Source organism: Pseudomonas syringae group sp. J309-1 (assembly GCF_032582135.1).
Lineage (GTDB): Bacteria > Pseudomonadota > Gammaproteobacteria > Pseudomonadales > Pseudomonadaceae > Aquipseudomonas > Aquipseudomonas quasicaspiana.
In genome coordinates, this window is sequence record NZ_JAWHNU010000024.1 from 1 (window position 1) to 57,671 (window position 57,671).

The following is a 57,671-nucleotide window of genomic DNA, read 5'->3' on the forward strand; positions in this document are numbered from 1 at the left end:
GTATTTCTTGGTCATGGTGACTCCTCAATGGATATAGTTTCCCCTATTGAGGTGTCCGGGGTCATTAGACCAGCTCAGTGCTTAAGGCTTTTGTTCCGGGCTTTCACGCGTTGCTCTCGAATTTTGACCAGTTCCTCCCGCATTTCCCGATGCCTTTTCGAGTTGAGCATCAGCAGCCCAAGCAAAGGGAAAAGTATTCCAGTGGTGTAGGAGAACATGTGCGGCCTGTAGCCAAAGGTGAGTAGCACCGTGAGCAGGCTGATTATCAGCAATGCGACGATGATCCAGACACCCCAGGTCCTCCCCCGGATCATCATGAAATTACCGAAACACAGGACCACCGAGAGCGCGATGGCTGCCATCGCCGAGTAGCTACCCCGCTCGGAATACTCGCGAAAGTAAGTGCTGCTAGCCAATGAGATGGCGGCACTTATGGAAAATACCGCGAGAAAAAATGCGCCGATGAATGTTGGGAAATATCTGGCAAGGAAGGCTTGTAAGCCGTCGGTCTGCATCATGGTGCTAGCTCCTCGTAAAGACCGACCGCGATGCTTTGAACTGTGCCGCTGCCTACCAAACCGATAGATGCTCCCAGCGCGTCTTGTATCTGGGTGCGTGTGGCATGCTGTATTTGCGTGGGAGTAAAGCGTTTCGTGAGAGCGCCGGATTGCTGCTTTAGTTTTAGCAATTTGCTTGTGAGCTCCGGGTGCTTAAGCGTGAGCAACTCCTCCGTCAAAGCTTTACGCTGCTGTCTGGACAGGCCTTTCGACGTTTCATACCAGCTACGGCCTGTGGCTGCCTTACGAGCCTGTAAAAACCTGAGTGTTGTCAGTCCTGATGCACCAACTCCTAGCAGAGAAACAGCATCCAGAACGGGCGTAACGTTACGGTACCAGTTAGCGTCGTCCATCGAGTCGTTAGCTAATGGGTCGTCTGTTTCATTGTAGGTGCGCACCATTCCAATTACACATTGCCCGGTACTTGCAGTCGCAGCAGCAACCCCAATCCCCGCAACCACAATACTAGCCCCCGCCGTAAACGGCACCGCCACCGTTCCGCTGAACACCACGAGCCAGCCCAGTATTGCGCCAGCGCAGGACAGGGTGGCGCCGACCGCTTCCTTGACCACGCGCGATTCACGCGGGTTGTTTTGCACCTCGTGGGCAAACTGGGCGGGAGCGATGTATTTCTTGGCTTCGCGCAGGATGATGCGCTTGGGCTGGATGCTGCAGATGGGCGTGAATTCGCGCAGTGTGACGACGTTGAAATCAGCGTCTATGTAGACCACGCCAGCACCCACGATGCCGGGGTCGGCATCAATCGCGGCGAACAGCCGGGGCAGGTTTATGCGGCTTTCGATGCGTTGGCGGGCCAGGAATTGAGAGGGGTTGTTGCTCAGTCCGGTGAGAATCTGGGTCATGTTGTTTCTTCCTTGTCATGCACGATAAACCACCAGCAGCCCCCTCATGCAGAGAGGGCCGATGGCGGTTATCGATTACAGCGACAGCCAGTCAATCAAACGTTAGGGCAAGGAACCGGAGCCCAGTCGCCTACGTCAGGGCTTTTGCACATGCCCTCAACCTGGCTTTTACCAGCGGTGGCAACCTTGTCGCTTTCAGCCTGCTTGGCTTTGGCGTCGACCAGGGTTTTCTCGGTCTTCACGGCTTCTTGTGGAACGACCGGCAGTTTGGCTTTCGCTGGCTGCTTGGTCTTTTTCTTGGTGGTCGCTGCGGCAGCTGGAGCGGCGTCGGCTGCAGCCACGGTTGCTACGTCGGTGCGCTGTACGCCGACTTGTTGCAGGTCTTTTTCGTAAGCCTGGGTGTAGTTGCTCAGGTCTTCACTGGCACGACCGTTTACGGCAGTGATCAGGTCGTTGGACTCTTTCAGGCCCGATACGATTTCCGCCAGGCGCTTACGGCCTTCGGTGTCGTTGATGGTCTTGGCTTTGCGGGCCGTCATCAGGTTGGCGAACTGCTGCTGGTAGCAGGACTGCGAAGCACGAGCGTAAGCAGTGCTGCGGTCGATGTCAGCGGCGCTTTTGTTGATGTCGCCTGCGTACGAAGCGATACGCTGCTTGTCATCGGTGATCTGCTTCTGACGCTCGGTGTAGTAACCGGCTGCGCCGCCGACCAATGCCCCGCCCGCTGCGCCGATGGCGGCGTTGCGGCCACGCTTCTCGGAGTCACCGGTCAATGCGCCGGCCAGTGCGCCACCCACAGCGCCCAATGCGGCACCGGTAGCGACCGATTTGGTCATGTCCGAATCAGTGCTGCGCAGGTGTTGTACCGGCTCGTAGCATGTCGGGTAGTACTCGACCTTGGTGGTCGCGCCTACTTTGGACACTGGCGAGCTGGCGCAACCGGTAAGAATGACCGCGCCAAAACCAGCCGCGGTCATCATCAGAGCGCGACCAGTGGAACGGGTGAGCAGGGGTTTACGGGACAAAAGCATATTTGCGTTCTCTTCTTTAGTTTGGACTAGCCCGACGCGGCTTACAGCCGCCCGAGTCCCCTCTGTATTTGCAAGACTACGACGGGTCATTGCTGACCTGCCGATGCAAGCAATTCCTTCAATATCGCCGCCGGATCGGCCCGCTTTTGCTGGCGGTAGTTACCGACATGACGCACGAATAGTGTTGCCCGTGTCACCAGACTCTTGCCGATGATCGGTTTGCGATTGAGTTCTTCCTTGATGCGTTGAAATTGCGCCTGGATCACCGCATCGGTGTAGCGGGTGCCGGTGGCCAGGTTGTCGATGTAGATTGCAACGGCGCCATCCAGCGCGTTGCGCCCGTTGTCCAGCGCTGTGCCGAACAGCTTGGCGGTCGCCTCATCCTTGGCGTCCAGCGCCTGCTGCTGGCTCTTTTTCAGATTGGTCAGCCGGATGTTGTAGTTGCTGATGGTCTCGGCCACCAAGGCCGCTGACTGGATCAGGTTGCCTGCGGCCTCTTCGCGCTGTCGGGCGATCAGCGAGACGTTGCGCTTGAGCTCTTCGTTGACCAGGCCCAGCTCGGCTTGCAGGCGCGGATCGGCGCTGGCGGCGATGATGCTGTCCAGACGCTTGGTCGGATCCTGAGCGTCATCAATGGCGTCGGTCAGCGAGGCCAGACGACCTTCCTTTTCCCACTGGGTGAACAGCTCTTTGTAGCGTGAGCGGGGTGCCGACAACGCGCCAATGGCAACGCGAAAACCGGTGGTTTCATTGCTCTGTTCGGTGCCGTCGGCGGCAAACAGCGGGTACTCGCGGCGCATGCCGGTAAACAGCGTGCCTTCGCCCTCAAGGTAGTTGCCACCTTTGGCAACGAAGCCGCCGTAGGTGCCCTGGCGACGCCCGGCATGAACCAGTTGGAAAGACTCCTGAACCATCTCCGCCGCGTTGCCGATCACGTCGAACATGCCAATAGGGTTAGGCAGTTTGGTGCCAATGGGCGTCAGTCTTGCGGCCTGGCCGGTACCGCCCGCCACCTGATTGAAGACTGCCCAGTCTGCGAGCGGGCCGTCGCTTTCGCTTCCTTCAACACGACGAGGGAACAGCCGGGCTTCTAGCTCCTGCCGACTGACCGCCTGACCGCCACGCGCCGCGAACTCCCATTCCACTTCAGTGGGCAGGCGAACGAATCCGATGCCACCGTCCTCGACGTCGTTACCGCGGCCGCTGACTGGCAGCAGGTCGCGATGGTTTTTCATCAGCCAGGCGCTGTAGACCGCCGCAAAGCGTTCGGCTTCGAAGCGCGACAGTTTGACCTTCGGCAAGCGAGCGGCCATGCCTTGGGGCTCTTCGCATGCCGGGGCAGGTTCACCGCTGGCCAGCGACTGAGCCTGAGCCATGACTTGTGCGTATTGACGTGCCGTGACCTCGTACTTGCCGATGAAGTACATCATCGGCTTGAGCGGCGTGCCCTTGTCGGTTTTGGGCAGTACCGGGCCAATGGTTTTGCCCCAGTCACTGGACAAGTCCTTGAGGGTGAACTGACCGTTGATGAAGTCGCGCCGATAGCCGGAAATAAACGACTGTTTGTAGCCAGGCTCGCCTTCGCTGAACGGATAGCCGAGGCTGATTTCGCGATCATCCAGGCTGCCTTGCGCGAGGATGTAAACGTAGCGAAAGACCATTTCGCCGTCACAAGGCAGCGGCAGGCTGACGTCATCCGGCAGTGGCTTGGGGTTGTCCAGTTTGTCGGTATCGTCGGCCAGCACCTGACCGGCCATACACAGCGACACAACAGCCAAGGCCAGCGCGGCTTTGCGAAACTCAAACATCTCGAATTCCTTCTGAAGCTTCAATTCGGGCCACGCGCCAGCCGCCCATCGCCGCCGCGCTGAGGCTGGCACCGAGCACCGCGAGCAGGGCGACGAGGTAGTGAACAGGTAACAGGTGACTGGCGTACTCGTTGGTTGCCTGCGCGAACAATCGGTTCAGTCCAGTTTCGGCCAGGCCATACACGCCGGCCGCGAGCAGGGCCGCCAGCCCGCCGCTGTAGAGAGCCTGGAGCACCACGAACAGCAGCAGCGCGCCGGTACTGAAACCGAGCAAACGCAAGACCGATAGCTCACGCCGCTTACGCTCAACGGCCGCCAGCGCCCCGGCGAAAATCGCGGCGAATGCACCGGTGACGGCCAGCCCGGCAATGATCCAGAAGGTGATGGACAGGTTGTTGCTCAGGGACCGAACCTGATCGATGGCCTGTGCCTGAGTTGAAACCAGTTGTCCGCTGTCAGCGAAATAGCGGCGAAGGGATTCGACGCCATCGAGGTCGTTTGCATACAGCCGGAACGCCGGGTAGACCCGCTTTTGCGCAGACGTTGTAGGGTCGCCTGACCAGCCCAAGGCTGTGACTTCACGGCCGTCGCGGTAATCTTCGGCAGCTTCCAGCAGGCTCAGCGTTGCGAACATTGCATCGCGCTCGAAGGCTGCCAGAGGCAACACCGCCAGCACTTGCAGACGAGTGCGTTGCACCTGTGCCTGACCGGCGACTTGCCGGGTGAAAGAGGCGTCCAGCCAATCGCCCGGTTTGCTGCCAAGTTTTTCCGCAGCGGTGTGACTGAGGACCACGCTGTTGATTTGCACTGGCACTTTCAGACCTTCCAGCAGCGGGTCACCGGCCGCCGTGGGGATCATCTCGACGTTCACCGCCGGACCTGCCGCCTGGCTGTTCAAATCTGCGGTTGCTGCGATTTGTCGGGTGCGCGGTATGGCGAATGCCACGTCAGGCCGTTGTGCCAGGAGTTCGACGAAGCCTCGGGTGAAGCGGCCGCCGCCCATGGGGATTACTTCGCGCACGCCGGGATCTTGTTCCAGACGTTGGGTCAGGCTACTGATCAGGCCGAACTTGAGGCCAAACAGCACTAGCAGCGGTGCGATCACGGCCACCAATGCCAGCACGGCACAGGCCGAAAGGCGTGCATCGGCGCGGTAATCTTGCCAGGCCAGGCTGGCCACTAGAGAAGGGCGCATCAGCGGGCCTCCTCAAGGGTTGCCGTGACACCGCCGTCCGGGTCGCGTCGGCAAGCAATCCGCAGGCAACGCAGGCCGTTTGTACGAGCCAGTGTTTCGTCGTGGGTGGCGATCACGCAGCAGGTCTGCTGATCTGCCGCGCCTCTGAGCAGAAGCTGCATGACCCTGTTGGCATTGAACGGGTCCAGTGCGGCGGTGGGTTCATCGGCCAGTACCAATTGCGGCGAGTGAGCCAGCGCACGGGCGCAACTGACTCGTTGGCGCTGCCCAACGGAAAGCGAAGGTGGCTTCTTGTGCAGTTGGTCGGCGATTTCCAGTTGCTCGGCCAGGCGCTGCACGCGGCCGTCGTCCTTCAGGCCGAGTAACTGGCGGGGCAGGGTGATGTTGCCGCGCACATCGAGATAGCTCAGCAGGCCGCCGGTTTGCAGTACGTAACCCAGATGACGGCTGCGCAATTGCGCCAGGTGGTTCTGCTGCGCGTTACGCCACAGGCCGCCGACGTCGAATTCGCCTTGTGACGTCGAGAAGTCAAAACGCTGGGCATGATCCGGCGACGACACCAGCGCCAGCAGATCCAGCAGCGTGCTCTTGCCACTGCCGCTTGGCCCAAGCAACGCCCATTGTTGTCCGGCAGTCAGCTCCAGGCGCGGAATCACCAGGCTGTAACGCTGGCTGCCCGAGCCTCGCGTCTTGCGCACATCTCGCAGGCTGAGCATCAAGGCAGCGTCGACAGCGGGACGCGATACAGCGCGTCGCCCGGCTCGGCGTCGCCGAACCGGACCCAGTTGGCCAGATCATTGTGGAAGGTTTCGTATAGACGGATTTTCGAATCCAGTTCGTCGATGAAGTCTTCCTGTTCCGCCACGCTCAACGACAGCCACAAGTCCTGAGTCATGCTCAACGCCTTGCTGCGATAAGGCAGGCCATCAAGGTATTCACCGAGGACGCCGCCTTCGGCCAGTTTTGCGCCTTTGCGCAGTGCCGAAGGATCACGACTCATGTAGGCGCTGGCGCTGGCGATTTCCTGGAAAAAGTCCTTCGGTGATGTCTTGGTTTTGCGAGCGGCATCAACGATCAGCTTCAGGGATTGCTGCAGGTCGTTGAGCTGCAACTTGGTCAGCATGACGCAGACCTGAAACGCGGGCAGCGTCGGGTTGGTCAGGTCGCGGTCTGCGGCCCAGGCGCTGACCAGTTGCGGGGCCTGACTCGCCGATTTACGCCCAAGGAAATCCATGTGCATCGCATAACCGATGGCCGCTGACTTGTCGGCAACGCTGGGCGCAGCAGCCAGATTTGGCACAGCCTGCGGTTGGTTGCTGCGTACCTGATGCACAAGGTCGGCGAATACCGTGCCGATCTCATCGACTTGCGCGCCGAACTTACCGACATCGCCGCCCGCGACGGGGATGTAAAGATCGCCGATTTTCGGGTTGGCGTCGGCGGTCAGCGTTCGGTATTGCTGCTCGGCCTGCGCATGGTTTTTTTTGCCTGCGTCAGTGCGCAAGTGCAGCGCATAGATTTTGATCTGCTTGCTCAGCGCCGCCTGACGGACCTCCGCCTCGTTCATTTGCGTGCTGCTGTAAGGGTCGTTTTTGCGCAGAGAACCGGCATCACTAACCAGCAGGATCAAGCGCCCGCCGTAACCTGACCAATCCATGTCGTTGACTGCCCGCATGACCCCCGCGAACGAATCTTCGTTGAAGGAATGGCTCGATACCGAGGTTGCCTTGACCTGACTGGCCAGTTGCATGAATCGCTCTGGATCGCGACCCTGATCAAGGGTGATCAGGGTTTTACTCAAGTATTCCAGTCCAGGGGTCTTACTGACATTGTTACGAAACCCGACCATCCCGAAGCTGACATTGTCCAGCTCACCGCGCTGAGCGATCTTGCTCTGCAGTTCGTGCACGACGGTGCGAACCTGATCGATGTAGGGCTGCATCGACACCGACGTGTCCACAACCAGCACGACTGCCGTGCGGAAGTTGTCGGTGCTGGCCTGTGGTTTAGCGTTCGCGCTATCGGCAGATTTGCGTTGCTCGCTGCCGGGGTCGATGGACGCCACATTCAACAACTGAACAGGCTGGCCGTTTTCATCGAAGGTTTCCCGGGATTCGAAAATCGGCAACAGGTAGAACTGATCCGGCGGTACTGCGCTGGCGCTGGGCTCCAATGCCAGCACCTGCTGGCTATCGTCCGGGTCGTTTTGTGCCTTGAGCAACAGGTTTCTTGCGGCGGTGGTGTTGCTCAGCATGTTTTCCAGTTCGCCGGGCTGGCGCAGGAACATCACGGGTGAACGGCCGGAGCGCTCAGTGAATTTAAGCACCAGGCTCTGTTTCCAGTCGCTGATCTGGGCAGCAGGCAGCCAGCCCTCGCTGCGACCATCGCTGGCAGGGCCGACGCGTAGCCACTGGGTGCCATCGACGGTCTGGCGCTGATAAACGTAAAGCACAGAAAACGACGGTAATGGTTTGTTTGGCTGACCACCCGGTTCGCTCGCATAGCTTGCGCCGGGCTTGCTCAACACACGCTGAAACAGGGTTTTCTTGCCGGGCATCAGCAGTGGGCGCTGTCCGCCATCAGCGTTGGCCGCAAGGGCCGGATCCACCGCTGACGATTGACCGACAGGTGCTGTGTTTGCCGCTGAAGAGCGGGGTGTTGTCGGTGTGTTATCGGCCTGGTTCATTTCCGTTGAGCTTTGCGAACTCATCCACCAGTAACCGCCGCCTGCCAGGCCCAAGGCAGCAGCAATGGCGACACCGAGCAACGCCAGCATCGGGCCTCGACGCTGGCTGGAAGCCTCCGTCTTTTCTGCTGTCGGTTTTGCCTGTGGGGGCGGCGGCGACGTTGGCGCGCTGCGCGGAATCTCGATGGACTCCGGGGTGATTCCGGCCAGATCAAGACCTGCCTGTGGTGGAATCGGTAGTGTTTGAATGAGCGTGCTTTCAGTCGCTGCCGACGGCAGGTTATCCAGCGCTGCAATCAGTTGCTCGGCATTGGCAAAACGCTCCGCCGGGTCCTTGGCCAACAGCCGACGCAGAATGTCCTGATAGCGGTCATGATGGATTGGCAGCTCTGGCAACGGCTCGGTCAGGTGGGCCAGCGCAGTGGAGAGTGCGTCGACGCCGGTGTACGGCAGCCTGCCGACGAGGATCTCGTAAAGCACCACGCCCAGCGCATACAGGTCGGCGCGTCCATCGATGTCCTGCCCGCGAGCCTGTTCGGGGCTCATGTAGCTGGGAGTGCCCACGGTGAAACCGGCCTGAGTGAACTGCGTGCGGTCGTCCAGGGATTTGGCGATGCCGAAGTCCGACAGCACGGCTGTGCCGTCGGCACGGAACAGGATGTTGGCCGGTTTCACATCGCGATGGACCAGCCCTTGAGCGTGGGCGTAACCCAGCGCGGAGGCGATCTGGCGGATGAACAGCAAGCCTTGCTCAGGGCTCAGGCCCTCAGCGATGCGCTCCTTCAGCGTGCCATTGGGCAAGTATTCCATGGCCATGTAGTACAGCTCGTCTACATTGCCGATGTCATGGATGGTGACCGTGTGCGGATGCGACAACCGCGCGAGGGTGCGTCCTTCGCGCAGAAAGCGCTCGCAGAAGCTGGGGTCGGCGGCGAGCGACGCGGCCATGATCTTCAGCGCCACCTTGCGTTGCAGTGAACGCTGGGTCGCCAGATAGACCGTGGCCATGGCGCCTTCGCCAATCTCACCTTCTATGTCAAAACCGGGTATCAAGATATCCATGGATGCTTTCTTCAGTTGGCTTTGACGACGATTGCCGTGATGTTGTCGGGTGCACCACGCGTCAACCCGAGGTGTATCAGGCTGCGCACCACCTGATACGGGTCGCTGTGGCCAAGTACGTCGCGAATTTCATGATCTTCAGCGGTCTTGTTCAGGCCGTCGCTGCACAGCAGGTAGGTATCACCGGGGACGATCTGAAGCGGCACCATGGCCAGCTCCAGTCCTTCTTCCACGCCAATGGCGCGGGTCACGATGTTGGCGCGCGGGTGCACTCTGGCCTGTGCTTCGCTGAGCAGGCCGCTGTCCTGTAAGTCCTGGACGTAACTGTGATCACGAGAGAGGCTTTCCAGTACACCGTCGCGCAAGCGATACAGGCGGCTGTCACCGGCCCACAGGCACACGCCTTCGTCCTCTCTTACGGCGAGCAACACCAGCGTGCTGCCCATCATGCTCACGCCACGGGTTTTGGTTTCTTCGCGCACCGTCGCGTTGACCTCGGCCATCCGGGACCGCAACTCGCGGGTGTACAGCGACAGATCCTGCGACACCGGAATACCCCGCAGACTGTCCACGATCAGGCTGCTGACATAGTCCCCGGCGGCGTGACCACCCATGCCGTCGGCCACAGCCCACAGACCGTTGTCGGTCGCTTCCAGAAAGGCGTCTTCATTGATCTTGCGCACCATGCCGACGTGGCTGTAGCAGGCAGATTTATAGGTGATGCGAGACATCTAGTTCGTGGCTCCTTGCCCAAGCAGAAAACTGCCGAATTGCGCGGCGGCTGGCAGCCCTGTGCAATGCAGCAGGCCCGGCGCGATCTGTTCCGAGCCCTTGCCCCACCACAGACTCGCGTGGTCGCAGGCCTTGTCCACCAGTGCCGCGCTGCGCTGGGCAGGTTCCGTCGCGGCCATTCGCTGCAGGCCAGCGAAGTTGCCCACAGGCTTTCGTGGTGTGGCAGGCAGCGCACCCAGTGCTTGCAGGTTGCTGTCGAAGGTTTCGAAGCTGGCGCCTTCGTCCAGCGTCGAGAGCAGCAATGATTCGGTCTGTTCGAACCAGTCTTCAGGGCCGGTCACCACTGCGCCAAGGCTGTAATCGCTCGCCAGAGGTTGAGCGACGGTCAGCGGAAAATAACGCCCGACCCGATCAATACTCGGCATCAGCACACCCACCACGGCATCGGGCCCGCACACGCCGGGGGCCAGTGCGAAACGCCAGAGCGGGCTGACCAGATAAGCGTCCAGCCACTGGCTGCCCAGTTGCTGTTGGCTGGCGAGCAACCCGGCGGCGAGCCAGGCGTCCCAAGGCTTGATAAAACTCTGCGGCAGGCCACGGCTGACAAAATCGCCGCGGCTGGCCAGCTTGCCGTAAAACCCTGTCGTCATAACCGCTCCGGCAGGCTGAAGCCGCTGAGGACGCGACTCTTGAATGGGTTGAAAGCACTGTTGGCGCGCAGCTCGTAGGAGATGCTCGCGCTGTCGACCCGCAGGCGCAGATTGAAACGGTCCGGCGAGCTGCCCGCCACCAGATCCGATTGCTCCAGCAGACGGAACCAGGCCCAGGGGCCGTCCAGGGTAATGGCCGAGCGACCACTGGCCGATGGCGGCGAAATGGACATACGGACCACGCCGATGCTCCCGGCATTCGGCCATTGCATCGCCACGGGGCGGCTTGGGCCGTGGTCGTAGCTGATCTGCTGGCCATCAAGGTCGAGCAGGAACTGGGTAATCGAAGCATCCATGGCCACCGGCTTCAGCTCGAAGCGCACCATCGGTTGAGTTCCACCCGAACGGAAGAACGCATCACGGATCGCCGCAGCACGCTGAAAGGTCTGCAGCACGCCTGCATTGATCCCCAGTTTCTGTGCCGCACCGGGCTGCCAGCGCCAGGTGGAAGCCGATGTATCGACGTAAGGTTGCAGGTATCTGCGGAAGTAGTTGTCCATCACCCCGCCAACCCCGAAGAACTGGCCGAAGTCATCCAGGGTGGCATCGCGATTGCTGCCGGGCGACAGGGGATAACGCCCGCTCAGGGACTGGCGATAAACGTTGACCACTTCGCTCACCCAGGCGGCGTTCAACTGGTTACGCACACCGCCCATCATCGTGTTGGTGGTTGAGCTGACCACGGATTTGACCAAGCCCTGTACCAGAGGCGGTTGGCGCTCTGCCGTCAGGCTGACGCGTTGCGCTGCTGCCGTGGCCGAGTTTTTCGCTTCGCCAAGCAGTGCATCGCCGCTGGCACCGACCATGGCACTGACCTGTACATAAAGCGCATTCATGTCCGCCAGCAGACCGTCAATGGCAGCCGGTTCGCCTTCGCCCTTGCTGACCAGACTGTTGAGTTCGGCAAAGTGCGCACTGACCGGGTCTTCGCTGCTGACCGGCGTTGCGGTGTTGCTGGCCGGTGGTTCCTGACCCAGCAACGAGCCGAGCTTTTGCTTGAGCTGATCGACATTGCCATCGACTTTCTTGCCTTGAGCAGCGAGCAGTTTTTCTTCCTGTTGCAGGTCTGTTTCTTTGGCGACGGCCACCAGCAGTTTCTTCAAGGGCGAAGAAGGTCCGGAGAGGACGCGCAGCACGTCCGCGGCCTGCGCCACGCTGGTGATGGGCACGAAGTCGATGTCGGCGAGCAGGGCGTCCCAGTTTCTCAGGTAGTCCTGGAAATACAGACGCCTAACGTCAGCGGCCAGACTGGCAACATTCTGTTGATCAGCCTGATCGCGGCCCAGCACCCATTGCTCTTCTGCCAGCGTGCCCGCTTGCGTCAGGCTGGTGGCCAGAAAGGCTTCCCGATAGCCCTTGGCGGTAAAAAAGCCGCTCAAAGGATCGCCCAACGGTTTTCCACTCTTGCGCGCAAACACCAGTGGCGCATCGCGACCGGCCGCCTCACTGAGGCGAAAGTCAGCGACCCCTTCGGGCAGTTTGTGTCGCTTGACCCGGTCATAAACGCGTTGCGCAACGGGCAACTGTTGCAGTTGGCGGCGCAGGTCGTCGATCAGGCGCTGGTCCAGGCGTGCGTTAGGCGGGTGGCGCTCGAACAGCGCCTGCAGATGTTCACCCAATTGCTGGCGTTGTTCCGGCGGCAGGTCGCGGGGCAGGTTTTGGTCCCAGTCCAGAGCAATCCATGCCTTGATGAAGTCAGGGTCGTAATGCTCGTTGTCGGCGAGCATCAGGTAGGCCTTCAGACCTTCGTACAGGTAATCGGAACTGCCACCGCTGTGGAGTTGCTCTTCAATGCGCGTCACCAGGCGTGGTGCGAAGACCGCGATGAGGAGTTTGCGATAGACGCTGCCGGACTCTGCCTCAAGCATGTCGCCTTGATAAAGCCCCAGCCCCTCAGACCAGTCCGGTGCGTCACCTGCCAGATGCTTGACCGCATTGAGCAATGGCAATACCGCCAGCACATCGCGTTGTGCCGGGCTCAGGTTTTGTACGCTTTGGCCCAAAGGCGCGACCTTCTGATCGACCTGAGCGATGTACGCCTGGTTGGCGCGATAACTGACCCACCACAATGCACTGACCGTCAGCACCACCGCGATGGTCGCTGCCAGAACCCCGCGGGCGATCCATTTGCGGCGCTGTTCGACTTTCGGGTTGACGCCCACCAGTCCCCGCTCGGCAAACGCCACGGCGGTGAACAGCTTGTGGATGAAATAACTGCGCCCGGTGCCGCTCTGGCGCGCCAGATGCTGGCGGTCCAGGCTCATGCTTTGGGCCATGGCGCCGATCAGGCGGTCAATCGGGCTGCCTTCCTGGGTGCCGCTGGTGAAGTACACCCCACGCAGCAAAGCACGGTCTTCGTAGGCGTTGGGTTTGAATACCCCGTCCAGGAAGCTTTGCAGGCAATCCTTCAACGCGCCGAATTGCTGAGGGAAGCCGTAAATCAGATCTCGCCGTGCCGGATCACGTTCTTGCTGCAAGCGCTCCACCAAACGTGCGTTGATTCGTTGCTCCAGCAGGGCGAATTCACTGAGAAATTCAGCCAGCGGACCTTGCGCGTTCTTGCCATCGTCGAGGGCGAAGGTCATCCCCCAGACCTGCTCCCGCTCTTCTTTGCTCAAGGCATCGAAGAACTCCATGAAGCCAGGCACCAGATCCAGCTTTGTCAGCATCAGGTAGATCGGGAAACGCACGCCGAGCTGGGTATACAGCTCTTGAATACGCGCGCGGATTGCAACGGCATGCACCTCACGCTCAGCATCAGTGCCGAGCAACAGGTCAGACAGACTGATGGCAATGAAAGCGCCGTCGATAGGACGCCGCGAACGCTGATTTTTCAGCAGGTCCAGAAAGCCCAGCCACGCGGCTTTATCGACCTGCGCATGGCTGTCCTGAGTGGTATAGCGGCCGGCGGTATCGAGCAAGACGGCCTGATCGGTGAACCACCAGTCGCAGTTACGCGTCCCGCCCACACCCCGAATCGCGCCCGCACCCATCTGCGCCGCCAGCGGAAAGTGCAGGCCGGAATTAACCAGCGCAGTGGTCTTGCCCGAACCCGGCGGGCCGATGATCACGTACCACGGCAGTTCGTACAGATTGCGTCGCTCATCGCCGCCCAGTCGGGCTTTCTTGAGCAGTGTCAGCGCTTCGTCCATGCGTTGGCGCAAGGTGGCGAGTTCTTCTGCCGTGGCGACACTGGCCGGGTCCGGAGCCTCTTGCGCAGCCAGGCTTTGCATGACTCTGGCGGCCTGACGACGCGCCTGAACGATGCGAAATACCCGGTACGCGAGCCACGCCGCGAACAGCAGGATGATCAGCGCCCAGCGACGGCCTTCCGGCACCAGGGCTTCGAGCAACGGACCGACAAACCAGATAATCAAACTTAACGCGATCAGTCCCAGAACCGGGACGATCCAGCGAATGAAAAAACCGAAAAACGCCTTCACTCGACCCCCTCCGCCAGAACAGTGATTTCTACCCGGCGATTCTTCGCCCGGCCTTCGCTGGTGTTATTCGGTGCCAGCGGCTCGGTGTCGCTACGCCCTTCGGCGGTAAAGCGCTGCGGCTGACCGGTTTTAGCGGCGAGAATCTGCAGCACCTGCTCGGCACGCGCTTGGGACAACGCCCAGTTCGAAGGGAAGCGCAGCGTGGCGATAGGGCGATTATCACTGTGGCCCGTGACGCGAACCTGGCCTTTGACGTTACGAATCGCGTCGGCGATGCGCAGCATCAGGGGCTGGTAATCGTCGACGATGCTGGCGCTGGCGGAAGCGAAGAGCTCGTCACCACGAATGGTTACCACCGAGCGATCCACAGCGTCTTCCACGGAGACCCGGCCTGCCTTGATTTCATCAGCGAGGAAGCCCGCCAGACGCGGACGCTCTACCAGCTTGGGTTGCACGACAGGACGGTCGATGGCCTGCACCGGAATTTCACCCAGTGCATGGATGTTCTTGAAGACCGGTTCGGCATCGGATGCCAGCTTCAGGCGCAGGCCGAAGAGCAGCAGTAACAGCAGCGCCAGGCCAATGGCTACGCCGACCCAAGGCGGCATGAATTGGGAAAGGCGATCACGCGCCACGCTCAGCCCGCGCCAATGAGGCGACAGCTCGCGTTCGTATTCACCCCGTGCACTGCGGATGGCTGCACTGGTCCGCTCACGCAAAGCGTCCAGCTGACTGCGACCGTCATTCATTACCCGATAGCGGCCCTCGAAACCCAGGCACATGCACAGGTACAGCAACTCCAGCAGATACAGGCGTTCGCGCGGGCTTTGCAGGCAATGTTCCAGAAGCTGAAAGACCTTTTCACCGCCCCAGGCTTCGTTGTGCACCGTGATCAGCAGGCTTTGTTTGCCCCACTCACTGGTGCTGCCCCAAGGCGTGCTCAACACTGCTTCGTCCAGCGCGGTACACAGCGCATAACGCGCCAGCAGCACCTCATTGCGAGCGATACCGGCTGCTTCGGCGTCCTGTTCGAACTGGCGCAGATAACCCAATAGTTGTGCGCGCAGGCTCGCCGGTGCGGGATGCGCGATGGTGCTGCGCAAGCGCGTGAGCAAAGCCAGCAATGGCCCGGCGGCGGACTCCAGCGGGTTCAGGCCTTGCGCCTTGCCGGTCAGCGCCGGGCCGGCGGGAGCAGCAGGTGGGGCCGTCGGTTGCTCCGGATTTACCGGCTGCGGCCCGCGTCCACCGGGTCGCGGCATGAACTGCGTGCGGTCATTGGGGGATTCAAACGGGTTCGAAGGATCGTCGTTCCGGGTCATCGCCATTTATCCTCGGATGGCCCAGAAAGCCAGGTTCAGCCCAGGGAAATCACCGGCTACATGGAAAGCAAAGCCACCGGAATTCATCAGCTGTTTCCAGTGTTCACTGCCACGGTCCAGTTCGTAATAGGTGGAGCCTGCGTGATACGGAATCTGGCGAGGCGCAACCGGCAATGGCAGCAGGCCGATTCCCGGCAGTTGCAGGTTGACCAGATCCCGGATGTGTTCAACCGAACCGACTTTGCTCTGTTGGGCAAAGCGGCCGCGCAAGGTTTCGCCCGGCACGTCGGCGCGGACGACAAGAATGAAGCTGGCGCTTTCGATCAGGCTGCGGTCGGCCAGCATGGCGACATGAATACCGTAGGCTTTCTCGACAATCGGAATCGGCGTGGCTTTGCTGTCGATCAACATCGACAGGGCTTCACGCAGGGCGTGCATCACCGGGGTGAAGCTCAGCGCCAGATTGTCATGCTGGTACGGCGGATACTCCGCTGGGCGACGCTCGGCCACGGAGAACGTCGCGAACTCTCCCGCCAGGCTCACCAGTTCGCTGAACAACCGCTCGGGGTGCAATGGACTCAGGTGAGCGAGGTGCTGGATCAGGGGCTGAGCCCGATTGACCAGTTGCAGCAGCATGAAGTCAGCGATCTCCGAGGCTCCGCCCGCGCCGGACGCTACCACGCGCCCGGCCAGTGCTTCGCCGCGCTGATGCAGCAGGCCCAACAGCTCGCTGCGAAACGCGCTCAAAAGGGCGCTGGCCGCGATATCCAGCACCGGCGGGATGTAAGTGTCATCCAGCACCAGCGCCCGGTCGGCACGTTTTTCCTTGATTCGCACCATGCCGATGGCTGCGTAATCACCCAAGCCATCCTGTGCGGTCAGCAAGCGCAGCGCGCGGGAGCCAATGGCTACCGGTGCGCGGTTCTCAAACGGCGCATTGTCATCGCGCACTTCGCGCACCTGGCTGATGTAGCGCGCCGCGCCGGGTTCTTCGCCTTCATCAACCGTGTCGCGAGCGCCCGCGCGACGCAGTGGCAAGGCCAGGTAAATCAGCCCGTCACGCAGATTGTCATCAATGCTCAGCGGACTCGGTGCCAGGTCATCCTGCGGAATATTAAACGGCGTCCCGTCCGGTAACAGTCCACGGGCCGAGATGATTGCGAGTTTGCCCTGTGCAAGCAGGCCCTGATCGATCAATAACTCGGAGAACCCCCAGGCACCGGCTGACAATGGCCGACTGCGGGCATCGATGAGGTTTTCCAGGTAACGGTCATGCTGCTGGAAATGCTGTGTTCCAATGAACATGCCTTCCGACCAGACCACTCGATTGTTCCAAGACATGAGTTCTCCGATTGCCTATTGAGCGGGACGGGTTGGGATCGCGGCATCGGTGCGTATGGCTCGCACGTCGAGGCTGATCTGATATTCGCGGCGTTGGCCGGGGGCGACATCAAGCACCGCACGCCATTGCGCCTGGTCTATTTCGCGATAACCGACAACGAGCCCGACATGACGGGTTGCAGGATCAAGCGGGCGCTGGATGCTCAATTGTTCGCCGGGCTGCAACAGCACTTCGTCCTGATCAATCAGGTCAGGACCGAGGGTCGCGGGTGCACGCTCCACCAGGCCAAAGTAATCGGCGCGGGTGAAATTGGCGATGTTCTTGAGTTCGAAAATTCGCACTCGCACGGGCGCTGGCTGGCCGCTGGCGCCGGGATTGAGACCGGCGATTGCCTGGAAATTCAACGTCAACGCGTTTGCTTCCGGCGCTGCGTCGGCAGAAGGTGGAGCGTCTTTGGCACAAGCGGCCAGCAGCATGATGAAAAGAGCTGCTACAGCACTACGAAACATCCTTTTTTCCTCGATATCCAGGGGCGTTGTCTGTTGCCGAACACGTTGCTATGGACGCCGCAGCCGGGCGCTGTGCTCCTCGTAGGCGCGGCTGAACTCGCGACCGAACAGGTCTTGAAAATCATCTTCCGCCTCGCGGGAGATATTGCTGTAAAGCTCGCTGAACTGCTGCCAGTACTGAGCTTGACGCGATCCGGGCAGGAGATTGGAAAGCCCGCCGGGTTTACTCATTCGCGCTTCCAGTTCGCTGGGCTCAAACCGTTTGAGCAGGTGTTTGATTGCGGCTTCTACGCCTGCCATGACGGCCAGTTGATGCGCGCGCAAATCGTCGAAACTATCGCTGATTGCCTGGTCCGGTGGCATGAATGCCTGATTGCCATGGCGCAGCAGGAGCAGCAGCGCTTCATCGGCATTGGGCGCGAACTTCAGCGGGTTGTTTTCCACCGGGCGGATCATGGTTTGCTGCATGCGGAACTCACCCTTGAGGCTGGTGCGCGCGCGCAGTACATCGATCAGGCCTTCAACCATCAACCGATAACTGCGGCCGATGGCTTCCATTTGCGCTTCGGCTTGAGCGTGATCGATGCGCAATTGATCCAGCCCTGCGCCGCGCAGAAAAGCTTGCAGTAATTGAGGTTGCGCGTGACTGGCGGCAGGTGCGGTAACCGGGGGGGGCGTCGGTTGCTCCTGGGCCGGAGCCGGGGCGGGCTCAGCAACTGCTACAGGAATCGGCGCTGGCGGAATTTCTGGCACAGGTTCAGCGCTGACTGCCGCTGGCCTGGCTGGCGCAGGCATATCTGCAAACAGGTCCCAGTCTTCCGGGATTACCCCTGGCGCGGGGGCAGCGGGCGCAGGTGTTTCGAATACGGGAGCCGCAGGCGCATGGGTGGCTGTCGGCGGCCGGAAGTCATGTCGTTCGGCTGGCACATGGTCCGGCTGAGTAACCGGCGGGACGGCAGACGGCGTTAGAAAGTCGAACAGGTCGGGCAGGGTATCGAACGAAGACGGGCCCTGAAAACCTGACGGAGTGGGCATGTCCAACGGTGCAGCAGCGGGGACGGGCGACGACGGAGCCTGCTGGCGACCCATCAGCGCTTCAAAGCTGTTTGAGGCGTCCACGTTGCCGAGGCCGGGTTCCATCATTTGCAGATTGAAATCAATGCGTGCCTGTATTTCGTATTCGCCAATCCGGATAACTTCGCCGTCTTGTAATGGCTCACTGTTTCCACGGCGCAGCCTGATGCCTGCATTGACCAATTCAACGCCATTGGTGCTGTTATCGGTCAAATAATAACGGCCGTCTTTATATTGAATGACGCAATGTCTGGCTGAAACGAGGCGTTCAGGATCAGGTAATACCCAATCATTATCCGTGCTGCGCCCAATCGCTATCACACCTTTGTCCATTGATTTTTCGGGACATTGGCCTGGCGTTATCTTGTGATAACTCGTAATGGTCAAACGCAGCGACATCGCGCCTCCTTGCATGCATCGCGAACAAAAAAACGGAAAGGTTGTTTCTGCGACAAAACGATTACAGTTTGATCAAAACAGCAAAAATATCCCTTTGTATCGGCCATTTCGCTGAAATTCCGCGATTGTAAACACACCTTCATGAATGTCGTACAGATTGTGACCGTAGAGTTCAGTGGGATGCCAGTCCGGTCACAACTGTTTCACAAGCTTTACAGCTTACCTTGACATTGGCTGTTTCCTACACCAAAAATGCACAACTTATAAAATAATGGTGATGTCGACGTGACATCACAGATCGTACGCTTTCAGCAAAGTTCCGAAGTTACCCGGAAGAATTTATGCAAAGTGATTGCGATATTTTCGTAACTATTCCCGGACCTCGATAGGGAGATCGATTTGGTGGATGTTCCGTTGTTACTCGCCGCTGTTTCCGCGAACTCTCCGTGTGGCGAAGACCTGGAATATGACGCCGATTTTTTGCAGTTGGAGCGCGACGCACTCGGCAAACCCGAGCGCGTCATGGGCGATTCAATTCAGCCCGCTGAGCCGCCCCAATGGCGCAAGATCGAGCAGTCCAGCACCGCTCTCCTGCAGCGCAGCAAAGACCTGCGCATCACCCATTTCCTCCTGCAAAGCGCCCTTGCCCTCGACGGCATCAGCGGCCTGAGCAACGTCCTTGTTCTGACTCGTGATTTGCTCACGCAGTACTGGACCGATCTTTATCCGCAGCTTGACGCCGATGACGACAACGACCCTACCGTCAGAATCAATGCGCTGGCCGGTCTGACCTGCGACACCAATATCCAGTTGTTGCGTGAAAGCATCCTGATCCGCTCCCGGGCGTTTGGTCCGATCAGTCTTCGCGCTGCGCTGAATGCCGCTGGCTTGCAGCATTTCGCCGATGAGCGCCTGACGTCCGATGAGTTCGCGGGCGCGCTGCAGGACGTAGACGCCGAGCAGTTGGACGGTATTCGTGCCGCGCTGGGGGCTGCTCGTGATGCCGCTGAAGCCATCGAGCAGATAGTTTCCGAGCAAGTGGGTTCGGCCCAGGGCGTTGATCTTTCGGCCTTGAAACAGCCACTCAAACAGGCGCTACAAGTGCTGGGTGAGACTGCCGTTCACCGCGAGTTCGAGACGCCGCTCACAGAATCAAACGAACCTCGCGAACTTTTCAGTGAAACCAGCGCTCCGATTTCGGCCCGTTCTTCAGGGACGATCAGTAGTCGTGAGGACGTGTTGCGCAGTCTGGATCTGATACTCGGTTATTACGCCCGTCACGAGCCTTCGAGCCCGCTTCCGGTGTTGCTGAATCGCGCAAAGCTGTTGGTGAATGCGGACTTCGCAACCATCGTGCGCAATCTGATTCCCGACGGCATGAACCAATTTGAAAATCTGCGCGGACCCGAGGCCGACTGACTCGTAATCGAGTTGTTCTGGCCCGAGTTACGCAACACCGTTACCGGCACCGGCCGATGACGCTAACACAGTCGCATCAGCGACCAGGAGGAGCAACGTGGCGAACAGCAGTTCTCAGAAATTCATAGCGCGCAACCGCGCGCCACGGGTCCAGATCGAGTACGACGTAGAGCTTTACGGTGCCGAGAAGAAGGTCCAGCTGCCGTTCGTGATGGGCGTGATGGCCGATCTGGCGGGCAAACCTGCCGAGCCGCTGCCAGCGGTTGCCGATCGCAAGTTTCTGGAGATAGACGCTGATAACTTCGACTCGCGTCTCAAGGCGATGCAGCCACGCGTTGCGTTTCATGTGCCGAACGAACTGACCGGTGAAGGTAACCTGAGTCTGGATATCACGTTCGAAAGCATGGACGACTTCAGTCCGGCTGCCGTTGCTCGCAAGATCGATTCGCTGAACCAGTTGCTCGAAGCCCGCACCCAGCTGGCCAACCTGCTGACCTACATGGACGGCAAGACCGGCGCCGAAGAAATCATCATGAAAGCCATCAAGGATCCGGCGTTGCTCCAGGCCCTGGCCAGTGCGCCAAAGCCTCAGGACTCCGAGCCCAGTGCTTAATCAGGACAAATGATCATGACCGATTTGATGCGTGACAATCAGGCGCCACAGGGCTCCACTCAGGAAACCAGCGAGTTTGCTTCGCTGCTGATGCAAGAATTCAAACCCAAGACCGAGCGTGCTCGCGAAGCGGTTGAAACCGCCGTGCGGACCTTGGCCGAACACGCTTTGGCACAGACTGACCTCATCTCCAACGACGCGATCAAATCGATCGAGTCGATCATTGCGGCCATCGACGCAAAGCTCACCGCGCAGGTGAATCAGGTCATCCACCACCCGGAATTCCAGCAAGTGGAAAGCGCCTGGCGTGGTTTGCATTACCTGGTCAACAACACCGAAAGCGATGAGCAACTGAAGATTCGCGTGCTCAACATCTCCAAGCCGGAATTGCACAAGACCTTGAAGAAATTCAAAGGTACGGCCTGGGACCAGAGCCCGATCTTCAAGAAAATGTACGAAGAAGAATACGGCCAGTTCGGCGGCGAACCTTACGGTTGCCTGGTAGGCGATTACTACTTCGACCAGTCGCCGCCGGATGTCGAGCTGCTGGGTGAACTGTCAAAGGTCTGTGCAGCCATGCACTCGCCGTTTATTGCGGCCGCATCGCCTACCGTAATGGGCATGGGCTCGTGGCAGGAACTGTCCAACCCGCGTGACCTGACCAAAATTTTCACCACTCCGGAATACGCCGGCTGGCGCTCGCTGCGTGAGTCCGAGGACGCACGCTACATCGGCCTGACCATGCCGCGCTTCCTGGCACGTCTGCCGTACGGCGCCAAGACTGATCCGGTGGAAGCCTTCGCCTTCGAAGAAGACACCGACGGTGCCGACAGCGCCAATTACACCTGGGCGAACGCGGCCTACGCCATGGCCGTGAACATCAACCGTTCGTTCAAACACTACGGCTGGTGCTCGCGCATTCGCGGTATCGAATCCGGCGGTGAAGTGCAGAACCTGCCTGCGCACACCTTCCCGACCGACGATGGCGGTGTGGACATGAAATGTCCGACTGAAATTGCCATCTCCGACCGTCGCGAAGCCGAGCTGGCCAAGAACGGTTTCATGCCGCTGCTGCACAAGAAGAACACGGATTTCGCTGCGTTCATCGGCGCCCAGTCGCTGCAGAAGCCTGCCGAATATGACGATCCGGATGCGACCGCCAACGCCAATCTGGCAGCGCGTCTGCCTTACCTGTTCGCCACATGCCGTTTCGCGCATTACTTGAAGTGCATCGTGCGTGACAAGGTCGGCTCGTTCAAAGAGAAGGATGAGATGCAGCGCTGGTTGCAGGACTGGATCCTGAACTACGTCGATGGTGATCCTGCGCACTCTACCGAGACCACCAAGGCCCAGCACCCACTGGCTGCGGCCGAAGTCGTCGTGGAAGACGTAGAAGGCAATCCGGGTTACTACACCTCGAAATTCTTCCTGCGCCCGCACTATCAGCTCGAAGGTCTGACGGTATCGCTGCGTCTGGTTTCGAAGCTGCCGTCGGCAAAAAGCGCCTGATTCAGCAGTTATCGCAGGACCGGCTTTGACCGGGAGTCAGCACTGGCTACTTCCTCCCAAAGCCGCTCCTGCGTCGTAGACCAAACGGCGCTGCCGTTTTAGGCGCTGCCGTTTTACACAAAACCAGTGGCCATCGCCACATCAGGAGAGAACATGGCTGTCGATATTTTCATCAAGATCGGTGACATCAAGGGCGAGTCCATGGACAAGGCCCACAAGGACGAAATCGACGTGCTGAACTGGAGCTGGGGCATGTCCCAGTCCGGCAACATGCACGTCGGCAGCGGTGGCGGTGCTGGCAAGGTGAACATTCAGGACCTGTCGATCACCAAGTTCGTCGACAAGTCCACGCCAAATCTGATGATGCTGTGCAGCTCCGGTAAACACATCGACAAGGTCACGCTTACCGTGCGCAAGGCCGGTGGTGAAAGCCAGGTCGAGTACCTGATCATCAACCTCGAAGAAGTGCTGATCACCTCGCTGAGCACTGGCGGCTCGGGCAGCGATGATCGTCTGACTGAAAACGTGACCCTGAACTTCGCTCAGGTTCTGGTCGACTATCAGCCACAGAAAGCTGACGGCACCAAAGATGGCGGCGCGGTCAAATACGGCTGGAACATTCGTTCGAATACCAAGCGTTGATCGCAGGCGCCCCCGTTCAATCGGGGGCGCAACTTCACGTTCGATCTTTTGCCGGATGCCTGAATCATGGCCAAGCCTTCGTTTATCAATCTGTGGAATGGCTATCCCCCGTATCCCGGGCCAGCTGCGTGTGACGGGCCGTGGTCCAATCAGTGCGCCATTCGGATGAGTATCGCGCTGTGCGCTGAGCGAACTCTGCCGGTCAATTCGTCAACCTATACCGAGCCGCGCTGTGCTCATGGTCATGCGCGTGGGGCTGAGTCCCTGGCGAACTGGCTGTGGAAGAAGAAGCAGCTTGGGCCGCCAAAGATTTACACCAACAGCCCGGCTGACCGGCTCAGCTTGATTAACAAGACCGGGATCATTTTCTATAAAGATTTCTACTATCAGCCCAACGATCCAGACGGCAGTCCGAGCGGTGACCACATCGACTTGTGGAATCGTGGTCTAACTGCAAGCAAGGGCAGTGACTACTTCGTTCGCGCCAAGGCTGTCTGGTTTTGGGAGCTGAACTGATGCGCCTGTTCGCCGGGTTCACGTTGCTGTCTGCCAGCCTGCTCAGCCTGACTGCATGTGCAGCTCAGCCGTCTGCCACCAGTAGTAGCACGCTGACGACGGCCGAAATTGCCGGTCAGCCTGCCCATCTGAGCGACGGGCAGGGCCGTTGCGTCCTGACTCGCAAAGGAAGCGCAGCGCTAACGCTGGATATGCAGTGGCCATGTCGCTTCAGTGAAGATCGGCAACACAAAGTGCGAGTGGAGGATTTTCGCAAGGCACTGATCGTCATGGTCGAGCGTAGCGAGCCTATGCCGCCGCCAAGTACTGATTGCCTGACCGATTTACAGCCTGTTCGCTTCTACAAGGGCAAACTTGAGGCCGCGCCAGTGAGTCGGATTGCCGCTTGCGGCCCAGGCTTCTGGGATCAGAAAACCTTTACCTGGCAGTTCGACTGGTGAGCGACCTGACCCTGCGCGAGCGCCTGCAACCATCGTTGCTTGATCGCCTGACAGACCACGACCCGAGCAACCCTCAGGAAAGCGCCGACAAACGCGTGCTGTCCTTGAGTCAGCTCAAGGCTTCAGTGCTGCGCGACCTGGCGTGGTTGCTCAATACCACGTCACTGCTCGATGGCGACGCGACGCTCAATACACCAGCGGGTACTTCTGTGATCAATTTTGGCTTGCCAGCTTTGGCGGGCAACAGTGCTTCGAGCATCGATATCGGCGCGCTGGAAATACTGATCCATCGCGCCATTGCGACGTTTGAGCCGCGCATCTTGCGCAACACCCTGCGGGTGAGAGCGCGGGTCGGGCAGGGCGAAATGAATCACAACGCCTTGAGCTTCGAGATCGAAGGGGACTTGTGGGCCGAGCCGGTGGCCTTGCCGTTGCTGCTGCGCACCGATCTTGATCTCGAGTCCGGGCACGTCACCGTGGCGCCTGCCGAACAGCGGAGACGCTCATGAATCCGCGCCTGCTCGCCCTCTACAACCAGGAGCTGCAGCACGTACGCGAAAGCGCGGCGGAGTTTGCCAAGGAATACCCGAAAATCGCGGGTCGTCTGACGCTTTCGGGTATGGACTGTGCCGATCCCTACGTGGAACGCCTGCTGGAAGGTTTCGCCTATCTGACGGCGCGGGTGCAGCTCAAGCTCGATGCGCAATACCCGACCTTCACGCACAACCTGCTGGAGATTGCCTACCCTCATTACCTGGCACCGACGCCGTCGATGACCGTGGTGCAAATGCAGGCCGATACCGACGAGGGCTCCCTGGCCAGCGGTTTTACGCTGCCGCGAAACAGTGTCCTGCGCGCGGCCCTTGGCCGTGACTCGCAAACTTCCTGCGAATACCGCACTGCTCACGCCGTCACGTTGTGGCCGTTGCAGGTCAGCCAGGCAGAGTATTTCGGCAACCCTTCGGCGGTGCTGGGGCGTCTCGCGGCGAGCGAACCCAAGGCCAAGGCGGGCTTGCGCATTACCCTGCGCACCGGGGCCGAGCTGGCGTTCAGTAAGCTGAGCCTGGAAAGCCTTCCGCTTTACCTCAACGGGGTCGATGAGCAACCGTTCCGTCTCTACGAGCAACTGCTGGGCAGTGCCTGTGCGGTATTCGCTCGTCAGCCCGGCAGCGACTGGGTCGAGCGACTGCCCGCAGATGCGCTGCGCTCCTGTGGTTTTGATGACCGTGAAGCTGCATTGCCGGTCGTGCCGCAGGCGTTTCAGGGCTATCGGCTGTTGCAGGAATACTTCGCCTTGCCACAGCGTTTTCTGTTCGTCGAATTCGCTGAGCTGACCCGTGCCGTGCAGCGTTGTGACGGACAGGAACTGGAGCTGATCATTCTTTTTGATCGCTTTGACCAGAGTCTTGAAGGCTCCGTGGGCCGCGACCAGTTCGTGCCATTCTGCTCACCGGCCATCAACCTTTTCCCGCGTCGCGTGGACCGGATTCACCTGTCTGATCGGGTCAATGAGCATCATGTGATTGCTGACCGCACCCGGCCGATGGATTTTGAAATCCATTCCCTGACCAGCGTAACGGGCCACGGCACCGGGCCGGATCAGCCTTTTCTTCCGTTCTACGCCGTGCGCGATCCCTCGCGTTATGGCCGCGATAAAGCGTATTACACGGTTCGGCGCGAACCACGGGTGCTGTCCAGTGAACAGCGCCGTAACGGCACCCGCTCGACGTACGTTGGCAGCGAAACGTTCGTCAGCCTGGTGGACGGTCAGCAGGCGCCTTATCGCCAGGATCTACGACAGTTGGGCGTCAGCGCCTTGTGCACCAACCGCGACCTGCCGCTGTTCATGAGCGTGGGGAGCGGCAATACCGACTTCACGCTGGCCGACAGTGCGCCGGTCTCAGCCGTACGTTGTCTGACCGGGCCGAGTCGGCCGCGGGCCAGCCATGCCCACGACAACAAGGCCTGGCGTCTGATCAGCCAGCTATCGCTCAATTATCTTTCACTCAGCGAACAGGGCCAGGGTGCTGCGGCGCTGCGAGAACTGTTGCGCTTGTATGGCGACAGTAACGACGCCGCACTCCAGTTGCAGATCGAAGGCCTGCGAGAGGTCAGCAGCAAAGCGGTGACCCGCCGACTGCCGATGCCCGGGCCGATCGTGTTTGGCCGTGGGCTGGAGATCACGCTTGAGTTTGACGAAAACGCGTTTCGAGGCACGGGCGTGTTTCTGCTCGGTGCTGTTTTCGAGCGCTTCCTGGCACGTTATGTGTCGATCAACAGCTTTACCGAAACGGTGATTCATACCACCGAACGCGGTGAGATCATGCGATGGAAAGCCAAGCCCGGACGCCGCCCAACTCTGTGAGCACGATAACGTCAATGCAGAGCGAGCCCTGGGAATACGATTTCTTCCAGGCATTGCGACGTATCGAATGCGAATCCCCGGACCTGCCCAGATTCGGCCATTCGTTGCGCCTTGCAGATGATCCATTGCGTCTGGGGCAACAGCCTGATTGCGCCTTCGCGCCGTCGACACTGGCGTCCATGAGCCCGGCCGAAGACGGCAAGGCTGCGCGGCTGGAACAGTTTTTCTTTGGTCTCGGCGGCCCCAACGGTCCATTGCCGCTGCACATCACCGAATACGTGCGCGAACGTCAGCGCAATAACGGCGACAGCGCCAGCAAACGCTTTCTGGACGTGTTCCACCATCGCTTGCTAAGCCTGTTCTACCGCGCCTGGGCAGAAGCCAGCCCGACTGTCAGCCATGATCGCCCTGACGACGATTACTGGGCCGCACGCCTGGCGGCCCTGAGCGGGCGCGGTATGCCAAGCCTGCTGGAGCAGGGGCTGATTCCCGACACTGCAAAGCTGCATTACAGCGGTCATCTTTCGGCTCAGACCCGTTATCCCGATGGACTGCGGGCGATCCTCTCCCACTATTTCGGTTTGCCGGTGGAGATCGAGGAATACGTCGGCCAATGGCTGGAATTGCCAGAGCGCAGTCGCGTCGGCGTGAGCGGTCATCAACTGGGCGTCGATTTTTGCCTGGGCAGTCATGTCTGGGACCGTCAGCACAAATTCCGCATTCGGCTCGGGCCGCTCAAGCTCGACGATTACATGGGCATGTTGCCCGACGGTGAACCCTTCAAAGAATTGGTGGCCTGGGTCGCCGAATACCTCGGGCACGAACTGGACTGGGATCTGAACCTGGTGCTTCAGCAGCCCGAGGTTCCGAAATTTCAACTCAACGGGCGCCAGCGGCTGGGGTTCAACACCTGGCTCGGTCAGCCACAAACAGACGCCAAGGACTTGATTCTGGCCCGGCACTACGCCGAGCAGGCCACGTCAGCACAACATTCAAGGAGTAATGAACATGGGTGAAATCAGTCGCGCCGCGCTGTTTGGCAAACTCAACAGCGTCGGCTACAAGGCCATCGAGGCCGCTACGGTCTTCTGCAAGCTGCGGGGCAACCCGTATGTGGAGCTTGCCCACTGGTTTCACCAACTGCTGCAACTTCAGGACTCGGACCTGCATCGCATCATTCGCCAGTTCAATGTCGAGCCTGCGCGCCTTGCCCGTGACCTCACCGAAGCGCTGGACCGCCTGCCGCGCGGTTCGACGTCCATCACGGACCTGTCTTCGCAAGTCGAAGAGTCCGTCGAGCGTGGCTGGGTTTACGGCAGCCTGATGTTCGGTGAAAACCAGGTGCGCACCGGCTATTTGCTGCTCGGCATTCTCAAGACTCCCAGCCTGCGTAACGCCTTGCTGGGGCTGTCGTCCGAGTTCAATAAAGTCAAAGTCGAAACCTTGAGTGAGCGCTTTGACGAATACGTCGGCGATTCGCCGGAAAACGCCCTGAGCGCCAGTGACGGTTTCAATGCCGGTGCCGTGCCGGGCGAGGCGAGCGGTGCCATGGCCCCGAGCGCCATGGGTAAGCAGGAAGCGCTCAAGCGTTTTACGGTCGACCTCACCGAGCAAGCCCGCAGCGGCAAACTGGACCCCATCGTGGGGCGCGATGAGGAGATCCGCCAACTGGTCGACATCCTCATGCGCCGTCGCCAGAACAACCCGATCCTCACCGGTGAGGCGGGCGTGGGTAAAACCGCCGTGGTCGAAGGTTTCGCCTTGCGCATCGTCGCCGGGGACGTGCCGCCGTCGCTCAAGGACGTCGAGTTGCGTAGCCTGGACGTCGGCCTGCTACAGGCCGGGGCGAGCATGAAGGGTGAGTTCGAGCAACGTTTGCGTCAGGTGATCGAGGACGTTCAGGCGTCGCCCAAGCCAATCATTCTGTTTATCGACGAGGCCCACACCCTGGTGGGTGCTGGTGGTGCGGCGGGCACTGGCGATGCCGCCAACCTGCTCAAACCGGCGCTTGCCCGTGGCTCCTTGCGAACCGTCGCGGCGACGACGTGGGCCGAGTATAAAAAACACATCGAGAAAGACCCTGCACTGACCCGTCGCTTTCAGGTCGTGCAAGTCGCCGAGCCTTCGGAAGACAAGGCCCTGCTGATGATGCGTGGCGTGGCGTCGACCATGGAAAAACACCATCAGGTGCAGATTCTCGACGAGGCCCTGGAGGCTTCGGTCAAGCTGTCTCACCGGTACATTCCGGCCCGTCAGTTGCCGGACAAGTCAGTCAGCCTGCTGGACACCGCTTGCGCCCGCGTTGCGATCAGCCTGCATGCGGTACCGGCTGAAGTCGATGACAGCCGTCGCCGTATCGAAGCGCTGGAAACCGAATTGCAAATCATCGCCCGCGAGCATGCGATTGGCGTGGATATTGGTGCGCGGCAGAGCAACACTTCTGAGTTGCTGAGCAGCGAGCGCGAACGTTTGCTGGCGCTTGAAGGTCGCTGGGCGGAAGAAAAAGCACTGGTGGATGAGTTGCTCGCGACCCGCGCCCAATTGCGTGAAAGCGCGGGCGTTGTCGACAGCGATGCAGGCAGCGAAGTCCAACCCGAAGCCCACGCCGGATTGCGTGAGCAACTGGTTGATCTGCAAAAGCGCCTGAGCGCATTGCAGGGCGAGACGCCGTTGATTCTGCCCACTGTCGATTATCAGGCGGTGGCTTCAGTGGTTGCCGACTGGACCGGCATTCCAGTCGGTCGTATGGCGCGCAACGAACTTGAGACCGTGCTTAACCTTGATAAGCACCTGAAGAAACGCATCATTGGCCAGGATCACGCCCTGCAGATGATCGCCCGACGCATTCAGACCTCCCGTGCAGGGCTCGATAACCCGAGCAAGCCGGTAGGCGTATTCATGCTGGCCGGTACATCGGGCGTCGGTAAAACAGAAACCGCGCTGGCGCTGGCTGAGGCCATGTACGGCGGCGAACAGAACGTCATCACCATCAACATGAGCGAGTTCCAGGAAGCGCACACCGTTTCGACCCTCAAGGGTGCGCCTCCCGGCTATGTCGGTTATGGCGAAGGCGGCGTGTTGACTGAGGCCGTGCGCCGCAAGCCTTACAGCGTGGTGCTGCTTGATGAAGTGGAAAAAGCCCACCCTGACGTCCATGAAATCTTCTTCCAGGTCTTCGACAAGGGCGTGATGGAGGACGGCGAGGGCCGGGTCATCGACTTCAAGAACACCCTGATCCTGCTGACCACCAATGCCGGTACTGAGCTGATTTCACACCTGTGCAAAGACGTGCAGAATCTGCCCGATCCCGAGGATATCGCCAAGGCCCTGCGCCAGCCGCTGCTGGAGATTTTCCCGCCTGCGCTGCTCGGTCGTCTGGTGACCATTCCGTACTATCCGCTCAGTGACACCATGCTCAAGTCGATTACCCGCCTGCAACTCGACCGGGTCAAAAAACGCGTCGAAAGCACCCACAAAGTCGCGTTCGATTACGATGACGCGGTGGTCGACCTGATCGTTTCCCGCTGCACCGAAACCGAAAGCGGCGGCCGGATGATTGACGCGATTCTGACCAACACCCTGCTGCCCGACATGAGCCGAGAATTCCTCACCCGCATGCTCGACGGCAAGCCCATGGCGAGCGTGAGCATCAGGGCGCTGGACGGCGAATTCGATTATCAGTTTGGCGATGCCAACTGAGCCTGCGAGCGCTAGCTAACTACTCTGGCTATTTAACGGAATAATCCATGCTGTTCACCCAACTCACACGTCTGGCACAGATCAACAGCCCGCTCGGACCGGATGTGCTGCTGCTCAAGAACATGGGCGGCGGCGATGAGCTGGGGCGGATGTTTGATTACACCCTGCAGCTCACGTCCACAGATGGCGCCATCGACCTCAACCAGTTGCTGGGCAAACCCATGAGCCTGTCGCTGCGCCTGGATGATGGCAGCCAGCGCTACTTTCACGGGATTGTCGCGCGTTGCAGTCAGGAGGTCGGCCAGGGCCAGTTCGCCAGCTATCAGGTTACGTTGCGCCCCTGGCTGTGGCTGCTGACGCGGACGTCCGATTGCCGGATATTCCAGAACCAGACCATCCCGCAGATCATCAAGCAGGTCTTTCGCGACCTGGGCTTCTCGGATTTCGAAGACGCGCTGAGCCGCCCTTATCGGGAGTGGGAATACTGCGTCCAGTACCGGGAAAGCAGCTTCGACTTCGTCAGTCGCCTGATGGAACAGGAAGGTATTTATTACTTCTTCCGCCATGAAAAAGACCGCCACGTGCTGGTGCTTGCCGATGCTTATGGCGCACATCAAAACGCACCGGGTTATGCCTCGGTGCCGTATTTCCCACCTGATGGTCAGCACCGCGAACGCGACCACATCAATGACTGGCGTTTGGCTCAGGAAGTCCAGCCGGGCTCGCTGGAGCTTAACGACTACGACTTCCTGCGTCCGTCCGCCAGCATCAACGTGCGCTCGGCCATGCCCCGGCCACACACGGCAGGCGATTACCCGCTGTACGACTACCCTGGCACTTACGTGCAAAGCCAGGACGGCGAGCATTACGCCCGCACGCGCATCGAAGCGCTGCAAAGCCTGCATGAGCGCGTCGAGCTGAGCGGCAACGCCCGAGGCCTTGGCACAGGGCACCTGTTCAGCATGACCGGCTTTGGTCGTGAAGATCAGAACCGCGAATACCTGATCGTCGGCGCGCGCTACTACGTCGCCCAGGAAAGCCACGAATCGGGCGCGGGCTCAGCCGGTCCACAATTCGAAAGCGCCCTGACCTGCATCGATGCCCAGCAAAGCTTTCGACCGCTGGCCAGCACCTCAAGGCCCATCGTCAAAGGCCCGCAAACCGCCATCGTCGTGGGCCCCAGCGGCGAGGAAATCTGGACCGACCAGTTTGGCCGGGTCAAGGTGCATTTCTACTGGGACCGGCACGACCAGTCCAACGAAAACAGCTCCTGCTGGATCCGCGTATCTCAAGCATGGGCGGGCAAGAACTGGGGCTCGATGCAGATTCCACGGATCGGTCAGGAAGTGATTGTGAGCTTTCTGGAAGGCGATCCGGACCGCCCGATCATCACCGGTCGCGTGTACAACGCGGAACAGACCGTGCCCTACGACCTGCCCGCCAACGCGACCCAAAGCGGCATGAAAAGCCGCTCCAGCAAGGGGGGCACGCCTGCCAACTTCAATGAAATCCGGATGGAGGACAAGAAGGGCGAGGAGCAGTTGTTTATTCACGCGGAAAAGAATCAGGACATCGAGGTCGAGAACGACGAGACCCACTGGGTGGGCCATGACCGAAGTAAAACCATTGATAACGATGAAACTGTTCACGTCAGGCATGACCGCACCGAGACGGTAGATAACAACGAAACAATCACGGTGCATGCCAATCGGAGCAAAACGGTTGATCGCAACGAGACAGTAAAAATAGGCATGAACAAGTCTGAAACCATCCTGATGGCTTCTTTGCAGAACGTCGGCCTGGGGCGCATGGAGAACGTGGGACTGGGCTATAGCCTCAATGTCGGCATGATGATGAATACGTTTGTCGGCCTTAACCAGACGACTCAAGTGGTCAAGAAAAAAACACTATCGGTGGGTGATAGCTACAAGCTGAGCGTCGGCGGCAGCGATGATGGCTCGACTATTACGATGGATGGCAAGAGCATCAAACTGGGCAGTAAAACCATCGAGATCACCGCTGACCAGGAAATCCGACTGACATGCGGTCAGAGCACGATCCGCATTACTCCCTCCGAAATAGAGATACTTTCACCGAATGTCGACATCAACTGCTAGCTCAATCACCACCGTGTATTCAGGCAATGCGTCGAGGCTTGACGGTGTCAGCCTGCTTTTCCAGACAAGGACATCGGCATGAGCGGTCTTCCTGTTTCTCACGTGGGCGAAAAGGTATCCGGAAATGTAATCGCTACCGGATCTCCGACGGTTCACGTCGGTAGCTCCGGCGTCGGGATGGCCGACCGGGTCTCTGCATGTGTGCCAAATGTCGGCCAGCCGGTCAACCCGATGCTGGGCTGCAAGCTGCTGCCAGAGGAGGTGGATTTTGCGTTGACCGCCCCCGACACGTTCAGCTTCGGGCGTGGCTACCTGTCCAGCAATCCTCGAGTGAGCAAGCTGGGGCAGGGGTGGTCGCTCCCAGGTGAAAGTGTCACGCTGGAGCTGGATGCCAATACCTGTGTGTTGATCGACGTCCAAGGCCGCCGCATTACTTTCCCTGCGCTGGAGCCCGGCAAAATACACTATTCGGGTAGCGAGCAACTCTGGTTGCGCCGAGGTGGCGTTTCATCGGAGCAGCCATTGTTTTCGCCCTGGAAGGGGCGTTGGTCGCCCGTCCCACCGGCGATACAGGCCAGTGAAGCTGCTGTTCTGCTGCTGGCGGGCAACAGTTATCTCTGTTTTATGCGTCAGCCTGATGGAGTATGGCGTCTGCATTCAGCATTTGGCCGCAGCGGTTACCTCACTGAGTTTGGCTGGAGTCGCAGAGGTTTTCTCGCCAGCATCCGTGACAGCGCTGGACGTAGCTATGGCCTGGTGTATCAGCAGGTATGCGCGCCACAGGCCGGTGACGACGGAGTGCGTCTTTGCGGTGTGATTCTGGCTAATACAGACGGCCCTATTCCGGAAAGCTTCGATCCTCAGGCGCTGGGTAATGATTGGCTGGTGCGCTACGAATTCAATGAAGTGGGCGACCTGATAGCCGTGCGTGACCGTTCGGGCGAACGGGTGAGGGTGTTCGCGTGGAACAACCACATCATGACTGCACATGGCGAGCCGGGCGGTCAGGAAGTGCGTTATGAATGGGACACGCATCTGCCCTCGGGGCGAGTGGTCAAGCAAAGTGAGGCCGAGGGACTGGTTCGCGAATTCCGTTACTACGCGGATGCCACCGATGTTATCGATAGCATGGGGCGTGTTGAACGTTACGAGTTCAGCGGCAGCGATGGTGAAAGGCGCTGGACTGCACTGGTACGCGCCGATGGCAGTCGTACGGAGTTCGAATACGACCTGTTCGGTCGGCTGGTTGTTATCCGTGACCCGCTGGGCCGAGAGTCCCGTCGTCGGCTTGATGGTCAGGGGCGAGTCCTTGAAGAGGAATCGCCCGGCAAAAGTCGATACCGCAAGACGCTGGATGAAGAGACCGGTTTACTCAACGAGCTTGTTAATTCCATGGGGCGCAGCTGGCGTTTTGAACGGGATACGCGCAGTAATCTGACACGCGCGACCGGTCCGGGTGGCACGACTCTCTACCGCTACGATGATTCGTCTCTGCCTGATCGCCCCACGCAAGTGATCGACAGCAAGGGGGGCGTGAAAACCTTTCAGTGGAGTCGCCTTGGCCTGCCTGTCAGTGTCACGGACTGCTCTGGCCAGACATATCGTTATGAGTACGATCTGGAGGGACGTCTCATCGCTGAAATCGATCCGGCAGGTCAGATCTCGCGCCGTAGCTACGACCTTCTCGGCCAGGTCACTGGGCTTTCCTTTCCCGATGGCGCGAGTCTTGTTTACCGCTATGACAAGCAGGGACGGCAAACCCATATGGCCGATGCCCAGGGGCATTGCACGCAATTCTTCTGGGACAGATACGGACGACTGTTGCGCGCTGTGGACTCAGCAGGGCAAGAGCTGAATTACCTTTACGATGCTGCTGGTCGGCTGTGCATGCTCACCAATCAGAATGGTGCCAAAGCGCGTTTTGCCTGGGATGAGCTGGACCGGTTGGTCGAAGAGAACGGTTTCGACGGGCGTCGTCAGCAATATCGCTACAACCTTGCTGATGAGTTGGTGGTGCGCATTGATGGCGAGCAGCGTGAGACCCATTATCAGTACAACCTCGATGGACGTGTGGTCAGCACGAACTTCCCGGCCACTGCAAACGCTGCGGCTTTCAGTGAACACTACAGCTGGTTGGCGGATGGTCGTCTGGCAAGTGTAAGAGGGCCTGACTGCGAAGTGCGTTTTGCCTATGACGATGCTGGCAATCTATGCCTTGAGAGTCAGATCCATGCCGATGGCTGGGTCTACAGCGTTCAACACCAGCACGACGAATTGGGTAAGCGTGAAAGCAGCCAGTATGGCGACGCGCCTCTGGTTAAATGGCTTACCTACGGGTCAGGTCATTTGCATGGCGTGATGGTTGAGCAGGTTGAGCTCAGCTTTGAGCGCGATGCTTTGCACCGCGAAAAACACCGGGACGCCCGACTCAAGGGCAAGCCGCAAACCTTATTTGATCAGCAGCGCGATTACGACGCGTCAGGGCGGCTTGCTCAAAGCAAGCTGACCCGGTCCGGTGCAGATGGCTGGCAGCGCAGCTATCGCTATGACTTGCTCGGACAATTAACGCAGATTGACGACAGCGTCAGTTCTGCCTTGAAGTACCAGTACGACCTGAGTGGAAGGCTGGTTTCCAGTCGCCGTGGCAATACCGTAGAGCAGCTTTACCGTTTCGATCCGGCCGGCAACAGGCTAGATACTGCTGGATTGCAGGGTGCCGAAAAGCTCTTGCAGCATGAGCATAACGAGCTCTATCGCTCGGGTTATACCGATTCCCAACGCTCGGCGCTGGCTCAAGGCGTAGATTCGTCCTGCTTGGGGAACCGTGTTGAGGTCTTCCAGGGCAGCACCTATCGTTACGATGCGTCGGGGCATCTGATTGAGCGCAAGGACTCTGACGGTCAGCGACTCTTGCTGGCCTACGATGGTGCCAACCGTTTGATCCACATGCTTCGCCAGCGTCCCGATGGGGAACATGTCGAAGCGCGCTACCGTTACGATGCGCTATCCAGACGTATCGCAAAAACTGTACGCGAAGGTGCTGAACAGCAGCGGGTTCGCTACGGCTGGGACGGCGAGCGGCAGTGTGCAGAAGCCTTCGAAAGGCTGTTGCGCACCACCGTGCATGAACCTGAAAGTTTTGTCCCCATGCTGCGCATTGAACAATCGTGCGAGCCTGACACGCCAGAGTTGCTGGAAATTCGTCGCGCCATGGCGGCAGAAGATCAGCCTTTGCCTGCGCAGTGTCATCCTGTATTGGGTGCGCCCAGCATCAGCTTTTTCCACACCGACCACATCGGTACGCCGCTGCAGTTAAGCGATCAGGATGGTCAGGTGACGTGGCAAGCTCATCCTGATACATGGCGAGGGGTGACGGAGGAAACAGGCTCTACCGACCAACCCATCCGTTTTCAGGGACAGCATCACGACGATGAAAGTGGTCTTTATTACAACCGCCATCGTTATTACTTACCTGAAATAGGACGTTACGCCAGCCAGGACCCCATCGGTTTCAGGGGTGGCCCCAATGCCTATGTCTATGCATTGAATGCTCCCTCCGTCGCCTATGACCCAAGCGGGCTGATTGTGCCGCTGATTATTTTAGCCGGTGCTTTCCTTGGCCGCGCAGCACTGGGCGCGACCATCGAAGTGGGGATGCAGGCGGGTAAGCAGTTGCTGGGTCAGGTAAAAGATAATTGGGATAATGATCGCGACCTGATGGACTTTAAGTGGGGGTGTATCGATATTAATTGGAAACATGTGGGGGCGGCAGGCGCCTTTGGTGCAGTTGCACCAGGTTTGTTCGGTTCTGCCAAAACGGTCCTCACATCGTCAAAGGCGCTCAAAACTCTGTCCGGCCAAGCTGCAAATACTGCCAATCGTGCTGCAAAACTGGCCGCCCGTAAGGCCGCGCACACCAACACTCTTAAAACCACAGTTGCTACCCAGGCGGCTTGGCAAACCGGCAAAGTGATCGTCAATTGTCCTTTGAAGGATGAAGACGAGGAGTGTCAAAACCAGTGATCAAATACTTTCTGATAATGACGGCAGTCGCCATTCCCGTTGCCTACTTTTATAACCTTCTGGAAAAGTATCTAGGCGACACATGGTTAACGGTTGGGGTGTTTGCCCTGGTACTGATTTCTTTACGAATCGGTCTCTATCTGTACCGTAGGTCCAAAGGCATTAAGGATAATTATCTGGACGAGTGACTTTCCTGGGACTTTTTCTGATGGCGTCTGACTGGAGGCGTCAAACCGGGCTCGCGTAGCTTAATGACCAGGATTTCCATGGTGAGTAACCCCCCTGAATTGCTGGCCGCGCTGGACAAGCTAATCCTGGCATTGAAAAGCACAGGCAAAATGGGGCCTGCGGACTTCTTCTCGAAGAAGTCCGTCGAGCTGCAGGCAGCAGTTACCGCCGATGCTGCGATTCAAGAACTTTCGACCTGTAGTGCAATTGCACAGTATGGTGATTTCACTTTCAGCGAAGAGCGGCTGCTGGAAGAGGTTGTGGAGGCAGCGATCAGAAGCCGTAATTAGTTTGCTGAGGCGTCGCTCCCGTAGAACGTTGGCTGAGAAAATTACTGCGGCGGGCCTGAAAGGGAATGAGGTACCGTTGAATCATTCCCCCAGCAGATATGGACGGGGTTGGCCCTAAGCGGAGTATTTTGATTGGTCAGCGAAGAACTCAAGGCCTTTGTTGAAAAAGCAGATGGCGATGTCATTCGTGTGAAGGTCAACGACCGCGATCTCTCTGCAGAGCTAGCTGCTGTCGGGTTCTTAGGGTCGCTTGAAGAGGGTGTCTTTGAGCGTTACGTCGCTGATGATGTAGAAAAAGCCAAGGTATTTGACTCACTTCGTTTGCTCCACATCGCTTTCTCCAACGGCAAGGAATGGTGCCCCGCAGAGGTGTTTGAATATCTGCGTGATAAGGCGTTGCTCAGTGGAGAATTTGTCAGGGTTTCGTGGACGCAACCGGGGCAGTATCGGCTTGAGTTTGTTTGATGCACGTCCTGTGAAGAGCCGATTCATCGGGCCCCAAGATCACTGAATTGAAACCCATCCTGTAGGAGCGCACGAGCACCGCGAGGCCGCGATAGCTTTTTGTCAGACCCACCGCTATCGCGGCCGCGCGTTGCTCGTGCGCTCCTACAGGTCCGAGGTTTGCTGCGCTACAGCAAGGCGTCTGGACGAAGGGGGCGCTCTATCAATCAACATGCATTTTTGTGAGTTGACCCCAAATCCTGTAGGAGCTCACCGAGGTTACGAGGCCAGCGATAGCGTTTTGTCAGACCCACCGCCATCGCGGCCTCGCGGTGCTCGTGCGCTGCTACAGGTCTACCGGTTGGCGCGAGACAGCGCGGTGAGCCTGCAAAACAAAAAAGCCCGCACAAGGCGGGCTCTGCAGCACTTCAGCATTTACACCAGGGTGTTCTTCTTGATGCTGCCTTCCTGAATGATCATCGCCAGGTTTTCACCTTGGCCCACCAGACACTCGATGGATTCCAGCGGGTTGCCGTCGACCACCAGCAGGTCGGCGATGGCGCCTTCGGCGATGCAGCCCAGTTGGCCTTCGCGTTGCAGGATTTTTGCTGCGACAGTGGTGGCGCTGCGCAGGGCGGCGAGGTTGCCTAGCACTTCGGCGCGGATCTGCAACTCATGGCTTTGGTATTGATGCATGTCGCCGAGCAAGTCTGAGCCATAGCCCATTTCCACGCCTGCTTCTGCGAACAGCTTCAGCGCGTTGCGACCGGCCAAGCGCACGTCTTCAATCTTGGCCACGGAGTCAGGTGGCAAGCCTGCTTCTGCGCCGTGCTTGGCAAGCATCTCGTAGGTCACTTGGGTCGGCACGGCGAACGCGCCTTTCTCGGCCATGAGTTTCGCTGTGTCGGCGTCGACCAGATTGCCGTGTTCAATGGTGCGCACGCCGCACTCGATAGCGCGACGAATCGCCCGTGCGGTATAAGCGTGAGCCATTACGTAAGTATTGGCGGCTTCGGCCTCATCGACGATGGCGCGGATTTCCGCCTCGCTGTACTGCGTGTTGGCAATCGGGTCTGTCGGTGAGGACACGCCGCCCGAAGCCATGATCTTGATCTGGTTGGCGCCTTGTTGCAGTTCTTCACGCACGGCCAGACGCACGTTATCAACGCCGTCCACGACGCGGGCGATAGCGCCAGCGCGGAAGCAGCACGAACATGGCTCGCTCAGCAGCAGCTCCCCACGAGCGCGCATGTCCCCGTGACCACCGGTTTGCGACAGCGCTTTACCGGCTGCAAAAATACGCGGCCCCGGCACGAGGCCCAGCGCGATGGAGCGAGCCAGCGCCCAGTCTGCACCGCCCGCATCACGCACGGTGGTGAAGCCGCGGTTAAGCATCGCTTCAAGAATCGGCAAGGCGCGGTACATGATGATGGCGTTGGGTTGCAGCGCATTCATGCCCAGGTTGGCGTTGGAGGCCAGCACGTGAACGTGGCAGTCGATCAGGCCTGGCATCAGCGTGCGGCCGTTCAGATCAATGACTTGGGCGTCGGCCTCTACAGCGTCATTTTGTGGGCGAACAGCGCTGATGCGTCCACCCTCGATCACAACTTCCAGACCGCCCAGCAACTCGCCTTTGTTCAGGTCGAGCAACTGGCCGTTGCGCAGGATCAGGCGTGCAGCGTTTTGAGTACTCATTGCAGAGCGGCTCCCTTGAAGGTGGCATTGGCGGTGGTCTTGCGGTCGCGGTACAGAAACGCGCCGCAACCGCTGACCACGGCCGCGAACATGATGTAGAAGGCCGGCGCGACGTTGCTGCCGGTGTTGGCGATCAGCCAGGTAATGGTGAACGTGGCGAAACCGCCGAAGATCGTGACCGCAAAGTTGTAGGCCACGGACAGGCCTGTGGACAGCACGTGAGTCGGCAGCAGTTCGCTGAACGCGGCCAGAATCGAACCGATGTAACCGGCGATCAGCAGGCCCATCACCACTTCAAAAATCAGCAGCGAGGCCAGCCCCGGCATCTGGTTGATGAACAGGAACATCGGATAAGCCGCAACGAAAATCGCCGCCGCCGAACCCAGCAGCCAAGGCCTGCGACCGGTTTTGTCAGCCAGCATGCCAACAATGGGCGTCGCCACGATCAACACCGCGCCGCCCATCATCCCGGCGCTGAAACCGATGCCACTTGGCAGCCCCAGAACGCGGGTGGAATAGGACGGGATGTAGAACAGAATCGCGTAGGTGCAGACCGTCCACAGCACAACCAGCGAGAAGCTGATCAGGGTTTCCCGTGGATAGGTGCGGAAGACTTCGCGCAGTGGCGATTCGGTGGTTTTTGACTCTTTGTAGACCGGCGTCTCGTCGATGCGGCTACGGATGTAGAAACCGACCGGACCGATCAGCGTGCCGATGATGAACGGGATCCGCCAGCCCCAGCTTTCCAACTGTGCTTGAGTCAGGTAGTTCGAGAGGATAGCGCCCAGTGTGGAACCCAGCAGCACGGCGACGCCGATACTGGCCTGAATCCAGCTGGAGTAAAACGCTTTCTTGCCGTCCGGGGCGTGCTCGGTCAGGAAGGCCGTCGCGCTGCCCATTTCACCGCCCGCCGAGAAACCTTGCAGCAGCCGTGCGAGCACAATCAACACCGGCGCAATCATGCCGATCTGTGCATAACTCGGGGTGATCGCAATGATCAGCGTCCCCAGCGCCATCAACAGGATGGTCAGTGACAGCGCGGCTTTACGACCGTGCTTGTCCCCATAAACACCCAGCACAATGCCGCCGACTGGACGCATGAAAAAGCCTACGCCGAAAGTCGCCAATGCCAGTAGATAAGAAGTGAGTTCGCTGTCGGTGGGGAAAAACACCTTGGCGATGATGACCGAGAAGAAGCTGTAGACCGTGAAGTCAAACCATTCAAGACCGTTGCCGATCACTGTCGCGATCACGGCTTTGCGTGCTTTCTGGTTGTGGGTTGGCGTGTTTTTTATAGCGTTCACGTTGAACTCCTGCATGCAAATTACGCACGGAGTGGTCCCGCGCACGAGTGGGGCAGAGAAGCAATCGGGTGAAACATCGTCAGGGTCTTGTGCCCTTGTAGGCCCGAGAATAACTCGCGAAATTGAATGCGGGAAAACGCTCATTGGGAAGATATGCATGCGCTGGATGCATGCAAGAGGACGTGGATCTGTAGGAGCTGTCGAGCACCGCGAGGCTGCGATATCGGTGCGTCCGACAAATCGCTATCGCAGCCTCGCGGTGCTCGACAGCTCCTACAGAAAACGTGATTCAGTCCCCGCTCTGCACCGCCAACCACTGCTCAAACGACCGCGCCGCACGACTCGGAAACTGCCCCGACGGATTGAGCAAATAATAACCACCGATCTCGCCCACATGCACATCACAAGCAGGCACCAACGCCCCGGACTTAACGTGCCCATCGATCATCGGCTTCCAGCCCAACACAATGCCGCGTCCATCAATGGCCAGGTCCACCATCACCGGATAGTTATTAACGGTCAGGCGCTTGGAAATCGCTGAAGCATCGATACCCTGACGCGCAAACCAGTTTGTCCAGGACAGCCACTGGCGCTGACCATCCTCAAGCATCAACAACCGATGCTCGAACAATGCTTGCGGCTTGAGCACCCGGCCTTGCAGATAGCCCGGCGCGCAATACGCCCCCACCGACTCTGCAAACAACAGCCGACTGTCCAGCCCCGGCGGCGAACCCGAGCGCAGGAAATACACCGCCAGATCAAACTCCGCACGCACCAGCGAATCCAGCCCGTCGACCACCCGCAAACGCACGTCTACATTGGGAAACTCATCGGCATAACGCCCCATCAACGGCCCCAGCCATAACGCCGCGACACCGCTGGAACACGCCAGCGTCAGCTCCTGCTCGCCGCTGTGGGTCATGACCTGCGCCGTCGCTTCAGCGCATTGGGCAAGCACCCGATGCACCTGCTCGGCATACACCTGCCCGGCCACTGTGAGATGAATGCGCTTGTGCTCACGCCGAAATAACGCCCGCCCCAGAAACTCCTCAAGCTGCTGCACCTGACGACTGATCGCACTCTGCGTCAAATGCAGCTCAGTGGCCGCGCGAGTGAAACTGCCATGACGCACCGTCGCCTCGAAAGCAATCAGGGTTTGCAGCGGCGGCAGGGGTTCGATGCGCATGGGGAATCCGGAGTGGTCGTGGTTGCCGCCATCAGAACAAAAATGCGCGTGAGTTTCATCTGCTGGTTGCGTTCCCGACCGACATCACAGAGCATGCGTAATAAGCATAGGTAGGGGGGGTATGGTATGTCGCACATCAAAACGGGCAAAGACGACTTGCTCAAGCGGGTGAAACGTATCGCTGGGCAAATCCAGGCGGTGGAACGAGCGCTTGAGGCCGAAGACGACTGCGCCAAAACCCTGCATCTGGTGGCGGCAACGCGGGGTGCTATCAACGGCCTGATGGATGAAATCATCGAAGCCCACGCCCGCGAGCACGTCGCCAAGCCGGGTTTGAGTGATGAAGAGCGGGCCGAAGGCGTTGAGGAACTGATCGAAGCCATCCGCCGATACACCAAATAGGAGCGCACCGACATGAGCAACCTGCACGCGGACTACGCCCACGATCACGTATTTTTGGGCTCCTCCCATGATGAGAACGCCAAGCGCACCCTGTGGGTGGTGGCGCTGACGGTTGTCATGATGGTTGCCGAAATCGCTGCCGGTTACATCACCGGCTCCATGGCCCTGCTGGCGGACGGTTTCCATATGGCAACCCACGCCGGCGCCTTGGGTATCGCCGCCGCTGCCTACAGCTACGCCAAACGCCACGCCGCCAGCGCCCAATACAGCTTTGGCACCGGCAAGGTGGGCGACCTCGGCGGCTTCGCCTCTGCGTTGATACTGGGCCTGGTTGCCATCGGTATCGGTGTCGAGTCAGTGGTGCGTCTTTTCGAGCCTACCCAAGTCGCGTTCGGCACGGCCACGTGGATTGCCGTTGTCGGCCTGATCGTCAATATCGTCAGCGCACTGCTGCTGTCCGGCGGTCACAATCACCATCATGGGCACGACCACGGGCATGACCATGACCATACCCACCACGCACACGGTCAGGACAACAACCTGCGTTCGGCCTACGTGCATGTGCTCGCCGACGCACTGACCTCCGTCCTCGCCATCGCTGCATTGCTCGCTGGCCGCTACCTGGGATGGGTCTGGCTCGATCCGGTCATGGGCATCGTCGGCGCACTGGTTATCGCCCGCTGGTCCTGGTCGCTGATACGCACCACTTCAGGTGTTCTGCTCGACCGCACAGACGAGCATGTCGCCCAGGAAATCCGCGACATAATCGAGCAGTCGGGTGATACAAAAATCACCGACCTGCACGTCTGGCAGGTCGGCCCCGAAGCCCGCGCAGCCATTGTCAGCGTGGTCGGCAACGCGTCCGTAACCGCCGATATGATCCGCGCGCGCCTGGCGCCGGTGCACGAAGTGACGCACCTGACGGTGGAGCTTCGCAGCGTGTGATTCATGACCGGCAAAACGGCCCGGGGCATTAGCCAAGGGCCGTTCAGTCCAGCTGATTGTTTGCTGCACCCGCTGACAACGCATCCTCCAGAATCGCCTTCGCCATATCACTCAAATGATGAACCGCCCAGACACCCTGCTTGCCCGAATCACCCATCGCTACGTCGAGGCTCAACTCATGGATGCACGCCAATAAGCTGGAAGCGTGCTCCAGTGCGGATTCGATGGGGATGTCGGGATTGATGCGGAACAGCGGCTGACGTGCTGGGCCGCAGGTGGAGAAGGTGGTGGTGCCGAGGGTTTTGTTTGAGGTATGCGGTTGCTTCATTGACTGCTCCTGGAGTTAGAAGCTGCCACCGTTTGCGGCCAAGCAAATCGGGGTGGCAACTGTACGCGGGTTGGCCGACCGGAACTCCAGGCACCCGGCACACCCGAAGGTGTCCCACGCACAGCTGCCATAACTCGATATCGCAGACGGAATACATCCCCGAGATCTAATGGTGGGCGCCTGTGCGCCTGGAGTTTAGTCGAGCGGCCAAGCCCGGTCGCTACGTTTGCGGCGACGACGTGAACTCTAGGGTTGCGGAGTGGGAGCGACAAGGATGTGAAGCGGACGGAGGGTGTAGGGGAATTCCGTAAATCAGTTTGGAGGTGGAATGCGTTTACGCAGGCAAGTCGAGTATTCTGCTAGTGGGTGATGCTCCAAGGGCGCTACTAATTTCAAAAGGAGATGAGATGTTGTTTGCCGTATTTTTTGAGGATAAACCTGAGGCATCGGAGATTCGGAAAAAAACCTCATCGACCATATCCAATGGTTAGAGCGACACAAAGATTTGATTTTAGTAGGTGGATCACTCCGAGAGCATCCGTCCTCAGATCCTTTAGGGGGATTGTGGCTGGTCGAGGCGGAAAGCAAAGAAACAGTAACTCGTTTGATTCATACAGACCCGTTCTGGATCGAAGGTCTGCGTAAGAGTTTTAGAATTCTTCACTGGTCGAAGGCATTCCCCCACCTGAAAACTTTGGTTTAAAGAAGTCATATACGGCGTGAATGGAGCGTGAGCGAGGGCTTCAGTCTGCTTTGGAGATCGCCGGCTGTCAGCCATCCCGGCTCAAAACGGAATAGTTTTTTTATAGTGGGATTTTAGGAATTTGTTAGGCTGAAGTGACTGATCGAGTCCGGCCAAAAGCCCACCATAGGGTGAAGTATTAGAGAACCTTGAACAGCGCATGCCATCTGCGGATGGCGGAGCGCGCTCCCGTTAGTGTTAAATTTATTGTTTTACAGAAGGGATACGTAATGAAGTACGCCGCCATACTGTTGTCGATTCCCGCTATAGCGCTTGCGGTCGCGATTCCTGTGGCGGCCGATGAATCATCCCAGCGTATGCAACGCGCCTCAGGCTTGTGGAAAGTGACACCGGCCACCTCGCCGTTTTCCTGGGAAATTTGCGTCGACCAGGCAAAGGACCGTCTGATTGACGACGACTTGTGGGCCAACTTCGAACAGGAATGCAAGATCGAGTCAAAAAGCGGTAACGGCGACGGCTACAGCTTTATATCAAGCTGCCCAGACGCGAAGCTGGCCGCCTCGTTCAAGGGCGATCTGACGAAATCGTACATGCTGACGGCCGACACTTCGTTCGACCTGAACGGAGAAACCGAGACGCAGCGCACCATCGTCAATGGCAGCTTTCAAGGCGCATGTCCGGCCGACATGGAGCCGGGCGTCAAGAAAATGCGCGGCGGCATGAAGATGAACAGCCTGTACATCAACCGCTGAGCGATCAGAGCGAGTGCACCTGCCGCGGGATACTGCCCGGCAGGATGAGTCAAGCCAGCGGTGTCTCGATAGAGATAATGTCCGCCATCAACGACGCGCTACGGCGAATTCGCGCTTCCCACGGATACTCACCGGGAATCCTGATTGTTGCCATGTCGGCATAGGCTCCAGTGCGAAACCTTCTCACCAAAAACAAAGCCCGCACAAGGCGTTTGCGCTTCATGCCTGGCATGCTGCTCGCTTTTCTACAGATATCCGTTTTTTTGACGATACAGTTTATGAGCTGCTCGACATAGCTGCCAATACGCTGCTGACAGGTGATGAGATGTACAGATTTTCTTTTTTTTCATGATATGAAAATATTTCTGCAGTTTATTTTCATCAATGCCAAAGTGGCAGCGAGCCCTATCAATCGCTTCGCATTCCATGTGCGGTCAGCTCCTAGCGATAACCTCAAATGATTACTTACCCAGTAAGTGATAATGATGAAGAGCGCATTCAGGCTTTGAATGCTTTCGCGCTGATGGATACGCCACCTGAGCACGAATATGATCAAATCGTCCAAATGGCATCTCGGATTTTTGATGTCCCCATTGTTCTGATTTCTTTAGTGCATCGCGACCGACAATTCTTCAAAGCACGTGTTGGCCTCGATGTGTGCGAAACGGGTCGTGACGTTTCATTTTGTAATTTTGCGCTCATGGGCCGTAACGTTTTTTTGGTACTTGATGCGTCGCAGGATGCGAGATTTAGCTCAAACGCCTTGGTTGTTGGCGCTCCTCATATTCGCTTCTACGCGGGGGCGCCATTGATAACAACCAACGGTCATGTGCTGGGTAGCTTATGCCTGATCGACAATAAGCCCCGAGAGATGTTCTCAGACCGTGACCAGCTTATTCTTCAGGACCTGGCCGTTATCGTTATTGAAAAAATGGAGTTGCGTCGGCTCGAACTCGAGAATGCGGATAGCCATACCCGTTTCATCAATATGACGTCGACTTCACCCGATGCCATTATTTGCTCAAATAGCAAAAATCAAATCACCTCGTGGAATAACTCAGCCGAGCTCATTTTCGGACATAAGTCTGAAGACGTCATAGGAAAGGCTCTCGACATCATTATTCCGCAAGAGATGCGGTCCAGGCATCATGCCGGTTTCTCAAGGGTCGTCTCAGGCGGCCCAGTCAGTATTATCGGAAAATCCGTAAACCTGACGGCCATACATCGCGACGGCCATAAAATACCCGTTGAGCTCTCGCTCTCACAATGGACTGATGTAGGCGAGCCACAATTTGGGGCGATCATTCGTGACGTCACCCAACGTGTAGCGGCGGACAAACTACTCAAGCACGCGGCTGAATACGATCATCTGACAGGCCTCGCTAATCGCTCAACACTTAAGCATCGGATCAAGGAGGCTTGTGACGCACAGATATCAGCGGCAATTCTTCTGATCGACCTGGATGGCTTCAAGGATGTTAACGACACGCTCGGCCACGCTGCGGGTGATTTTGTCCTCAGAGTGACGTCAAATCGCCTTCGCGAACGCGTACCGACGTGTCATATGGTCGCCCGTCTGGGTGGGGACGAATTTGTAGTCTTCATATCAGACACAGCAGATCAGGCCAAAGCGATTGAGCTTGGTTTGGCGCTCATCGCAGTCATTGAAGAACCTATAGAGTTTGAGGACAATTCTATTTTTATCGGAGCCAGCATCGGTGTGTCCATGAGGTCAGGCTCCGATTACGATGGCGAGCAAATGCTTGGCAACGCGGATTTGGCGCTCTATCAAGCCAAGTCTGACGGGCGATCCCTTGTTCGCGTGTTCACCAGCGAGCATCGACAGACGGCCTCAAAGAGAGGGGCTCTCAGCTCATCAATGCGTCAGGCATGGGCGAACAAAGAGTTTGAGCTGTACTACCAACCTCAGGTACGGCTTGCAGATGGCGCTATTACCGGGGCCGAAGCACTTATCCGATGGAACCATCCGACACTGGGCGTCGTGTCCCCAGCGGTTTTTTTACCTGTGCTAGAAGCAGGTCTTTTAGCGGTACCGGTGGGTGAATGGATATTGCGCTCAGCTTGTGAACAGGCAGCTCATTGGCGAAAGACCGGTAGAGATGGCTTCAGGATCGGCGTTAATTTGTTTGCCGCTCAGTTTCGTACGCGCGACTTTGCTGAAATGGTCGAAAGTGCACTTAACGACTTTTCTTTACCGGCGAGCGCACTCGAACTGGAGATTACAGAAAATATAATTTTGCGAAACGAACAGCGAATTATGGAGCCCCTGCACCACCTTCGCTCATTGGGCGTAGGCATTGCGTTCGATGATTTTGGTACAGGCTATGCGTCTTTGAGCCTTCTGAAAGACTACCCGGTCACACGCCTGAAGATTGACCGATCGTTTGTAAGTGGCGTCGAACGTAGCAAAAAAGACGAAGTAATCATCGAGGCCGTTATCAGGCTGGCGGCCGGCTTTGATCTTCAAGTCACTGCCGAAGGCATAGAAACCCGCGAACAGGAAAGTTTGATGCGGCATTATTTATGCGAAGAGGGGCAAGGCTACCTGTATGGTCGCCCTATGACGGCTCATGATTTCACTGAGCGTTATATCTCAACGCCTGACCGACCCTCTGACGTGTTAAATCATAAATAATCCAGCGCCCGCCTGAGTAGGCCCTTTTCAACCCAGACAGCCCTTGGACTGAAATTAAACAGTCAGGTGCATCGTCGTCCGCCAACGCGCACTCGCTGCGCAACTACTGTCGCAGTTCTAGACGACGGGCAAGCAGACTAAGCGCGATCAATCGGTGATCTAGGAGCTGGCGCACGTGATCGCCCAGGTCTACTAGGTGGTGTCCGGTTTGCAGTCACTAAATTGCCCCTTGTAGTCCTTTGTCTGACCTTTCTCACCTTGATCATGTTGGGGCTGCTCACCGCTGAGCGTATTTCCGCATGAGGACACTACCGACCGCCAGCACCCTTTTGAGCGCTCGCGCCAAGCCTCAATCATGCTGCCTAGGTTAGGGTGTCTTTTTTGCGCTGTACTTGACCAATCTATATGGCAAAAACAACAAAGCCCGCACAAGGCGGGCTTTGGGTAATTTCGGGCCATCATCCAGCCCTGAAATCAAATATGGTGCACCAGGCGGGATTCGAACCCACGACCCCTGCCTTCGGAGGGCAGTACTCTATCCAGCTGAGCTACTGGTGCAATGCGGGCGCCATGATACTCATCTGGTTGGCATGCGTCCAGTTGCAGGATATTAGGGGCAGATTCGGGGCAGTGTCACACATTGGTGGGGGTAGTGAATGTCTCACTACGTTACTCACACGACCTGGACGATGCAAGCCAAGAAGGGGGCAGATGCTAGGAAAGCTTTCTCAAAAGCAGCTCTGGATCGACGTTAAGCGCTTTGGCGATCCGTTCAATGTTGTAGATAGTGCAATTTTTCTCGCTCCTCTCCAGCATCCCCACATAGGTGCGATGGACACCGGCGCGCTCTGCAAGCTCTTCCTGTGAAAGGCTGAGTTCAAGGCGCCTATGGCGAACGTTGGCGGCGAAGATCGAGACGAGTGGGCAGTCATTAGGTTTGATCGGCATGCTTGCAAATGTGTCTGCATGCATACTACGATTCTACATACTATGATTAGCATATCGCTTTTCGATCTGGTTACCCGCGACAAGGACCGTTCCATGAGCCCTCAGTCCCTGAGTCTTGCATTGGCATTTCTCACAGCACTCAGCATCAACTCTGCCCAGGCAGCTTCAGATGCCGACATAAACAAACTGACTACATATGCCGTGATGCTTGGCCGTGCGGCTGGTTGCGGGCTTAGCGTAACCGGTGAGGCGAGCCAAGTCGGCGCCTGGATGGACAGGCGTTTCAAACCTGGCTCGGCAGATCAAAAAACGTACCTTCCAATCTTCATGGCTGGCGTCCGTGAAAACGCAGACCGTCAATCAAGGGGCTTAAGCCCTGACGATTGCAGCACCGTTCGTGAACAGTTCTCGCTATTTAGCTGGCCCTGACAGCCAGATAAATAGCGGCACTCAATTCCAAAAAGGGATTTCTGAATGTTTAAAGTTGTAGCTTTGGCCGCATCCACCATGATGCTTTCAACTGTCGCTTTCGCAGAGGTGAAAGCAGATTGCAGTACCAAGATGAATGGTGAAGCTCATTGCGAGTTCATGAACACCGGATCGAAAAAAGACAGCGTATGTGCGGTCATTGAAGTGGTCAGAATTTACGATGCCAAGCTTTACACTCGCCCGTCATTCGGCGGCAAGGGCACTGCTCTCTCGTCCGGGAAAATATGTTCGGGACTGATTGAGCCTCAAGATGTTCGCGAGCGAACGCCCTCAAACTCTTGGTCGGTGAATGGTACTCCCATGAGTCCGATGTCGTTTTGCGAGTCGGATAACCCTTGGGAAAAAGCGCCGATGAATTGCGCAATGACCACCAAAGTAGTTGCCAACTGATCATGAAAATTCTGGCGCTATTCTTTCCGCTTTTTATCCTGGGTTGTGCAACCAGCCAATCTGACGTCGAAACAGAGGGGAGACGCCAGGTCTTTGTGGTTAATCAAAAGGTCGGCGATGTCTACTACCGACTTACCAACTCACTTGAGCCTGGTACGACTTGTGAGGACCTCTCCGTGACCCGCTCCTTCTACTATCCGGAGAAGAACGAATTCAGTATCTCTTGGGGAATTCCCCGGCCTTTAGGTGGAGGCCCTTTCGTGATTGCGGTGGTTAAGGGTAAAAGCGTTACCGGTGCTCAAACCGAGGTGACCTATTTGGAGTCGCGGGGTACGTTGCCTGGGGTCTACAGCGACGTGAAGAACTTTGTTCGTGGCGGGCATTGCACCAAGTCCGGGACATAACGAGCACAGCGGCGAAGGCGTTCAACACGCTGATCGCGATACTGACAGTCGATCTCGGTGAAGTGTATGGTGATCCGCGAGCAAACCAATGAATGGGCGCGAGATGACAGCTTTTGTAGCGATAGATGAGGTTGTTTCTGCAACCTCCGCTTACTTCAGCAGGCACTGGAATGCTTCGGCTATAGGCCAAAGCCCGCCAGAATGGCAAGGCTGGTATGAGTTCAAGGGGTCGGCACCCAACTACCAACTAGGCGGATGCTACGCCCTCTTTGAGGGAGACGAACTGCATTACATTGGGCTCGGCGCAAGCCTTGGCGGTGGGCGTTACATCGGGCATGGCTTATCTCGAAGACTCAAAGCTCACGTATTGCAGAACGATTGGGAGAAAGGTCCGGAGTGGTTGAAGCTGCGTCCGCGCTGGCCGGGTATTAGCTCCATATACACTATCGGTTTCGACGATGAAAACGTACATCTCGCCCCATCGCTTGAGACATTCCTAATCAGAAAGTTTGCTGGCAGGATCAAAAATCAGAGGGTCTAAGCTTGGAAAAAATTTACCTCTATGGGGCCAGGATCACCTACAACTTCGATGAGTCCTCCCCTGCTATTTACGCCGAGGGAAGAGAGCCTTTCTGTCTTGATCCCTGCAACATTACCCCGGATATATATCAGGCAATCAGAGCCTGGGCCGGTGGCGGTAATGAGGGTAATGAGGGTAATGAGGGTAATGATCTCTCCGCCAGCTTGATCGTTCACGCTGACGGCACTATTGAGCGATGGGTCGAAGAATGGTCGCCGCGCCCATGCAAACCTCGATAGAAAATACAATATCGCCGCTCTGGTGGGAGGCGCAACACACGTAAAAACCTGTTCAGGCGCGACGGCATACAAGCCTAGCCATCATTATCCGCCTTGGGGCTTAAGATCTCGCTTCGAGCTTAAGGCGGGTTTCACACTTTGGAGCCCTGCCTGCTTATCAGCTTTTGTGGCCAGGTCGAGGCAAGCTATAGCTAATTGATCAGAGCCTCTTTCACTGCGTGAGCTATACATCAATGAGCTCGGAACTGGATGTTCCTTGCTCCGCATATGGAGGTGTGAGATGCATGAAGTCTTTGATGTGAATACTTATTGCCAGGAGCTCAGCAAAAGCGAAGTACTCAGCGCCAGGGTGATCGGGTGGACCGGGAGATGGTCGCTATTTGGAAGTTTTGTTCTGTGTTGTCAGTGCCTGAATGCGCAGTCTGTTGATGATGCTGGTCGTGTTTTTACGCATCTGCCTGGGTGTACAGCAGGGCAGACCGGCAGCAATCCTTGGCGTGAGCTCAGACAAGTTCTTATGGATGTTCCGCTGCCTGATCATGCGCAAGCACGGTTAGGTGACCCTCGATTTATGTAAGTCAGATATGCGTGTTGGCGACCTAGCTCTATCCGCCTGTAGCGCATGGCTAGGCGATGCGGCATTGAAGCTACAGATCCTGCGTTTCGTTTCGCTCTACGTTTCTGGCAAGGATCGACGTGAATGACCTGAATGATGCCTTTGAGAGGGATGGGTGGATTAGGTCCATTTCAGGGAAGTCAGATGCTTTCATGTAGCGATGGAATAGAAGCGCAAACGTAGGATCATTGGCGGATTTTTCCCTGAGTATCTCAAAGCGCTTGCTGCGTTCTGCAAGAGTATCGGCGCACGCCACCTCGATCTGCCGCTGGACGTTCTCATTATCAACCGGCGTCGGCAAAGTAATCGGTATCCAGCAAAAAATCTTTTCTAGAGCGTTTTCTTCACAGTCTTTTGTCAGTTGAGCGTATGCGTCATCGTGAAGTTTCCGCTCCTCGGGTGGAAGGCGATTGATCCGAATCTCTACCTGGATCCTGCTTACCATTGCCTCCAGCAACATCTGCTCGTTTGATATGGCTTTTCTAAAATCTGAAGTGGCAGTTTGATTCAAACTTGCATCGCTGATGCTTTGAGTGAAGTCCGAGACGCTCTTCGAGAAATCACTGAGGTATTGCGATACGGGCTTTTGCCGAACGGCTGGCCTTGTAGTCGGCTTCGGCACAGTGGTGGTAGATTTGAGGGCGAAATCCCTGACCCTCCGGATAGATTCGGCAGGGTTGTTGAAAACTACGCTTGCTGGAATCCGCAGAACACTAAAGCCGTTGGCTACAGAAAATTCGTCCCGGATACGGTCACGGGCTATCTGTTCAGGTGAGGAGTGATACGTGGCTCCATCAATTTCAATGATGTACTTCCCATTCAGCACGAAATCAAAGCGGTAGTTTTGAAACTTGACCTGCATCTCCAATGACATTTTTGAGGAAACGAGTTTGCCTTTGTTTGGATGAAGCTCGAACTCTTTAATCATTGCCTTTAAGAACTGCTCTTCGGCTGGAGACTCACAGCCTCTGAGATACATTTCTAGCCAGTCGCTTTCCTCAGCTGTTGCGTCAACCCACGTACGGGGCGGAGGAACCCCTTTAATATTGGGTGAAATATGATCTACGAACGTCACCCAAGCCAGAACAAGAACACAGATCAAAACATATGGAAACACGAAGCATAGTGGCAAGATGATTGCTATCAAGCCTGCCCTTATCCAAAACTTGCTTTCAGGTTTACCGCCCACGAACCACCTCTTTTCTGAATACAATTACGAGAATCTATTGGATCGTTCCTTTCGGTGAGAGCAAATCTACGCACGTGCTCCTTGTAAGTCACGTAAGTGTAGACTTGGCTATCCCGTCACCCCGCGATGCTGTGTTCTGATCTATCTGTCGTCTGCCTTCCTGAGGTGCGCAGCTTTCAGCAACGGATAAAGTCTGAAAATGCGTCTATGAACGCAGCCAGGCTCTCATGTCCTCATAAAACTTTCGGCCTGCAAGGGCCGCCGATCTGCTGCCGTAGCTTGGATTGGATTTCAAGCGGTGGGAGGTAAAGTCGAACTCTTTCTCGGTGTAGGATACCCAGGCCCTCGGCGTCTGAAGCTCGGTCACTGATATGGCTTCATTTTTTTCGCGCTTGCGATATCCCTTGATCGGCGGGTTTGCTTTCAAATTCTGCTTCAAGGCTAATAGCTGCTGTATAGCTACATCAGTGAGTGCAGCCGGTATGCATGCGATACCGTGAATGTGGAAGCCGTGGCTCTCTTCGCTCTCGCTGCCGACAAACTCAGTTGTAAAAGCAAAGTCAGTGATACCCAACGTCTTGGCAAGCGCTTAAATATTGCTGTTGAGGCCTACCTCATCGTCTGCGGGTGTACCGGTGATTTAAATGTCAAAGTCCACGATTACGGTGTGGCCAATTATTCCGGGCAAAGCGAGAATGGGGCTCATCAGCCAGTCGCTTTCAGGGAGAAAGTCATGTTCAGTCTTGAGGCAACGCCTTACACCCTCGATGGACCGGCAACCTTGCAGGTTCGGGAGCGCCTAGAGGCGATCGAAGAGCGAGTCGCTCTTTTACGCAGCGCCGGGACGCTCACAGAGGTCACTCTTCGAGACTACTACGGAGAAAGGCGCTTTGAGCAAGTTGCGGAGTCGAATGCCATTGAGGGGAGCACGCTCTCTGTCGGCGAAACGGAGCTCGCAGTGCTCAAGGGGATCACCATCACCGGCCACGATCCAGCTTACGTACGAGATGCGATCGCCCTCGACAGGGCTTTACATCGAATCACGGAGTTAGCGCGCCTCAAAGACCAGCCAACTCATATTGGCCAGCTGCATGAGGTTCATACGCTGCTTCTTACGGATCGCCCGGGCGCTGGTATGTTTCGCAACGAGCAAGTTTTGATAAGAGGCGCGAAACACGTACCCCCGAAGACGTGGGCTGCTGTGATGAATGACATGGAAAGCTTTCAGCAATGGTCGAGAGATAATGCAACCTTGCCAGCACCACTCCGAGCCGTGATTTTGCACGCCTGGCTTACCCATATCCATCCTTACATAGATGGTAACGGGCGTACCGCCAGAGCCATCGGCAATCTTGAGCTCATTCGAGCTGGATATCCTCCGGTCATCATCAAGAAAAAAGAGCGTGATCGTTATCTTGAATGCTTGGCGGAATCTGACGACGGCGGGGATATTCGTTCGTTCATTGAGCTTGTCTTCGATCGGATTGAAGGTTCACTTATTGGCTTGGAGCTTTCGGCGAAACGCAAGCAAGGCTTCAATCCGATGGTCGAAAGAATCAGAGCGGTGCAAGAAAAACAGCTACGCATTTGGGAAACCAGTATTCGGCTTCTTGCAACCATCGTCGAACACAACATTGGCAGTACTCTCGAGCAGGTTGGAGGCAGCTGTTCAACTCATATCTTCGAGCAGCCTATAGATCTACAAGAATACGTGGAAGTTTGCGCAGGCAATCCCGTACCTCGCTCCTGGGCATTTACAGTAGCTATAGATGTTCCGGGGGTGCCTAAGCTGGTAAAACTTGCATATATCGGCCATCGTAGCGGGCGAATGTACCAACACTTGGATTCTGGAGGACCATCATTATACTGGTCCAGCAAAAATCCAAACGGTTTTCCAAAATGGATATCTGATGGGGCGAATTCTCCGCATGCCGTAGAAATCACAGCCCGAGCTGGTTTTGGTGACGAATGGTATATCCGAAATGCTGAAGATCTAATAAGTACCACTAGCACAACTGCGCTCGCGGAAAAGGTCGCTAATTCTATTCTTGCTCAGATGCAGGTTGAGTAATCATTCCGTATCAAAAAGCGTTTCGGTTAAAGGCGCTCGTAAGTCCCCCTTGGAGCGCCTGTAATAATCTCTGAGACGACCGTGCCCTGAAGCTTTGCCTCGTGCCACCGTTTGGCCTCTCTCCTCAGCTGCGAAGATATGAAGGTGTGTTTGCCAGGGGGGAGGTCGTACTCGTGTTCAAGGGATGGTTTGATTTCCACTGATAGTCCGTTCTTAACTGAGTAGAAGCACCATCCCACCACAGATGGCCTTTGATCACGTTCGATGCTCACTCCGGGTGTATCAAACCTAAGATCGGCGTCGGCCTCTCCTTTGATCGATTGGAGCTTCATACGCAGCGCCGTTTTCCCGGTAGCAGCGAATCCCACTGGGCCGATCATCACGCCATGTAGGTGCCATCGTCTCCGGCTGGATTTGTCAGCCAGCGCTGCGGGTGCTTTTTCGACGCCATATAAAAATTCAGCTCTGGTGTCGACCGCCGCTCGCACCTGCCGTGTCATCTGGTCCCGCACATATTCGAGTGCGGTGGCGTCACCGTTATCCAGCCGGTCACTCAGCTGTTTACTGAGAATCAAAGTGAAAGTTTTCAGCTCCCATGATCTTGCCTGAGCCATTTCATACAATGGGCCAGCCGCTACGGCTAGCTTCGTGAACTCGTTGGTATGCTTCCATGCCTTGAGCTCCATCTCTTTGGGTATAGGCTGATCAAGGAGAGTCTTTCGTCTGTAGATTGATCCCGGAATATAGGGAGTGTCTGTAGACAATATACTTCTCTTCGACATCGCCAATTGCTTCGCATACAGCATAGATACTAGGCCCTGGCTCGTTTTGGAGGGTTGGGACTTTACGGGTTTTTTCTCATGACCGTCCAAAGCGCCTGTTACGCAGGGTTGGCTGGGAGTTCCCTTTACACGTGTTACCGACGGGGCCTGGGTCTTGGTGTTGAGCGATCCTGTAAACGATTCAGGACGACTTAATGAGGCTGGTGTGCTTTGCTGAGTGGTTCTCATATCAGGGCTCTCATACCCACGTGGAAGCAGGGTCAGATTTTCAAAATCGTCATCCCGGCAGAGTCGCCAAGGTGATCGACCATTCAGGTTCGTTCTAAGACTTTGACACTTCGCCCGGTCACGTCCCGGTCATGAGGTGGTCAAACCCTTCGCAGACAACATCATCGTCTTCGTCCTTCTGATCAGATTGAGCTAGCCGCCGATTTTTCATCCATTGCAGGTTTTCCAGTTCGTCTAGGGCGGCTTGATCATCTCCACTAATTTCTGCATCTTCTAGCCGCTGCTGAGCACGCATCTCCGCGACATCATCAGCCGTCATAATGTGGATCTTGAGTTCGGGCAGTTCTTCTATCTCAAGCGCTTGATTCAGCTTCTCCAGGGGCAATGCTTTGCGGGTGACGTCCTGTGTCAGCTTAAGCGCTGTCGATGCAGCAGCTAGGGCTCTAAACGCCATCGGGTCAGCCGGATCGAGAGTTTCAATAGCGTTAGCAAGCTTGAGTCGTATCTTCTCAGTCAGCACCAACTCATCGACTACCAATGACGCCGCGAGCTGTTGCACCGACTCCAATGAAAACGCCGTAGTGAGCAACTCCTCCCTGGCTTTATCAATCAGTGCTTGGGTGCTAGCGCCAGCTACTACTTTGTTCGTCCTGATAATGCGTTGCACGGTGCTGATGCTGAGTTCTAGGCGATTCGCGATAGCTGGAAGCGTATAGCCCGCTTCGCGAAGGACTACTACCTGAGTGCTTTGGTTTGGGGTGACCTTTTTTCCTGCCATCTCAAACCTCTTCTTCAAGGATGTGAAGCGCGGTCGGCTTTGGCGGCAGTTTCGCCAAAACAAGCAATTCGCGTTCGAGCCGGTCCCAGTTTCCGGTGACAGTGGCAAGCGGAAAGCCAGACAGCCTGGCGATTTCGTTGATTCGAAACGGAGCAATAGAGGCCAGCATGATGCCGGACGCGCGAAGGGCGTCTGTTAGCGCTTCAGCGATGGCTAGGCGGGTATGTTTGCGCTGCGTGATGCTCGCGGCCGGTTGATTCCTACAGGGCCGAGGCGAGTTGATGCCATTTTTGCGGCAGAGATGGTAAGCAGAGTCTTTCGTCCAACGAACGCCATCGGTTCGAGGATTGCTGTTGTTCAGGTGCTGCGCTAAGCGACGATAAGAGTTGACTGGGTTTTGGAGAAAGTCACGGGCGTTTTCTTCTATGGTACTCATTGGGGCGTATCCTTCGTTTGGAGTGTTGGTAATGATTCATGGTTGAGTCTCTCGTCTGTTTAATGGTTAATCTGCTTCTATGAGCAGTAGTTTGATCATATGCCTTGGGGTATTTAGCGTCTAGCGTTAATTCATATATTTCAACGGGTTGCAAGCGTTTTATTAGATAATTCAGTGCCGGTCATTCTTTGAGTCGCTGTGATCACATGTAACCTGTGCAGCGGCCTGTAGTCGCTTAAGCCGCAGCAAGGCGGGCTCTGATGATCGTGAATCTATATTAGGCAATCAGCGTGCGCTTTATGCGATAGACCGTCGCAACACCACAGCCCGCCATCTTGGCGACCTCATCAGCGGAAGCCTGCGGATGTTTGACTAGGAGGCTTTCAACTTTCGCCCACTTGGTCGCGTCTTTGCTTTTACCGGTAGGTTTCCATTCAGGATCAGCGGCTTGCTTGTTCTGAATGCCTTGGCGGATTCGCTCAACGCGCTTTTCCTGGTCCAGACGGGCCATAGTCGCCATCAGGTCAATCAGCATGCCGTTGACCACTTCCATGATTTGACCGGTGATACCGACATCATCCACCAGCACGTGACTTGTGGGCAGATCGGCAATGACCAGTCGCAGGCCCTTGGCTTCGATTGTGGCTTTCAACGACTTCCAGTCTGATTGTGAGAGGCGTGTGAGGCGGTCCACCGACTCGCAGAGACAGATATCACCGGGTGCTGCTGCTTCGAGCATGGCGAGCAGCTGAGGCCGGTCAAGTTTTGTCCCGCTGATATTCTCTGCATAGATACCTGCGACCGTTAATCCTTTTTCCGCTGCGAATGCCTCAAGTGCAGCTTTTGCTCTGTTGGCGTCCTGATCCTTGGTCGATGCGCGGAGGTAGAGGTGGGTATTCACAGGTTTTATCCTTAAGACTTAAATTCAATAGGTCTATGATAATTCGATCGTATAGCTATTTTGAATAGTTATTTGATAGTGGTCGACGAATGGTCGTACCACTATCAAACCTGTCTACTTCTTTGATAGCTGAAATCAGAGTACGTCGCGGTATAGCTTCGTAGGGGAGCACAAGAGGATGGGGTGAGGGATGAGTTTAGAACACGCCCGTAGGGCAGGGCGTGGCATCAGAGAGGACATTGTTTACTCAATTCCAGGTAGGATCAGTGTGCCACCGGTGGTACGTTTGCCGAAGCCTGTTGGAGTTAGCAGGTCATGCTTTTTCATCTCAGATAGCACTGCTAACCATTTGCCCTTGCTGAAGCGCAGCTTGGCTTCGTTCCAGCGGTGCATGACCTCATCCACGATTGCTTCATCGGTAACTAGACGACCTTCGATGATGAAATCGTTCCAGGCAGCGTACAAGGTCACGGTCATTTCGCAGCGATCCGTATCCCAGTCCCGCATTAGCTCAATAACTTGCTCAATTCTTGCCTGCTCATTGGCTGACCAAGTGCGGTTATACGCCTGGCGATGTTGCCCTGCCAGGGAGAGCGGGCGGTACGCATGGCCGA

At 57.4% G+C, this 57,671-nt stretch carries 50 protein-coding genes and 1 tRNA gene (1 of these 51 running past the window's edge); 24 read left to right on the forward strand and 27 right to left on the reverse strand.

The genetic code is table 11. The annotated features are described in order from the left end of the window. Positions 1 to 74: 74 nt before the first annotated feature. The 14 genes from RX972_RS14645 to tagH all read right to left on the reverse strand — a co-directional run bounded on the left by RX972_RS14645 (position 75) and on the right by tagH (position 18,730). Positions 75 to 518 carry a hypothetical protein gene (locus RX972_RS14645; protein WP_316876380.1) on the reverse strand — a complete coding sequence of 148 codons (444 nt, stop codon included), beginning with the start codon at positions 516 to 518 and terminating at the stop codon, positions 75 to 77. After that, positions 515 to 1,420, reverse strand: coding sequence for an NAD synthetase (locus RX972_RS14650; RefSeq protein WP_027900019.1), 906 nt, complete (start codon positions 1,418 to 1,420; stop codon positions 515 to 517). Before RX972_RS14650 ends, RX972_RS14645 begins: the two co-directional genes overlap by 4 nt. A gap of 95 nt (positions 1,421 to 1,515) precedes the next feature. Further along, positions 1,516 to 2,451 carry a type VI secretion system-associated lipoprotein TagQ gene (gene tagQ, locus RX972_RS14655; RefSeq protein WP_099270311.1) on the reverse strand — a complete coding sequence of 312 codons (936 nt, stop codon included), beginning with the start codon at positions 2,449 to 2,451 and terminating at the stop codon, positions 1,516 to 1,518. 86 nt (positions 2,452 to 2,537) lie between these two features. Next, on the reverse strand, positions 2,538 to 4,259 hold the full coding sequence (locus RX972_RS14660) for a formylglycine-generating enzyme family protein (RefSeq protein WP_231676977.1): 1,722 nt from the start codon (positions 4,257 to 4,259) through the stop codon (positions 2,538 to 2,540). Further along, positions 4,252 to 5,454, reverse strand: a complete 1,203-nt coding sequence (locus RX972_RS14665; RefSeq protein ID WP_316876385.1) for an ABC transporter permease — start codon at positions 5,452 to 5,454, stop codon at positions 4,252 to 4,254. The genes RX972_RS14660 and RX972_RS14665 overlap by 8 nt, the downstream gene beginning before the upstream one ends. After that, a complete protein-coding gene (locus tag RX972_RS14670; protein WP_316876387.1) occupies positions 5,454 to 6,170 on the reverse strand; it encodes an ABC transporter ATP-binding protein in 717 nt (238 codons plus the stop codon). Before RX972_RS14670 ends, RX972_RS14665 begins: the two co-directional genes overlap by 1 nt. Continuing rightward, positions 6,170 to 9,202 (reverse strand): serine/threonine-protein kinase, encoded by a 3,033-nt coding sequence (locus RX972_RS14675; protein WP_316876388.1) that lies wholly within the window; start codon positions 9,200 to 9,202, stop codon positions 6,170 to 6,172. The genes RX972_RS14670 and RX972_RS14675 overlap by 1 nt, the downstream gene beginning before the upstream one ends. A gap of 11 nt (positions 9,203 to 9,213) precedes the next feature. After that, positions 9,214 to 9,933 (reverse strand): PP2C family protein-serine/threonine phosphatase, encoded by a 720-nt coding sequence (locus RX972_RS14680; protein ID WP_027900013.1) that lies wholly within the window; start codon positions 9,931 to 9,933, stop codon positions 9,214 to 9,216. Beyond that, a complete protein-coding gene (gene tagF / locus RX972_RS14685) occupies positions 9,934 to 10,584 on the reverse strand; it encodes a type VI secretion system-associated protein TagF (RefSeq protein ID WP_316876390.1) in 651 nt (216 codons plus the stop codon). Then, the gene (tssM, locus tag RX972_RS14690) at positions 10,581 to 14,087 is read right to left on the reverse strand and encodes a type VI secretion system membrane subunit TssM (protein ID WP_316876392.1); all 3,507 of its coding nucleotides are present in this window, start codon (positions 14,085 to 14,087) and stop codon (positions 10,581 to 10,583) included. Before tssM ends, tagF begins: the two co-directional genes overlap by 4 nt. Beyond that, positions 14,084 to 15,406: a DotU family type VI secretion system protein gene (locus RX972_RS14695; RefSeq protein ID WP_316876394.1), complete on the reverse strand. Its 1,323-nt coding sequence runs from the start codon at positions 15,404 to 15,406 to the stop codon at positions 14,084 to 14,086. The genes tssM and RX972_RS14695 overlap by 4 nt, the downstream gene beginning before the upstream one ends. Before the next feature lie 6 nt (positions 15,407 to 15,412). Continuing rightward, positions 15,413 to 16,747 (reverse strand): type VI secretion system baseplate subunit TssK, encoded by a 1,335-nt coding sequence (tssK, locus tag RX972_RS14700; RefSeq protein ID WP_122396883.1) that lies wholly within the window; start codon positions 16,745 to 16,747, stop codon positions 15,413 to 15,415. A gap of 15 nt (positions 16,748 to 16,762) precedes the next feature. Then, on the reverse strand, positions 16,763 to 17,257 hold the full coding sequence (gene tssJ, locus RX972_RS14705) for a type VI secretion system lipoprotein TssJ (protein ID WP_316876398.1): 495 nt from the start codon (positions 17,255 to 17,257) through the stop codon (positions 16,763 to 16,765). Positions 17,258 to 17,305: 48 nt separating this feature from the next. Beyond that, positions 17,306 to 18,730 carry a type VI secretion system-associated FHA domain protein TagH gene (tagH, locus tag RX972_RS14710; RefSeq protein WP_316876400.1) on the reverse strand — a complete coding sequence of 475 codons (1,425 nt, stop codon included), beginning with the start codon at positions 18,728 to 18,730 and terminating at the stop codon, positions 17,306 to 17,308. 402 nt (positions 18,731 to 19,132) lie between these two features. On the opposite strand from tagH, the gene tssA reads away from it, so the two are divergent. The 14 genes from tssA (at position 19,133) to RX972_RS14780 (ending at position 37,056) form a co-directional block, all read left to right on the forward strand. Next, on the forward strand, positions 19,133 to 20,149 hold the full coding sequence (tssA, locus tag RX972_RS14715; RefSeq protein ID WP_122396894.1) for a type VI secretion system protein TssA: 1,017 nt from the start codon (positions 19,133 to 19,135) through the stop codon (positions 20,147 to 20,149). Between the two features lie 97 nt (positions 20,150 to 20,246). After that, entirely contained in the window at positions 20,247 to 20,762 is a 516-nt protein-coding gene (gene tssB, locus RX972_RS14720; RefSeq protein ID WP_099270322.1) for a type VI secretion system contractile sheath small subunit, read from the forward strand. Positions 20,763 to 20,777: 15 nt separating this feature from the next. After that, on the forward strand, positions 20,778 to 22,271 hold the full coding sequence (tssC, locus tag RX972_RS14725) for a type VI secretion system contractile sheath large subunit (RefSeq protein WP_027900004.1): 1,494 nt from the start codon (positions 20,778 to 20,780) through the stop codon (positions 22,269 to 22,271). 153 nt (positions 22,272 to 22,424) lie between these two features. After that, positions 22,425 to 22,913: an Hcp family type VI secretion system effector gene (locus RX972_RS14730; RefSeq protein WP_027900003.1), complete on the forward strand. Its 489-nt coding sequence runs from the start codon at positions 22,425 to 22,427 to the stop codon at positions 22,911 to 22,913. A 66-nt stretch (positions 22,914 to 22,979) separates the two neighbouring features. Next, entirely contained in the window at positions 22,980 to 23,429 is a 450-nt protein-coding gene (locus RX972_RS14735; RefSeq protein ID WP_027900002.1) for a type VI secretion system amidase effector protein Tae4, read from the forward strand. Further along, entirely contained in the window at positions 23,429 to 23,869 is a 441-nt protein-coding gene (locus RX972_RS14740) for a hypothetical protein (protein WP_122705148.1), read from the forward strand. Before RX972_RS14735 ends, RX972_RS14740 begins: the two co-directional genes overlap by 1 nt. Beyond that, positions 23,866 to 24,378, forward strand: coding sequence for a type VI secretion system baseplate subunit TssE (gene tssE, locus RX972_RS14745; protein ID WP_373562239.1), 513 nt, complete (start codon positions 23,866 to 23,868; stop codon positions 24,376 to 24,378). The genes RX972_RS14740 and tssE overlap by 4 nt, the downstream gene beginning before the upstream one ends. Next, on the forward strand, positions 24,375 to 26,234 hold the full coding sequence (gene tssF, locus RX972_RS14750) for a type VI secretion system baseplate subunit TssF (RefSeq protein WP_316876407.1): 1,860 nt from the start codon (positions 24,375 to 24,377) through the stop codon (positions 26,232 to 26,234). Before tssE ends, tssF begins: the two co-directional genes overlap by 4 nt. Further along, a complete protein-coding gene (gene tssG / locus RX972_RS14755; protein WP_099270327.1) occupies positions 26,198 to 27,250 on the forward strand; it encodes a type VI secretion system baseplate subunit TssG in 1,053 nt (350 codons plus the stop codon). The genes tssF and tssG overlap by 37 nt, the downstream gene beginning before the upstream one ends. Continuing rightward, positions 27,243 to 29,933, forward strand: coding sequence for a type VI secretion system ATPase TssH (gene tssH / locus RX972_RS14760; RefSeq protein WP_316876408.1), 2,691 nt, complete (start codon positions 27,243 to 27,245; stop codon positions 29,931 to 29,933). Before tssG ends, tssH begins: the two co-directional genes overlap by 8 nt. Before the next feature lie 47 nt (positions 29,934 to 29,980). Then, the gene (gene tssI / locus RX972_RS14765; RefSeq protein WP_316876410.1) at positions 29,981 to 32,050 is read left to right on the forward strand and encodes a type VI secretion system tip protein TssI/VgrG; all 2,070 of its coding nucleotides are present in this window, start codon (positions 29,981 to 29,983) and stop codon (positions 32,048 to 32,050) included. A 78-nt stretch (positions 32,051 to 32,128) separates the two neighbouring features. Next, on the forward strand, positions 32,129 to 36,073 hold the full coding sequence (locus RX972_RS14770) for an RHS repeat-associated core domain-containing protein (RefSeq protein WP_316876412.1): 3,945 nt from the start codon (positions 32,129 to 32,131) through the stop codon (positions 36,071 to 36,073). Positions 36,074 to 36,324: 251 nt separating this feature from the next. Beyond that, on the forward strand, positions 36,325 to 36,591 hold the full coding sequence (locus tag RX972_RS14775; protein WP_316876414.1) for a hypothetical protein: 267 nt from the start codon (positions 36,325 to 36,327) through the stop codon (positions 36,589 to 36,591). Between the two features lie 132 nt (positions 36,592 to 36,723). Continuing rightward, positions 36,724 to 37,056, forward strand: a complete 333-nt coding sequence (locus RX972_RS14780; RefSeq protein WP_316876415.1) for a hypothetical protein — start codon at positions 36,724 to 36,726, stop codon at positions 37,054 to 37,056. Between the two features lie 414 nt (positions 37,057 to 37,470). On the opposite strand, the gene RX972_RS14785 is transcribed toward RX972_RS14780, so the two are convergent. The 3 genes from RX972_RS14785 to RX972_RS14795 all read right to left on the reverse strand — a co-directional run bounded on the left by RX972_RS14785 (position 37,471) and on the right by RX972_RS14795 (position 41,220). Beyond that, entirely contained in the window at positions 37,471 to 38,730 is a 1,260-nt protein-coding gene (locus RX972_RS14785) for a metal-dependent hydrolase family protein (protein WP_316876417.1), read from the reverse strand. After that, on the reverse strand, positions 38,727 to 40,034 hold the full coding sequence (locus tag RX972_RS14790; RefSeq protein ID WP_371856675.1) for an MFS transporter: 1,308 nt from the start codon (positions 40,032 to 40,034) through the stop codon (positions 38,727 to 38,729). The genes RX972_RS14785 and RX972_RS14790 overlap by 4 nt, the downstream gene beginning before the upstream one ends. A gap of 289 nt (positions 40,035 to 40,323) precedes the next feature. Next, a complete protein-coding gene (locus tag RX972_RS14795) occupies positions 40,324 to 41,220 on the reverse strand; it encodes a LysR substrate-binding domain-containing protein (protein WP_316876422.1) in 897 nt (298 codons plus the stop codon). A 126-nt stretch (positions 41,221 to 41,346) separates the two neighbouring features. On the opposite strand from RX972_RS14795, the gene RX972_RS14800 reads away from it, so the two are divergent. After that, positions 41,347 to 41,622, forward strand: a complete 276-nt coding sequence (locus tag RX972_RS14800) for a metal/formaldehyde-sensitive transcriptional repressor (protein ID WP_027899987.1) — start codon at positions 41,347 to 41,349, stop codon at positions 41,620 to 41,622. Between the two features lie 12 nt (positions 41,623 to 41,634). After that, complete coding sequence (dmeF, locus tag RX972_RS14805; RefSeq protein ID WP_316876425.1) at positions 41,635 to 42,567, forward strand: CDF family Co(II)/Ni(II) efflux transporter DmeF; 933 nt, start codon at positions 41,635 to 41,637, stop codon at positions 42,565 to 42,567. A 43-nt stretch (positions 42,568 to 42,610) separates the two neighbouring features. Here dmeF and RX972_RS14810 read toward each other — a convergent pair whose 3' ends face one another. Beyond that, a complete protein-coding gene (locus tag RX972_RS14810; protein ID WP_316876427.1) occupies positions 42,611 to 42,895 on the reverse strand; it encodes a DUF6124 family protein in 285 nt (94 codons plus the stop codon). A gap of 469 nt (positions 42,896 to 43,364) precedes the next feature. Between RX972_RS14810 and RX972_RS29535 the strand changes: the two genes are divergently transcribed. From RX972_RS29535 to RX972_RS14820, 3 genes are all read left to right on the forward strand, one after another. Further along, complete coding sequence (locus RX972_RS29535) at positions 43,365 to 43,598, forward strand: YciI family protein (RefSeq protein ID WP_410478234.1); 234 nt, start codon at positions 43,365 to 43,367, stop codon at positions 43,596 to 43,598. 269 nt (positions 43,599 to 43,867) lie between these two features. Continuing rightward, on the forward strand, positions 43,868 to 44,350 hold the full coding sequence (locus RX972_RS14815) for a DUF3617 domain-containing protein (RefSeq protein WP_316876428.1): 483 nt from the start codon (positions 43,868 to 43,870) through the stop codon (positions 44,348 to 44,350). Positions 44,351 to 44,807: 457 nt separating this feature from the next. Continuing rightward, positions 44,808 to 47,006: a putative bifunctional diguanylate cyclase/phosphodiesterase gene (locus RX972_RS14820; RefSeq protein WP_316876429.1), complete on the forward strand. Its 2,199-nt coding sequence runs from the start codon at positions 44,808 to 44,810 to the stop codon at positions 47,004 to 47,006. Between the two features lie 481 nt (positions 47,007 to 47,487). Here RX972_RS14820 and RX972_RS14825 read toward each other — a convergent pair. Both RX972_RS14825 and RX972_RS14830 read right to left on the reverse strand, forming a co-directional pair. Further along, positions 47,488 to 47,564, reverse strand: a tRNA-Arg gene (locus RX972_RS14825). Positions 47,565 to 47,720: 156 nt separating this feature from the next. Then, positions 47,721 to 47,954, reverse strand: a complete 234-nt coding sequence (locus tag RX972_RS14830) for a helix-turn-helix transcriptional regulator (protein WP_316876540.1) — start codon at positions 47,952 to 47,954, stop codon at positions 47,721 to 47,723. A 93-nt stretch (positions 47,955 to 48,047) separates the two neighbouring features. On the opposite strand from RX972_RS14830, the gene RX972_RS14835 reads away from it, so the two are divergent. The 4 genes from RX972_RS14835 (at position 48,048) to RX972_RS14850 (ending at position 50,633) form a co-directional block, all read left to right on the forward strand. Then, entirely contained in the window at positions 48,048 to 48,383 is a 336-nt protein-coding gene (locus RX972_RS14835; RefSeq protein ID WP_316876432.1) for a hypothetical protein, read from the forward strand. Positions 48,384 to 48,428: 45 nt separating this feature from the next. Next, positions 48,429 to 48,833, forward strand: a complete 405-nt coding sequence (locus RX972_RS14840; RefSeq protein WP_316876433.1) for a hypothetical protein — start codon at positions 48,429 to 48,431, stop codon at positions 48,831 to 48,833. A gap of 2 nt (positions 48,834 to 48,835) precedes the next feature. After that, a complete protein-coding gene (locus RX972_RS14845) occupies positions 48,836 to 49,237 on the forward strand; it encodes a hypothetical protein (RefSeq protein WP_316876435.1) in 402 nt (133 codons plus the stop codon). A 1,099-nt stretch (positions 49,238 to 50,336) separates the two neighbouring features. Then, a complete protein-coding gene (locus RX972_RS14850) occupies positions 50,337 to 50,633 on the forward strand; it encodes a hypothetical protein (RefSeq protein ID WP_316876436.1) in 297 nt (98 codons plus the stop codon). 70 nt (positions 50,634 to 50,703) lie between these two features. Here the strand turns inward: RX972_RS14850 and RX972_RS14855 are convergent, their stop codons facing one another. Next, positions 50,704 to 51,861, reverse strand: coding sequence for an endonuclease domain-containing protein (locus RX972_RS14855; RefSeq protein ID WP_316876437.1), 1,158 nt, complete (start codon positions 51,859 to 51,861; stop codon positions 50,704 to 50,706). 205 nt (positions 51,862 to 52,066) lie between these two features. After that, a complete protein-coding gene (locus RX972_RS14860) occupies positions 52,067 to 52,300 on the reverse strand; it encodes a hypothetical protein (protein WP_316876438.1) in 234 nt (77 codons plus the stop codon). Between the two features lie 57 nt (positions 52,301 to 52,357). Here RX972_RS14860 and RX972_RS14865 point away from each other — a divergent pair, with 57 nt between their 5' ends. Next, positions 52,358 to 53,932, forward strand: a complete 1,575-nt coding sequence (locus RX972_RS14865) for a Fic family protein (RefSeq protein WP_316876439.1) — start codon at positions 52,358 to 52,360, stop codon at positions 53,930 to 53,932. 26 nt (positions 53,933 to 53,958) lie between these two features. Here RX972_RS14865 and RX972_RS14870 read toward each other — a convergent pair whose 3' ends face one another. The 5 genes from RX972_RS14870 to RX972_RS14890 form a co-directional block, all read right to left on the reverse strand. Then, positions 53,959 to 54,696: a hypothetical protein gene (locus RX972_RS14870; RefSeq protein WP_316876441.1), complete on the reverse strand. Its 738-nt coding sequence runs from the start codon at positions 54,694 to 54,696 to the stop codon at positions 53,959 to 53,961. Positions 54,697 to 55,060: 364 nt separating this feature from the next. Then, positions 55,061 to 55,720: a helix-turn-helix domain-containing protein gene (locus RX972_RS14875; RefSeq protein WP_316876443.1), complete on the reverse strand. Its 660-nt coding sequence runs from the start codon at positions 55,718 to 55,720 to the stop codon at positions 55,061 to 55,063. A gap of 1 nt (position 55,721) precedes the next feature. Further along, positions 55,722 to 56,156: a hypothetical protein gene (locus RX972_RS14880; RefSeq protein WP_316876445.1), complete on the reverse strand. Its 435-nt coding sequence runs from the start codon at positions 56,154 to 56,156 to the stop codon at positions 55,722 to 55,724. Between the two features lie 277 nt (positions 56,157 to 56,433). After that, positions 56,434 to 57,057 carry a recombinase family protein gene (locus RX972_RS14885; RefSeq protein WP_316876448.1) on the reverse strand — a complete coding sequence of 208 codons (624 nt, stop codon included), beginning with the start codon at positions 57,055 to 57,057 and terminating at the stop codon, positions 56,434 to 56,436. 243 nt (positions 57,058 to 57,300) lie between these two features. Continuing rightward, a protein-coding gene (locus tag RX972_RS14890) for a restriction endonuclease subunit S (RefSeq protein WP_316876450.1) crosses the window boundary here: on the reverse strand, positions 57,301 to 57,671 show its 3' portion. It continues 1,987 nt past the right edge of the window; the window shows 371 of its 2,358 coding nt (coding positions 1,988-2,358); the start codon falls outside the window, past its right edge — the gene reads right to left on this strand; it ends in the stop codon at positions 57,301 to 57,303.

Coding starts and splice junctions, on each gene's coding strand:
- RX972_RS14645 (WP_316876380.1), bottom strand. CDS start 518: ATGATGCAGACCGACGGCTTACAAGCCTTCCTTGCCAGATATTTCCCA.
- RX972_RS14650 (WP_027900019.1), bottom strand. CDS start 1,420: ATGACCCAGATTCTCACCGGACTGAGCAACAACCCCTCTCAATTCCTG.
- tagQ (WP_099270311.1), bottom strand. CDS start 2,451: ATGCTTTTGTCCCGTAAACCCCTGCTCACCCGTTCCACTGGTCGCGCT.
- RX972_RS14660 (WP_231676977.1), bottom strand. CDS start 4,259: ATGTTTGAGTTTCGCAAAGCCGCGCTGGCCTTGGCTGTTGTGTCGCTG.
- RX972_RS14665 (WP_316876385.1), bottom strand. CDS start 5,454: ATGCGCCCTTCTCTAGTGGCCAGCCTGGCCTGGCAAGATTACCGCGCC.
- RX972_RS14670 (WP_316876387.1), bottom strand. CDS start 6,170: ATGCTCAGCCTGCGAGATGTGCGCAAGACGCGAGGCTCGGGCAGCCAG.
- RX972_RS14675 (WP_316876388.1), bottom strand. CDS start 9,202: ATGGATATCTTGATACCCGGTTTTGACATAGAAGGTGAGATTGGCGAA.
- RX972_RS14680 (WP_027900013.1), bottom strand. CDS start 9,933: ATGTCTCGCATCACCTATAAATCTGCCTGCTACAGCCACGTCGGCATG.
- tagF (WP_316876390.1), bottom strand. CDS start 10,584: ATGACGACAGGGTTTTACGGCAAGCTGGCCAGCCGCGGCGATTTTGTC.
- RX972_RS14695 (WP_316876394.1), bottom strand. CDS start 15,406: ATGACCCGGAACGACGATCCTTCGAACCCGTTTGAATCCCCCAATGAC.
- tssK (WP_122396883.1), bottom strand. CDS start 16,747: ATGTCTTGGAACAATCGAGTGGTCTGGTCGGAAGGCATGTTCATTGGA.
- tssJ (WP_316876398.1), bottom strand. CDS start 17,257: ATGTTTCGTAGTGCTGTAGCAGCTCTTTTCATCATGCTGCTGGCCGCT.
- tagH (WP_316876400.1), bottom strand. CDS start 18,730: ATGTCGCTGCGTTTGACCATTACGAGTTATCACAAGATAACGCCAGGC.
- tssC (WP_027900004.1), top strand. CDS start 20,778: ATGACCGATTTGATGCGTGACAATCAGGCGCCACAGGGCTCCACTCAG.
- RX972_RS14730 (WP_027900003.1), top strand. CDS start 22,425: ATGGCTGTCGATATTTTCATCAAGATCGGTGACATCAAGGGCGAGTCC.
- RX972_RS14735 (WP_027900002.1), top strand. CDS start 22,980: ATGGCCAAGCCTTCGTTTATCAATCTGTGGAATGGCTATCCCCCGTAT.
- RX972_RS14740 (WP_122705148.1), top strand. CDS start 23,429: ATGCGCCTGTTCGCCGGGTTCACGTTGCTGTCTGCCAGCCTGCTCAGC.
- tssF (WP_316876407.1), top strand. CDS start 24,375: ATGAATCCGCGCCTGCTCGCCCTCTACAACCAGGAGCTGCAGCACGTA.
- tssG (WP_099270327.1), top strand. CDS start 26,198: ATGGAAAGCCAAGCCCGGACGCCGCCCAACTCTGTGAGCACGATAACG.
- tssH (WP_316876408.1), top strand. CDS start 27,243: ATGGGTGAAATCAGTCGCGCCGCGCTGTTTGGCAAACTCAACAGCGTC.
- tssI (WP_316876410.1), top strand. CDS start 29,981: ATGCTGTTCACCCAACTCACACGTCTGGCACAGATCAACAGCCCGCTC.
- RX972_RS14770 (WP_316876412.1), top strand. CDS start 32,129: ATGAGCGGTCTTCCTGTTTCTCACGTGGGCGAAAAGGTATCCGGAAAT.
- RX972_RS14775 (WP_316876414.1), top strand. CDS start 36,325: ATGACCAGGATTTCCATGGTGAGTAACCCCCCTGAATTGCTGGCCGCG.
- RX972_RS14785 (WP_316876417.1), bottom strand. CDS start 38,730: ATGAGTACTCAAAACGCTGCACGCCTGATCCTGCGCAACGGCCAGTTG.
- RX972_RS14795 (WP_316876422.1), bottom strand. CDS start 41,220: ATGCGCATCGAACCCCTGCCGCCGCTGCAAACCCTGATTGCTTTCGAG.
- RX972_RS14800 (WP_027899987.1), top strand. CDS start 41,347: ATGTCGCACATCAAAACGGGCAAAGACGACTTGCTCAAGCGGGTGAAA.
- dmeF (WP_316876425.1), top strand. CDS start 41,635: ATGAGCAACCTGCACGCGGACTACGCCCACGATCACGTATTTTTGGGC.
- RX972_RS14810 (WP_316876427.1), bottom strand. CDS start 42,895: ATGAAGCAACCGCATACCTCAAACAAAACCCTCGGCACCACCACCTTC.
- RX972_RS14815 (WP_316876428.1), top strand. CDS start 43,868: ATGAAGTACGCCGCCATACTGTTGTCGATTCCCGCTATAGCGCTTGCG.
- RX972_RS14820 (WP_316876429.1), top strand. CDS start 44,808: ATGATTACTTACCCAGTAAGTGATAATGATGAAGAGCGCATTCAGGCT.
- RX972_RS14830 (WP_316876540.1), bottom strand. CDS start 47,954: ATGCCGATCAAACCTAATGACTGCCCACTCGTCTCGATCTTCGCCGCC.
- RX972_RS14835 (WP_316876432.1), top strand. CDS start 48,048: ATGAGCCCTCAGTCCCTGAGTCTTGCATTGGCATTTCTCACAGCACTC.
- RX972_RS14840 (WP_316876433.1), top strand. CDS start 48,429: ATGTTTAAAGTTGTAGCTTTGGCCGCATCCACCATGATGCTTTCAACT.
- RX972_RS14845 (WP_316876435.1), top strand. CDS start 48,836: ATGAAAATTCTGGCGCTATTCTTTCCGCTTTTTATCCTGGGTTGTGCA.
- RX972_RS14850 (WP_316876436.1), top strand. CDS start 50,337: ATGCATGAAGTCTTTGATGTGAATACTTATTGCCAGGAGCTCAGCAAA.
- RX972_RS14875 (WP_316876443.1), bottom strand. CDS start 55,720: ATGGCAGGAAAAAAGGTCACCCCAAACCAAAGCACTCAGGTAGTAGTC.
- RX972_RS14880 (WP_316876445.1), bottom strand. CDS start 56,156: ATGAGTACCATAGAAGAAAACGCCCGTGACTTTCTCCAAAACCCAGTC.